This is a genomic window from Serratia sp. AS12 (assembly GCF_000214195.1).
GTDB classification, from domain to species: Bacteria; Pseudomonadota; Gammaproteobacteria; order Enterobacterales; family Enterobacteriaceae; genus Serratia; species Serratia plymuthica.
In genome coordinates this window covers 3,085,602-3,140,574 of the sequence record NC_015566.1, presented here as the reverse complement: position 1 = coordinate 3,140,574, position 54,973 = coordinate 3,085,602, and the positions used below count along the sequence as shown (strand labels likewise).

The window sequence follows — 54,973 nt, the reverse complement described above, 5'->3', positions numbered from 1 at the left end:
GGGCAACTGATATCGCCTTCGGCGATCGATCGCTGGATCCCCTTCAGCCCGGCTGCCGTTTGGCTGTATCTGTCTTTCTTTATCCTCATTCCGCTGGGGTATTTGCTGGCACCGGCTCATCGGGTCAAATGGCTGGCAACGGCCATGCAACTGACCGCTTTGGGGGCCGGCGCCATATACCTGCTGTGGCCGACCACGATGGCATATCCGGTGGATAGCGGCACCGGTTTAAGCTCTGAGGTGCTGGCGGCACTGATTGGGGTAGATTCACCGCAAAATTGTCTGCCCTCGTTGCATATGGCGCTGACGGTGCTGGCGGTTTGGGCGCTCAGCGACCGGCAGCGTAAGGTGAGGACGGTGCTTTTGGTGGTTTGGGCGGCGGCGATCGCCGTTTCAATTTTGCAACTGCGCCGCCATTTGTTTGTCGATCTGGCGAGCGGGGCGCTACTGGCGTGGCTGGCCGGCTGGCTGGCCCTGCACATTAAAGGCGCCCGGCGAGATAGGGTAAAAGGAGAGGCAGGATGAGCGATTTAGCCATGCCGATAGTGTTCATGCTGTTTGTCGTCGTCGGCGAAGCCGGGATATTGCAGTGGGTGCAACGGCAGCGGGTCAACTGGCATGACGTGGTGTTCAATTTGAATTCCGGTCATATCATGCTGTGGCTGTTCCGCGGGCTGGAGATCACCTGCTACGGCTATGTGGCCGCGCATTTCAGCTTGGGCCTGCTGGACACCTGGCCGCCGCTGTTGATGTGGTTGTTTGCGCTGTTGGCATGGGATTTCGGTTTTTACTGGCTGCACCGCTTGCACCATTATCTGCGGGTGTTGTGGGCGGTACACGTGGTGCACCATCAGGGCGAGCATTTCAATCTGTCGCTGGGGGTCCGTAACTCCTGGTATTCGTCGCTGACCTCGATACCGTTCTTCTTACTGCTGGCGCTGGTGGGCGTGCCGCTGACGGTGTTTGTCACGGTCTCGATCCTGCATTACAGCATCCAGCTGTTTAACCATAATGCCCTGACGCCCCGGCTTGGCGTGCTGGAGAAAATTCTGGTCACTCCGGCCCACCACCGGGTACATCATGTCAAAGACCTGGCCTATTCGAACAAGAACTTCGGCGGCAGTTTTATTTTCTGGGACAAGCTGTTCGGCACTTTTTGCCCGAGCCTGCCTGAAACGCCGTTTGTCTACGGTGTCAGTGGGGATAAAGCGTCCGCCAACCCGTTTTGGGCCAGTAACCTGCCGTTCTTGCGTTATTTCCGCCTTGCGTGGCGCCCGACAGCGGCGAACGTTAGCTTCCGCTGTTCGGCATTCAGCCTGTTCAGCGGCGCGATGCTGTTATTTACCCTGGTGATTGGCTATGTCGACCAGTATGGCTACGGCTACGCCGACATTCACTGGCCGCAAATGGCGCTACTGGCGTTGCTGGCGCTGGGATCGGTTGCGTTGGGTGGCATGTCGGAAGGACGCGGCTGGGCGATTGTCGCCTGGCTGCTGGTGACGCTGGGAATTGTGTTGCTGTTTATGGGGTATCTTGGCTGGCCGCAACGCTATTGGCACATCACCATGGCGGCTACCGCGCTGCATGCCCTGTGCGTGGCACTGGGCTGGGGGCGGAAAGTAGCGCTTGCACCGGAGGAAGAGCCCGATGGCTGACACTCTTTCGCCGCTGAGTTTCCCCGCAGCCGGGGAACAGGCGTTTCATCGCGCGCTTAAGCGTGCGGCGCATGCTTATCTGGCGGATGACCATCGCTACGCCGACGCTGGACGGCTGGCGTTGGCGACACTGCTGCTGGCGTTGTGCGGCGGTTTTTATGCCTTGGCGCTGATGCAGCAGCAGGCGTGGGCGTTTTTCGGCTGCTATTTCCTGTTTGTGATGATGGGGATGCTGCTTAATGTGAATGTGAATCACGACGCCTCGCACAATGCCTTTCTGCGCGCCCCCTGGGCGAACCGTCTGGTAGGGCGGCTGGTGACGCTGCCATTGGGGGTGGATCCGGATTACTGGCGGGTACGCCATGTGGAGTATCACCACGTTTACGCCAACGTTGAACATTACGATCTGGACACCGAGGAGAACGGTTTCTTCCGCCAGACGCCTTTCCAGCGCTGGCGCAAGCATATGCGTTATCAGCACCTTTACTGGCCGCTGATCGCCGCGCTCTCCTTGCCCTATATCGCCTGGATTTTTGACTGGTCGGATCGCCTGGGCAAAACCCCGCTGCATGAAAAGAACATTTTACCGGGGCGTGGCGGTTGGGCGGTGTTTATCCTGTGCAAGCTTGGACATCTGTTGTTGGTGCTGGGCGTGCCGCTGGTGCTGTGCCAACACAATGGCATTGGCTGGCCGTGGGTATTGCTGACCTACACGCTCAGCCAGATGTGCGCCTCGCTGCTGGTGGTGTTCTTGTTACTGGGCACCCATTGGGCGCAGGCCGAGTTTTACCCTGTGCCTGAGGGGACGAACATGCCGCACGGTTGGTATCGTCACAACTTCGCCACCGCCTGTGACTGGCTGACGTCCCCGCGCTGGCTGCAGCATTTGACCGGTGGGCTGAATTATCACCTGACCCACCATCTGTTCCCCGGCTGGAATCACCGCCATTATCCGGCGCTGGCCAACATTGTGGCGCAGTTGGCCGCACAGCACGGTATGGAATACCGCTGTATCGGCTATCGCGAACTGCTGGCGCAACAACAGCAGTTTTTACGCCGCATGGGGCAACCATGAAGCCGCTGCGTCCGCTGACTTTCCGGCGCGATGATGCCGGGCTGCATCGTGCATTGATGCAGGCGGCCCATGACTATCTGGCCGGCAATCGCGACCACCGTTTCGCCGATGTCGGCATGTTGGCGAAGGTGGCGGTGCTGCTGGCGCTGTGTGCGTTCTGTTATGTTGTTGGCCTGCAGCAGCAGAACGTCTGGGCCTATTTCGCCTGCTATTTCGGCTTTATCTTTATCGGCATGTTTCTGACGGTAAACGTGGTGCACGATGCTTCGCACAACGCGTTTTTCAAACGGCCCTGGGCCAACCGCTGGCTGAACGGCCTGGTCAGCATCCCGCTCGGGCTGGACTCTGATTGCTGGCGGGTGCGGCACGTTATTTTTCATCATGCGCACAACAATATCGAACACTACGATCCCGATATCGACGCCAACGGCGTGCTGCGTCAGACGCCGTTCCAGCGCTGGAAACCCTTTATGCGCGCACAGCGATATTACTGGCCGTTGGTGGCAGCCATGACATTCCCGTATTACATCTGGTTGTTCGACTGGTTGGATCGGGCAGGAAGAACCCGGGTGGCGGCACGGATGGCGCAGCAAGGGGCGCGCGGCTGGGGCATTTTTCTGGCCGGCAAAGCGGCGCATTTTCTTCTGGCGCTGGCGATCCCGGGTTATCTGCTGCCACCGGAGATCGGCATCAGCGAGATCCTGCTGGTTTATCTGCTGAGCCAGATGCTCTCTTCGCTGCTGTTCGTGATGCTGATCATCGGCACCCACTGGGCCAAGGCGAAATTTTATCAGGCGCCGGAGCAGGGGGCGTTGCCGCACGGCAGATATCGCCACGTGTTCGCCACCACCTTTGACTGGCGCACCCGGCCGCGCTGGCTGGGGTATTGGCTGGGCGGGGCGAACCTGCATCTGACGCATCACCTGTTCCCGCACTGGAGCCACCGGCATTATCCTGCGTTGAGCCGCATCATTGCCGAGGTGGCGCCGCGCTATGGTATCGACTATCGGGTGCTTGAACTGGGGGAGTTGCTGCGGTTACAGCAGCGTTTTCTCAGCGAGATGGGGCGAAAACCGCCGCAGTCATGATTGAGGGGTTATGTTGTCGCAACCCGCTGAATTTGCGAGACGTTACGTAGTTCACTAATTGAACGATTCGTGCCGGTAAAGTAGACTCTATACCACTGACGGACAGCCACAGGAGGTGGAATATGCGTAGTTTGCCGATTCGTTTATCAAATAAGATTGATGATGATCTAAACGATATAGCCCGGCGTCATGGGATGGAGAAAACCGATGTGATCAAGATGGCTTTTGCGCTGATCGCCATTGCCGACAAGCACTGGATGAAACAGGATGGGACGTCCCTTGGCATCGTGCGAGAGAAGGGAGAACAGCTGGAGGCCGTAGGGCAAGTCGTGGGGATCTTCCCATGAGCGCAGCAGACACAAATCTGCGGGATGAGGCCGGCAGAGTTTACCTGGAACAGGTGTTGGTGTTTGACGAAATGGAGCGGCTGCGGTTGGCGCGTCAGGTGCTGTGCGGGATTTTTGTGATAAGCGTGGGCGTTTTTATTGCCCACGCTTATTGGGATCAAAGCGAGCCTATCAGGCAAGTGTTCGAGTTGTTGAAGATCGGTGCCTTGCCTTTGGTCACGCTGGTGATTTCCTTTTACTTTCCTAACAGCGCGACCCGATAAACACTATCGGTCAGTGCGACTTCATGCCCGCCGCAGTCATCAATAGGCGGAACAGCGAGGCGACCAGAAACAACCCCAGCACGCTGGCGCTCCAGATGATCACCAGCCAGCCGACGCGTTTCCACCAGGGAGTGGGTGCGGTTGCGGTTTTATCGTTCATGCTCTCCTCCCTCATCAGTGATAGCCATGTTCATGGCTGACCTTGCCCCGGAACACGTAGTAGCTCCAGAAGGTGTAAACCAAAATAATCGGAATGATAAACAGCGCGCCAACCAGCATAAAGCCGAGGCTTTGCGGCGGGGCAGCGGCGTCCCACAGGGTGATGGACGGCGGGATCAGCAGCGGCCAGATGCTGATGCCCAATCCACTCAGGCCGAGGAACACCAGCAGCAACGTCAGCAAGAACGGCGAGTAGTGCGCCGCACTTTTCACTCCGCGCTGGATGCCCCAGGCGCTGAGTAGCACCAGTACCGGCACCGGCAGCAGCACGAACAGGTTTGGCAATGTAAACCAGCGGCTGGCGATTTCCGGATGAGCAATTGGCGTCCAGATACTGACCACCGCCAGCACCAGCAGCAGCGTTACCAGCAGCGGCGTCGCCAGCCGGTACATGCGCGCTTGCAGGTCACCGGCGGTTTTCATCACCAGCCAGGTGCAGCCGAGCAGGGCATAGGTCACGACCAACCCCAGCCCGCAAAACAGCGCGAAAGGCGTCAGCCAGTCGAGCGCACCACCTGCATAGCTGCGGCCGCTAACCGGGAAACCGTTGATGATGGCGCCCACGACGACCCCCTGGCTGAAGGTAGCGAACAGCGACCCCCAAATAAACGCCTTGTCCCAAATATGGCGTTTCTCTTCTTTGGCTTTAAAGCGGAACTCAAAGGCCACGCCGCGGAAGATCAGCCCGAACAGCATCAGCGTAAGCGGGATCGCCAGCGCGTCGAGGATCACCGCGTAAGCCAGCGGGAAGGCACCGAACAGCGCCGCGCCGCCCAACACCAGCCAGGTTTCGTTGCCGTCCCAGACCGGGGCGACGGTGTTCATCATCACATCGCGGTCATGGCTGTTCTTAACCCACGGGAACAGGATGCCGATACCTAAATCAAAGCCGTCCATTACCACGTACATCATGGTGCTGAACACGATGATCACAAACCAAATCAGCGGAAGATCAATGCCCATGCTCAGCTCCTGTCATCCAGAGTTTCTTTCACCGCAGACAGCGGACGCGCCGGCCGGCCTTCGGTGTCATCTTCTTTGTGTTCATTCTGCTGCGGTCCTTTACGGATCAAGCGCATCATGTAGGAATACCCCACCCCGAACACCGAACAGTAAACGACGATAAACGCCAGCAGGCTGATGCTCATGTGCAGGTCGCCGTGCGCAGAAACGGCGTCCTTGGTGCGCAACAGGCCATACACCACCCACGGTTGTCGGCCGATTTCGGTCGTGAACCAGCCCGCCAGCAGCGCTATCAACCCGGAGGGTCCCATCCACAGAATGAAATAGAGGAAAGGCCGTGACCGGTACAGTCCGCCGCGCCAGCGCAGCCACAGGCTCCATACCCCGGCGAGGATCATCAGCATCCCGAGCGCCACCATGATGCGGAACGACCAGAACACCACGGTGGAGTTCGGGCGGTCCTCCGGCGGGAAGGATTTCAGCGCCGGCACCTGTTCGGTCAGGCTGTGGGTCAGGATCAGGCTACCGAGATAGGGCACTTCCAACTTGAAACGCGTTTCTTCGCGCTGCATATCCGGCCAGCCGAACAGGATCAGCGGCGTGGCCTCGCCCGGAGGGTTTTCCCAGTGGCCTTCGATGGCGGCGATCTTCGCCGGCTGATATTTCAGCGTATTCAGGCCGTGGGCATCCCCGATCATTGCCTGCACCGGCGCGACGATCAGCGCCATCCACATCGCCATCGACAGCATTTTGCGCATTGCCGGCGTGTCGCGCCCGCGCAGCAGGTGCCAGGCGGCGGAAGCGCCGACAAAGAAGGCCGAGGACAGGAAAGCGGCGGTCGACATGTGCAGCAGACGGTACGGGAATGACGGGTTGAAGATCACCTTCAGCCAGTCGACCGGCACCACCTGGCCGTTGATGATTTCGTGTCCCTGCGGGGTTTGCATCCAGCTGTTGGACGCCAGGATCCAGAAGGTGGAAATCAGCGTGCCGAGGGCCACCATGCAGGTAGCGAAGAAGTGCAGGCCAGGGCCGACGCGGTTCCAGCCGAACAGCATTACCCCCAGGAAACCAGCCTCAAGGAAGAAGGCGGTCAGTACTTCGTAGGTCAGCAGCGGGCCGGTTATGCTGCCGGCGAACTCAGAGAAGAAACTCCAGTTGGTGCCGAACTGGTAGGCCATCACCAAACCGGAAACTACGCCCATGCCGAAGTTGACGGCGAAAATTTTGGACCAGAAATGGTACAGGTCGCGATAGGCTTCATTGCGTGTTTTCAGCCACATTCCTTCCAGCACGGCCAGATAACTGGCCAGGCCGATGGTAATCGCAGGAAAAAGGATATGGAAAGACACGGTGAAGGCAAACTGTATTCTGGCAAGTTCCAGTGCATCAAGACCCAGCATGGCGCCTCCTTGGGGTGGACATAAAATAACCTCTTCAGTATAGCTGTAATTTTTTTGTGGAAAGCTTGGCGTCAAGTTAAGCACGGAGTACAGTGACTATAATAGTGACAGTTATTTCACTTTTTCATATAACAGTTAGGGCTTATGACCAGATACGAGCAGCTTGCGCAACAGATTCGCGAACAAATTCAGAACCGGGTGTGGCGGGCGGGAGACAAGCTGCCTTCACTGCGAGAGAGCGGCAAGCGGGCCGGTCTCAGCCTGATGACGGTGGTGCAGTCGTACCAGTTGCTGGAGAGCCAGGGCTGGATCGTCGCCCGGCCGCAGTCCGGCTACTACGTGGCGGCGCGCCCGCAGCCGCTGCCGCAGCCGGTGCGCGGCGAGAAGATGTTGTTGAGCGAGCAGGTGGACATCAACACCTTTGTTTTCGATGTGTTGCAGGCGTGCAAGGATCCGGAAATCGTCCCTTTTGGCTCGGCATTTCCCGACGCCACGTTGTTTGCCCAGCCGAAGCTGGCACGGGCGCTGAGCAGCGTGGCGCGCAAGTTTACGCCGCACAGCTCACTGGCCAATCTGCCGCCCGGCAACGATGCGTTACGGCGTAACATCGCCCAGCGTTATGCGCTGAGCGGCATGCAGGTGGCTCCGGACGAGATAGTGATTACCGCCGGGGCAATGGAGTCACTGAGCCTCAGCCTGCAGGCGGTGACCCAGCCGGGCGATTACGTGGCGATTGAATCGCCGGCCTTTTACGGTGCGTTGCAGGCGCTCGAACGGCTGCGGCTGAAGGCGGTGGCGATCGCCACCCATCCGCAAGACGGTATCGATCTGGACGCGCTGGAGCAGGCGCTGGAGCAGTATCCGATCAAGGCCTGTTGGCTGATGACCCACTTCCAGAACCCGCTGGGTGCCACGATGCCGGACGAGAACAAGCAGCGGCTGGTTTCCTTGCTGCGCGAACGGCAGATCTCGTTGATTGAGGACGATGTTTACGGTGAGCTGTACTTCAGCGCAGAACGGCCGCTGCCGGCCAAGGCGCTGGACAACGGCGGCCAGATCCTGCACTGCTCGTCGTTTTCCAAATGCCTGGCACCGGGGTTTCGCGTAGGCTGGGTGGCGGCGGGGCGCTACGCACAGCAGATCCAGCGGCTGCAACTCATGAGCACCGTATCGACCAGCGTGCCGACCCAGATGGCGATTGCCGACTACCTGCTGCACGGTGGCTACGATACCCACCTGCGGCGTTTGCGGCGCCTGCTGGCCCAGCGCCAGAGCATGATGCGTCAGGCGATTGCCCACCATTTTCCGCCCACCGTGAAGGTCAGCCAGCCCGACGGCGGCTACTTCCTTTGGCTGGAGCTGGATCCTGCGCTGTCGTCGATGGAGCTGTACCAGCGTGCACTGGCGCTGGGGGTGAGCATCGCGCCGGGCAGAATGTTCACCACCGGCAATCATTTCAACCACTGTTTCCGCCTGAACGCCTCTTTTGACTGGAGCGACAAGCATGAGGCGGCGATCAAAACCTTAGCCAAACTTATCCGGCAGCTCGAACCGGCAGGCTGCACAGCGCCGCGCCGGTAAGCATCGCAATAGAAAAATTCATAATGCTTTATCCGGCAATGGAATGCCGGTTTCGTTGTTAGACAGCCCTCCGGTCGCCCATTACTCTGCGATAAATTTTGTCACATTTTATCAACGGGCAGACAAGGGGCAGTGAGTGGGCAGAATAAAAAACAAGATAAACAAACTGTTGCAAAAACGGCTGGCACCATTGGCGATAGCCTGTGCCGTGGGCCTGGTCTTCAGCGCTCAGGCTGAACTCCTGACGGAAGGCATTACCTTTGCAACCGATGCAAGCCAGGTACCGGCGGCCGCCAAGCTGCGTAAAGATACCGTGGTGGCCGGTATTCTCGAACCTCAGGGCAATTTTAACCCTTATCTGTTTACCAACGGTTGGGACGAGAACGTTACCGACGTGATCTTCACACGGCTGATTGGCCTGGACAGCCAGGGCAAACCGGTGGCGCGGTTGGCAGAATCCTGGCAGATCAGCCCGGACAACCGGGTGTATACCCTCAAGCTACGCGCCAACCTGGTCTACAGCGACGGCTCGCCGATGAAGGCTGAAGACATCGCTTTTACCCTGACGCTGCTGCACGATCCGGCCTATGACGGTGACACCGACATTGCTCCGGCGCACATCCAGGGCGGCGCGGAATACAAAAACGGCACCGCACCCAGCATCAGCGGGCTGAAGGTTGTCGACGATCGCACTATTCAAATTACCACCACCCAGCCGGGGGCGACTACCTTGCAACTGATTGGCGGGCCGGTGCTGTCGAAAGCCTATTACGGCAAGGATTACCAGCGCGGCAAACTGGAGAGCGTACGTGCGCTGAACGGCAAGCCATTGGGGAACGGGCCTTATATTTACGATAAATACGTGCCGGGGCAGGAGATCCGTTTCCACGCCAACCCGAACTTCTACCTCGGTCAGCCAGCCGTGGCGCGCTTTATTTACCGCGTGACCAACCCCGCCACCAACTTCCAACTGTTCCAGACCGGCGAAACCGATTACGACGCCTTCACTGCCAAGCCGGACGATATTGAGCAGTTAAAGCTGCTCGGCTTTGCCAACATCAATCTCTACAGCTCCAGCGACTACAGCCGTATTGATTTCAACTTTAAGCGGCCGGCGTTGCAGGATGCACGCGTGCGGCAGGCCTTAATCTACGGGCTGGACCGCCAAAAGCTGATTACGGTGGTGTATCAGGGGTACGGCACTGTGGCTAATGAGCCGATCTCTCCCGTTTCCTGGGCTTACGATCCGCAGGGGATTAATCCGTACGCCTACGACGTCAACAAAGCGAAGCAATTGCTGGATCAGGCTGGCTGGAAACCGGGCGCGGATGGCATTCGCCAAAAAGACGGCAAAAAGCTGGAGCTGACGCTGCTGGTGACCAAAAAGCTGCTGAATGACGCGCTGGTGCCGATCGCCAAAGACAACTATCGGCAGATTGGCGTGCTGCTCAAACCGCAGGTACTGGATTTCAACGCCTTGTTGGCACAGCGCAAGGCAGGGAATTATGACCTGGCATCGCTCAGCACTAGCGGGCTGAATGACCCGCATGACGGGGTGCGTGATTTCATCAGCCAGGTGAGTGAAACCGGCTATAACAACCCGCAGGTGGACAAGCTGATCGGCCAGGCCAACGCTACGCTGGATATCGGGCAACGCAAGCCGTTGTACCACCGGCTGTATCAGGCGTTGGCCGAAGATCCACCGGTGATCCTGTTGGGTAACCGCAAAGTGCTCAGCGCCAGCAGCGCCCGCGTCACCGGCTTTAAACCGGACGTTTACAACGGTCTGACCGGCAGCCTGCCGGACGTCAAACTGGCTCAGTAACGGCAAGCACCGCCGCGCTCCCTTGCGCGGCGGTGATGGAAAACACCATGAGAAATTTTATCCTGCGCCGCCTGCTGCAAACCATTCCGATGCTGCTGCTGGCATCACTCCTGATCTTCTTTATCTTCGCGCTGACCCCCGGCGACTTTATTGACGGCAACATCAACCTGACACCGCAGCGTGCCGCCGAACTGCGGGCGTTGTATGGGTTGGACCAGCCGTTGCTCATCCGCTATTGGCACTGGCTCGGCCAGTTGCTGCAAGGCAATCTCGGCTTTTCGCTGCAATACCAAATCCCGGTCAGCACGCTGTTGAACCAGTACATCTGGAACTCGTTCCTGCTGGCTTCGGTGGCGCTGGTGCTGTACTGGGGCATCGCGCTGGCGGTGGGGGTGGCTTCGGCGATGAAACCCTATTCGCTGTTCGATCATCTGGTCACGGTGGCGGTGTTCGGTGCCATGTCGTTCCCGACGTTTTTCCTCTGCCTGCTGTTGATTAAATGGTTCGCCGTCGATCTGCATTGGCTGCCGGCGGGCGGCATGCTGCGTACCGGCAGCGAGGCGACCGGGCTGGCGTGGGTGCTGGAAGTGGCGGCGCACCTGCTGTTGCCGGTATTGGCGCTGGTGATGTTGCAGGCCGGCACCCTGACGCGCTATTTCCGCGCCAGCATGCTGGACGTTATCCGCATGGACTATATCCGCACCGCGCGCGCCAAAGGGCTTAAAGAAAAAACGGTGATCGTCAAACATGCGCTGCGCAATGCGCTGTTGCCGATCATCACGCTGTTGGGGTTTGAGCTGCCGGCGCTGTTTTCCGGTGCGCTGATCACCGAAAAGATCTTCAACTGGCCGGGCGCGGGGCATATTCACATCGACTCGCTGGCCGCGCGCGACTATCCGGTACTGATGGGCTTTACGCTGTTTCTGGCGGTGCTGACCATTTTGGGCAACCTGCTGGCGGACATTCTGTACGCCTATGCCGACCCACGAATTCGTTTGAGGTAAACATGTTGGCAACGCTGTTTTTTGGTCGCCGTCGCCGCTGGCGGCAGGCGCAACTCCCGGCGCTGGCGCAGTTGTCGCCACCGCCGGCCGCACAGGCCTGGCAACGGTTGCGGCGGCACCGGTTGGCGATGGCCTCGCTGTTGTTGCTGCTGATACTGGCCGTGTTGTGCATTTTGGGGCCGATGCTGTCGCCGTGGCAGGACGATGCCGGCGATGCGCTGAACATTAACCAGGCACCCAATGCCGAACACTGGCTGGGTACGGATTTTCTCGGCCGCGATATTTACACCCGCCTGCTGCTGGCGGGGCGCATTTCGCTGACCATCGGCCTGGTGTCGATGCTGCTGTCGGTGACGCTCGGCTACCTGTTGGGGGCGTTATCCGGCTATTTGGGCGGCATCGTGGACAAGCTGATCATGCGTTTTGCCGATCTGTTGATGACCATCCCCAGCCTGCCGCTGCTGATCATTATGGGAGCGATGTTGTCCGAGCTGGACGTCTCGCCGGATTACCGTATCTACATGGTGATGATCATGCTCAGCCTGTTGGGTTGGCCGTCGCTGGCGCGGCTGGTACGCGGCCAGATCCTGTCGCTGCGCGAGCGTGATTTTATGCTGGCTACGGAAGTGCTGGGGCTGTCCACACGGTGGCGTATTTTCGGTCACCTGCTGCCGAATACCATCCCGATCCTGGTGGTGGTGGCGACCATGGGGGTGGCCAATGCCATTCTCAGCGAATCGGCGCTCAGCTATCTGGGGCTGGGTGTGGTACCGCCGACGCCGTCGTGGGGCAACATGATGGATGCCGCCAACAGCCTGATCGATTTTCAGCGCCGCCCCTGGCTGTGGATGCCGCCGGGCCTGGCGATTTTTATCACCGTAGTGGCGATTAATATTCTGGGTGACGGCCTGCGGGACGCGCTCGATCCGAAAATGAACGGAGTAAGACGATGAGCCAACCGTTGGTAGCCTTTAATCAACTGTCGGTGGCCTTCAACGGCGAACAAGGCCGGGTGCGGGCGGTGCAACAGGTGAGTTTCGAACTGCACGCCGGGCAGACGCTGGGCGTGGTTGGCGAGTCCGGCTGTGGCAAAAGTGTCACCGCCCTGGCGATGATGGGGTTGCTGCCGCAGCCGCTGGCACAGATCGACGGCGGCGAGATTCATTTTGACGGCCAGGATTTGCTGAAACTGCGTCCACAGCAGATGGCCGATTTGCGCGGCAACCGGCTGGCGATGATCTTCCAGGAACCGATGAGCGCTCTGAACCCGGTGCTGACCATTGGCGAGCAACTGGTGGAGCCGCTTATCCGCCACCGGGGGGCGGCGCCGAAGGCCGCCTGGCGGGAAGCGACGGCGTTGATTACGGAGGTGGGATTGGCGCGCGCAGAACAGCTGATGGCCAGCTATCCGCACCAGCTTTCCGGCGGCATGCTGCAACGCATCATGATCGCCATGGCCATCAGTTGCCGCCCGGCGCTGCTGATTGCCGACGAGCCGACCACGGCGCTCGACGTCACTGTGCAGGCGCAAATCCTGGCGCTGCTGCGTGAACAGGCGCAAAGGCACAATATGGCGATGATGCTGATCACCCACGATCTTGGGGTCATCGCTCAGATGGCAGACCGGCTGGTGGTGATGTACGCCGGGCGGATTGTCGAGCAGGGGCCCACCCGAGAGGTGCTGGATAACCCGCAGCATCCGTATACCCAGGGGCTGATGGCTTCGCGGCCGGTAGCCGGACAGCGGCGGCGTCGACTGTATTCGATCCCCGGCCAGGTGCCCGATTTGGCCCGCTTGCCCGACCATTGCGCTTTTGCCGATCGTTGCTCGCAGGTGAGCGCACGCTGCCGTGACGGCATTCCGCCGCTGTACGGCCATGCGCAACGCCAGTCTGCCTGCTTTCTGAATGCGGGAGGGCGTATTTATGTCGGCTGAATTACTGGTTGAAGTGAAGGGGCTGAAGAAATATTTCCCGCTACGCGATGGCCTGTTCGGCCAAACGACCGGGCAACTGCGGGCGGTGGATGACGTCAGTTTCGGCATTCGCAAGGGCACTATTTTCGGTTTGGTGGGCGAATCTGGCAGCGGTAAAACCACCGTTGGGCGCACATTGCTGGGGCTGCATGATAAAACTGCCGGCGAAGTGTTGTTTAACGGGCAGGCGCTGGATGCGCTCAGTCCACGCCAACTGCGTGCCATGCGGCCGAAGATGCAACTGGTGTTTCAGGATCCCTACAGTTCGCTGAATCCGAGAATGCGCGTTGGCGATGCGATTGGCGAGGCCTTGCTGCAGCACGGTCTGGCGACTAAAAGTGAATTGCGCGACCGGGTAATCGATACGATGGAAATCTGCGGGCTGTCGGCGCAGCACTATGGGCGTTTCCCGCATGAGTTCTCCGGCGGCCAGCGGCAACGCATCGGCATTGCGCGTGCGGTGATCCTGCAGCCGGAGTTTATCGTCGCCGATGAGCCGATTTCGGCGCTCGACGTCTCGATTCAGGCGCAAATCATCAACCTGTTTTCCGATCTCCAGGAGCAGCAGGGCGTAACCTTCCTGTTTATTTCGCACGATCTTGGGGTGGTGGAACACCTGTGTCAGGACGTGGCGGTGATGTATCTCGGCCAGATTGTCGAGAGCGCCGATCGCGACAGCCTGTTTCGCCGGCCGCGGCACCCTTACACCCAGGCGTTACTGGCGGCGGTGCCCAGCCTGGATCCACTGCGGCAACCGCAGGCGATGGCCCGGGGGGAGTTGCCCAACCCGGCTCAACCGCCGCACGGCTGCCGTTTTCACCCCCGTTGCCCGCAGGCTACCGCTCAGTGTCGGCAACAGGCCCCCGCGTTACGTACCCTGGCTGCAGGGCACCGGGTGGCCTGCCATTATGCCGATTAGGCCAGATAGTGTTTCAGCGCGCGCCCGGCCTGGTGGATGGCCGAGTGCACCGCCGGGACGTGGGCTATCGGGTTCAGCAAGCCATAATCGTGGATCAACCCGTTGTAGCGTGTGGAGGTGACTTCCACGCCGGCGGCGTTAAGCAGGCGGGCATAGGCTTCGCCTTCGTCGCGCAACACGTCCAGCTCCGCAGTCTGCACCAGCGCCGGCGGTAAGCCTTTCAGCTGTTCCAGCGAGGCATTGAGCGGCGAAGCGTAAATCTCTTTGCGTAGTGCTTTGTCGGTAGTGTAGTTGTCCCAGAACCATTTCATCATGTTGCGAGTCAGGAAGTGGCCTTCGGCGTACTGGTGATAGGAGTCGGTATCAAAGCTGGCGTGGGTCACCGGCCACAGCAGAATCTGGCTGCGCAGCGCCGGCGTGCCTTTTTCCTTGGCCATCAGGCTGACCGCCGCCGCCATATTGCCGCCTACGCTGTTGCCGACTACCGCCAGTCGGGAACCGTCGACGTTGATTTTTTCGCCGTATTCGGCCACCCATTCGGTGGCGGCATAGGCCTGGTTGATGGCGGTGGGATAATGCGCTTCCGGTGAAGGGGTATAATTGACGAACACCGCCGCGGCACCGGAACTGTGCACCAAATCGCGCACCAGCCGTTCATGAGTCGGGAAGTCACCCAGCACCCAGCCGCCGCCGTGGAAGAACATGAATACCGGCAGCGCTTCTTTAACTCTGGCCGGTCGCACCAGATGCAGCAGGACATCCTGCCCCTCAACGTGAATGGTCTTCTCGCTGATTTCGACTTCGTACAGCGGCACCTCAACGCTGCTTTGTGCCCCTTCCAGCACTTTACGCGCCTCTTTCGGTTTCATCTGTTCCATCGGTTTGCCGCCGCCGGCATTTAACGCATCCAGGAATACGCGAATATCCTTTTGTGCTGCCGGTTGGGTGGGATCAACAGTTTTTTTAGACATCATGGCTCCTCAAGCGCGGGGGGGTCGAAATCACAGTGTAGTTGCTGCTTAACAAATAGGTGATCTGGCGTGTGGATGAACCGCCGGCGGGAAGAGGCATGGCCCGGCAGAGCCTTAACTGACGCGGGATTGTTCGCCTCTGGTGCATTCGCTGCACTCAAATGGGGCGAAAGTGTGATCGGGCGCAAATCGGGCCAAATTATTTTTGCGAGCGCGATCAGAAATATTGAAGTTTTTTGCAATTGAATAGGATTTCGCGGCCAATGATGATTTTTAGCCTTATTTTTTCAATTATTCATTACCAATGCATAATTATTGAATAAGTATGCATTGTAAGCCGTTGTTTTAACGAAAAAAAACGCGATATTCGCCAGAAAACCCGTTTTGGCACGATAGCTGCTCTACACTCTTTATCAAACGGCATGTATTTTAACTGCTCGTTAACATTTATTCCCCGTTCAGAGACCGGATACGCGGCAGAAATAGTGGAAAACCGATTTTATGTAACAGATTTGTTTCTGAATAGCCGGTAGATGGCAGAGTTATCACCGGGCGAAAAGCGGAATCAACGGTGCGGTTTTTTTGTTTTGTTGCGGAATATCCGGGCAGGAACGGCCCTTACAGTCAAAATTCAGCCTTTGCTGAGGTTATGAGGTCATTATGGAACAGCCAATCGCAGTTACCCGCCAGTCTTTCGACGACTGGATGGTCCCGGTTTATGCCCCCGCTGATTTTATTCTGGTTCGGGGTGAGGGGTCACAGGTCTGGGACCAGCAGGGTAAGTCTTACATCGATTTTGCCGGTGGTATCGCGGTGAATGCGTTGGGGCATGCGCATCCTGCGGTGAAGGCGGCGCTGGTGGAGCAGGCGGGGAAACTGTGGCATCTGGGCAACGGCTATACCAACGAACCGGTACTGCTGTTGGCGAAACAGCTGATTGACGCCACCTTTGCCGACAAGGTGTTTTTCTGCAACTCCGGGGCGGAAGCCAACGAAGCGGCGCTGAAGCTGGCGCGTAAACGTGCGTTGGACAACGGCAACGCCGGCAAGAACCAGATTGTGGCGTTCAATAACGCTTTCCACGGCCGGACGCTGTTCACCGTGTCTGCCGGCGGCCAGCCGAAGTATTCAAAAGATTTTGCGCCGCTGCCGGGCGGTATCAGCCACACGGCGTTTAACGATCTGGCTGCCGCGGCTGAGCTGATCAACGACCAGACCTGCGCGGTGATTGTGGAGCCGATTCAGGGCGAAGGTGGCGTGCTGCCGGCCGATGCCGCTTTCCTGCAGGGCCTGCGCGAGCTGTGCGATCGCCACGATGCGTTGCTGATTTTCGATGAAGTGCAAACCGGCGTGGGTCGCACGGGATATCTGTACGCGTACATGCAATACGGCGTCGTGCCGGACGTGCTGACCACCGCCAAAGCGCTGGGCGGTGGCTTCCCGATTGGCGCCATGCTGACCACCGACGCATTGGCCAAAACTCTGGGCGTAGGCACCCACGGCACCACCTACGGCGGTAACCCGCTGGCGACGGCGGTGGCGGGCACGGTGTTCTCCATCATCAATACGCCAGAGGTATTGGAAGGGGTGAAGCAGCGTCACCAGTGGTTTATCGACGGCTTGAACAAGATTAACCGGCAATACCCGATTTTCTCTGAAATTCGCGGCGGCGGCCTGCTGATTGGCTGCCAGTTGAATAAGGATTATGCCGGCAAGGCAAAACAGATCACCCAGTTCGCCAACGAAGAGGGCGTGATTGCACTGATCGCCGGCCCGGATGTGGTGCGTTTCACCCCTTCACTGATCATTCCAGAGCAGGATGTGAAAGAGGGGCTGGCGCGATTCGCGCGTGCTGTGGCGCGGATTTGCAGCTAATACACAGGCTGCGCCTTAACCGGCGCAGCCTGATTCTGACGAGGTTCGCATTATGATGATTATTCGCCCTATAGAGCGTCGCGATTTGGCTGATTTACTGACGCTTGCCGGTAAATCCGGCATCGGTCTCACTTCCCTGCCGCAAGATGAAGATACGTTGTCGGCGCGCATTGAGCGGGCGTTAAAAACCTGGCAAGGCGAACTTCCACGCGGCGAGCAGTGCTATCTGTTTGTGCTGGAGGACAGCGAGCGCCAGCAGGCGGTAGGGGTTTGCGCGATTGAAGTGGCCGTTGGGCTGACTGAACCCTGGTACAGCTTTCGCGTCGGTACCCAGGTGCACGCGTCCAAACAGTTGAACGTCTATAAATCGGTGCCGACGCTGTTTCTCAGTAATGATCACACCGGCCATTCCGAGCTGTGTACGCTGTTCCTCGATCCGGACTACCGTCACGGCGAAAACGGCAAGCTGTTGTCGAAAGTGCGTTTCCTGTTTATCGCCGCTTTCCGTGAGCGTTTTTCCGCGCGGTTGATTGCCGAAATGCGCGGTTTCTCCGATGAAGAGGGCCGTTCGCCGTTCTGGGAGAGCGTCGGAAACCATTTCTTTTCCATCGAGTTCGCCAAGGCGGACTACCTGAGCGGTACCGGACAGAAGGCGTTTATCGCCGAGCTGATGCCGAAACACCCGCTGTATGTCGATTTCCTGGCTGAGGATGCGCAGAAGGTGATTGGCCAAGTGCACCCACAGACCGTTCCTGCCCGCCGGGTGCTGGAATCTGAGGGCCTGCGCTATCAGGGCTATGTCGATATCTTCGACGGCGGCCCGACGCTGGAAGCGGAAATCGACCATATCCGTGCGGTCAAAGAGAGCCGCACGGTGAAAGTGGTGCTGGACGAGACGCCAATGCGCGCCGATGCGCCGGCTCTTCTGGTGGCCAACGATCATTATCAGTCCTACCGCGCACTGCTGGTCAATGCCGATCTGTATGACGAGCGTCTGCATCTCAATGCGGAAACCGCTGCGGCGCTGGGCGTTGAGCAAGGCAGCTTGGTGCGGGTCATCCCCCTCATTTCAAAGGAGAAAGCCTAATGTCACATCCTGCACTGTTTATTAACGGCGCCTGGCAACAGGGCCGGGGCGCTGAATTCGGCAAGGCCGATCCGGTCGACAACCAGACGCTGTGGCAGGCCAATGCCGCCGATGGCAGTGATGTCGCCGCCGCTTGCGAGGCTGCTCGCGCCGCGTTCCCGGCCTGGGCCCGTACCCCGTTTGAACAGCGTGAGCAGTTGGTAAAGCGTTTTGCTGCCCTGCTGGAAGAGCATAAACAGGATTTGGCGGCGGTGATCAGCCGTGAAACCAGCAAACCGCGCTGGGAAACGCTGACCGAAGTGCAGGCGATGATCGGCAAAGTGGCGATTTCCCTGCAGGCTTACCAGGCACGCACCGGCATCAGTGAAACTGCGATGGCGGACGGCGCTTCGGTGCTGCGCCACCGGCCGCATGGCGTGCTGGCGGTGTTCGGACCTTATAACTTCCCGGGCCATTTGCCGAATGGCCACATTGTGCCGGCCCTGTTGGCGGGTAATACGGTGGTCTTTAAACCTAGCGAGTTGACGCCGCTGACCGCCGAGGAAGTGCTGAAGCTGTGGCAGCAGGCCGGCTTGCCAAACGGGGTGATCAACCTGGTGCAGGGCGGGCGTGAAACCGGCGAAGCGCTGGCCGCCAGTGCAGATATCGACGGTCTGCTGTTTACCGGCAGCGCAGGGACCGGTTATCACCTGCATCGCCAATTGGCGGGGCAGCCTGAAAAGATGCTGGCGTTGGAAATGGGCGGCAACAACGCGTTGATTGTCGATCAGATTGACGATCGCGATGCGGCGGTTAATCTGGCGATTCAGTCGGCGTTTATCTCCGCCGGCCAACGTTGCACCTGTTCGCGCCGCATTCTGGTGAAACGCGGCAGCGAGGGCGATGCCTTTATTGAACGTTTGGTGCAGGTGGCGAGCGCTCTGCGCGTCGGTCGCTGGGATGCTGAACCGCAGCCGTTCATGGGGGGGGTGATCTCTCCTGCGGCGGCGGAAAAAATGCTGGCGGCGCAGCATCATTTGTTGTCTTTGGGTGGCAAAGCCTTGCTGACCATGCAGCGGCTGGAAAGCGGCAGTGCGCTGCTCAGCCCCGGCATTATTGATGTGACTGGCGTACGAGACGTGCCGGATGAAGAATATTTCGGCCCGCTGACCACCGTCATTCGCTATAACGACTTTGACGAGGCGTTGCGCATCGCCAACCAGACGCGCTATGGCCTGTCTGTCGGCCTGGTGTCACCGCAGCGTGAGCGATTTGATCAACTGCTGTTGGAAGCGCGTGCCGGTATCGTCAACTGGAACAAGCCGTTGACCGGTGCCTCCAGTGCCGCACCGTTCGGCGGCGTGGGTGCCTCGGGCAACCACCGCCCAAGCGCCTATTACGCGGCGGATTACTGTGCCTGGCCAATGGCGTCGCTGGAAAGCGAAAGTTTGACGCTGCCGGCAAGTCTGTCGCCAGGACTTTCGTTTAAGACCGATACACCCTAAATTTGAGGCCGGTGGGGGTCATTACAGGTTAGCGACCCTTGAGCGCAGGGACGCGGCTTGAGCGGCCAACGCGAAATTTATAGGGTATGTTTTTTGAATAGGGCCGAGCCTGCTCGGCCCGGGAGAACAGCATGTCAGGATATGAAGTCAATTTCGATGGTCTGGTGGGCCTGACCCATCATTACGCCGGATTATCGTTTGGTAATGAAGCCTCTACGCAGCACCAAAACAGCGTGTCCAACCCGAAACTGGCGGCCAAGCAGGGGTTGCTGAAGATGAAGGCGCTGGCCGATCTCGGCTTCCAGCAGGGTGTTTTGCCACCGCAGGAGCGGCCGCATGTGCCGATGCTGCGCAAACTGGGCTTCAGCGGCAGCGATGAGGCCGTATTGGCGCAGGCGATGCGTCAGTCGCCACGTTTGTTGTCGGCGCTGAGTTCGGCCTCCTGCATGTGGACCGCCAATGCGGCGACGGTTTCGCCTTCCGCGGACAGTAAAGATGGCAAGGTGCATTTCACCGCCGCCAACCTGAACAATAAATTCCATCGCGCGATTGAGGCCGAGACCACTTCCGGCGTGCTGCGCGCGATTTTCAACGATGAACGCCATTTCGCCCATCACGAAGCCTTGCCGCAGGTGGCGTTGTTTGGCGACGAAGGCGCGGCCAACCACAACCGGCTGGGCGGCGACTATGGCAAACGCAGCGTGCAGATGTTTGTCTATGGGCGCCAGGAGTTCGGTGGCGAAACTGCCCCGACACGCTACCCGGCACGCCAGACGCGTGAGGCCGGCGAGGCGATTGCTCGCCTGCATCAACTGGATGAGCAGCACACCGTGTTTGTGCAGCAAAACCCGGCGGTGATCGACCAGGGCGTGTTTCATAACGACGTGATTGCGGTCAGTAACCAGAACGTGCTGTTCCATCATCAGCAGGCGTTTCATCAGCAGCAGCAAGCACTGGACGAGGTGCGCCGCAAGATGGCGACGCTGGGCTGCGAACTGACGGCGATTGAGGTGCCGACGGCGCAGGTCTCGGTGGCGGATGCAGTATCGACCTATCTGTTCAACAGCCAGATTTTAACCAAACCTGACGGCAAGATGATGATTGTGGTGCCGGAAGAGTCACGCCAGCATGGCGGTGTGTGGCGCTATCTGAGCGAGACGGTGACCGGCGGCGGGCCGATCGATGAAATCAAGGTATTCGATCTGCGTGAGAGCATGCGTAACGGCGGCGGGCCGGCGTGCCTGAGACTGCGTGTGGCGCTGAATGAACAGGAACTGCGGGCGGTGAATCCGCGCGCGATGATGAACGATACGCTATTCGTTACGCTCAATGAGTGGGTCGACTGCTATTACCGCGATCGGCTGACGCAAAACGATTTGGCCGATCCGCAGTTGCTGCGCGAGGGGCGCGATGCGCTGGACGCGTTGACGTCTATCCTCGGGCTGGGCTCGGTTTATCCTTTCCAACAATAGACGGAGCTGCCATGTTTGATTTGCTGGCCCTGACGCTGGCGGGGCAAGCCCCGACCAACCAGCAGGGTGATAACCTGAATGTGCACTGGCGCTGGCAGGGGGAAGGCCTGTTGGAAATCACCCCACACCAGGCTTACCGGCAGGCGGTGGTGCTTTCCGCCGGGATCCACGGTAATGAAACGGCACCGATTGAACTGCTGAACCAATTGGTCAATGCGTTGTTGGCGGGCGAAAGGCCGCTGGCGGTGCGGCTGTTGGTGGTGCTGGGTAACCCGGCGGCGATACGCGCAGGTAAACGTTATCTGCACAGTGACATGAACCGCATGTTCGGCGGCCGCTATCGCGAGTTTAACCACAGCGGTGAAACCGCGCGGGCGCAGCAGCTGGAGCAGGTGATAACGGCGTTTTTCGACGGGGAAGAGGCCGCGCGTTTCCATTATGATCTGCACACGGCGATACGTGAATCGCGGCTGCCGCGTTTTGGCATTCTGCCCTTCCAGACGCGGCCTTACAGTGCGGAGATGCTGGGAGTGCTGGATGCCGCCGATCTTGACGCGCTGGTGATCCACAGTGCGCCTGGCGGCACCTTTAGCCATTTTTCCAGCGAGCACGCCGACGCCGCAAGTTGTACGTTGGAGCTGGGCAAGGCGAAACCCTTCGGCAGCAACGATCTGCAACAGTTTGCCGCCATTAACCGTGCGTTGCAGGGGGTGGTGAGCGCTGAGCCTTTACCTTTGCGGCCGGGTGAGGCGCTGCGCCTGTTCCGCGTAGAACAGTCGTTGATTAAGCGAAGCGAGGATTTCAGGCTGCACCTTAGCGACGACACCGCCAACTTTACCGAGCTTAAGCAGGGCACTTTGTTGTGCGAACAACCGGGTGAGGAGTACCGGGTTCAACATGCCAGCGAGTGGATTTTGTTCCCCAATCCTGGCGTGGCGCTTGGGCTGCGTGCCGGTATGGTGTTGACTGAGGTGCCGCGCAGCACGCTGTATTAATCTGTCAGCCATGTGGTGGTTTTCATTTGCGGTGTGCACCAGGTTGTAGCATTGTCAGCTGCAACCTGGAGTTAGTATGGTGTATTATTCTGTAGTATTTGTTCATTCCCTTCTCTTTATATATCCGCTATTCACTGTTGCCATTTCTTAAATTTAATTTCCCCCGGTATTACTATTTTGACGGTTTGAATCGTATTGACTATGAGAACCCGTAAAAGATCTGATTAAAACTCGGTTAATGGTCTAAATCAACGCAGCGACTTTGTTCAGATAAAAATGTGAAATAAGTAACGTTATTAGTAACCACGCTAAGTTTAATGTTATTTACGTATCGTTTAGAAAGTAGGCAAAAAGAAAGTGATTTGCACTAAATTGGTGCAATGCACCAATTTGGTTATAAGTTATGTGTCAAATATCAATATTAATCAATGATTTGATGCTGGCTTTGTTTGTAATATTAAGTTACAAATAAACATGCTTTACCCACGGTATTTTATGAACTTTTTCTTTTGAAGTTTGGATTCATGATGCTAATGTCACATGGCCCCTGATTAGGGGCGCTCATAAAATACTAAATGATAAAGATCACAGCCCAAATCATAAATTGGGCGTGATGGGCAGGTTTTTAATTATAATATCTAGGAAAATAAATGATGAATCGCAGTGTATTAGCCTTAGCTGTTGCCCTTGCGGCAATGACCTCCTTTGCCAACGCGGCTGAAATTTATAATAAGGATGGCAATAAACTTGACCTGTACGGTCGCGTTTCCGCCAAACATGTTTTCAGCGATGATAAATCTGAAGATGGCGACAAGACTTATGTCCGTCTGGGTTTCAAAGGCGAAACGCAAATCAATGACCAACTGACCGGTTACGGCCAGTGGGAATATAACGTCCAGGCCAACCACGACGAAGCGCAGGGCACTACTGGCACCAAAACCCGTCTGGGCTTTGCCGGTCTGAAGTTCGCCAACTACGGTTCATTCGACTACGGTCGTAACTACGGCGTGGTGTACGACGCGGAAGCCTACACCGACATGCTGCCGGAATTCGGTGGCGACAGCTACAGCTACACCGACAACTACATGACCGCGCGTTCCAACGGCTTGGCGACTTACCGTAACCGTGACTTCTTCGGTCTGGTGGAAGGCCTGAACCTGGCAGTACAGTACCAGGGCAAAAACGACGGCGACAGTCGCAGCGTGACCAAGCAGAACGGTGACGGCTACGGTCTGTCGTTGGATTACCAGGATATCGGCGGCTCAGGTATCGGTGTGGCGGCGGCATTCTCTGACTCGAACCGCACCAGCGATCAAAAGAAACTGCAGTACGGCAAAGGCGACAGCGCGACGGCCTGGACCACTGCGGTTAAATACGACGCCAATCAGGTTTACCTGGCGGCAATGTATGCGGAAACCCGCAACATGACGCCAATCAGCGGCAACGGCGTGTCTGGCTTCGCCAACAAAACTCAGAACTTCGAAATGGTCGCTCAGTACCAGTTCGAAAACGGTCTGCGTCCTTCTCTGGCTTACGTGCAGTCCAAAGGCAAGGATATCGAAGGGTTTGGCGATGTCGATCTGGTGAAATACGTGGAAGTGGGCGCGACTTACTACTTCAACAAAAACATGTACACCTATGTTGATTACAAAATCAACCAACTGAATGACGACAACAAGCTGAAACTGAGCACAGACGATATCGTCGCGGTCAACCTGACTTATCGTTTCTAAGTTTCAACGCTATTACCTTCATCCTGTGTCGGGATAACGGTCAAAAGGCAGGGCGCAAGCTCTGCCTTCTTTTTTGGGACGCTATCCTTTGGCTGCCAGGCCCACGACTTCAATAGCGGAGCGCAGGGTTTCAAAGCGCTGCTGATTTTTCTCATGTTCAATCTCGGTGACCAAATGGGCCAGAATATTATTGCCGGACACTTTCTTGTTGAGATTGATCAGTTGGATCACCGCGCCACCGAGCACCAGGCTGACATCGCGTAACAGGGTTTCATAATGTTCGTCTGAGAGAGCAGATACGGGCATGACGCCGTCTCCATATCGTTCGGGTGAAGCAATTTAGCAAAGCAGCGGGATAAAATATCGCAGATACACCACTTTTCCGATGAATTCAGAAATTCCTCAGAGGTAAGCAGCGGAAAAATGGAAGACCGCTCTACAACGGCGCATATTCACTGGCAGGCAGCCAGAAACCATCGATAAAATCTTCCACCGGAAAACACCCGGCGTGGCGCAGATTTTGTTCCTTCATGACGACCAGACACTGGGGTTCATTGCGCAGCACGTCAACCACGATATCGGCGCAGCCGCCATCCAGATAACATACAAACATCACCAGTGCGTACATAGCGTCTTTCGTCCTCTACCCAAATCTTTCCATACCTTTATTGTAGGTAAAAACGGGGGGCTTTCAGCCCGAGAATCGGTGCAAAGTGATGGATTGGCAACAAAAGGGTGCACTTTCGGATTACTCCAACGGCTGAATGCCGCAGGAGCAATTGAATATCCGTTTTGCAGTGCTAAGCTTAACAAGCCTTAAGCGAACGCAACATTGTAACCATCGAAAGGAGTGAATATGGGCTTGTTTAACTTCGTCAAAGAAGCTGGCGAAAAACTGTGGGACACAGTGACCGGCAATGCGACTGCCGAAGACCAAAGTGCCAAACTGAAGGAGCATCTGGATAAAATCGGCCTGCCGGGTGCCGATAAGGTCGACGTGCAGGTGGTGGATGGCAAAGCCGTGGTGACCGGGGACGCCGTCAGCCAGGAACTGAAAGAAAAAATCCTGGTGGCGATCGGTAACGTGGCGGGTATCAGCGGTGTGGAAGATAAGGTGTCTGTTGCACAATCTGAAGCCGAGAGCCGTTTCTATACCGTGAAGAAGGGCGACACGCTGAGCGCGGTGTCGAAAGAGGTGTACGGTAACGCCAATCTGTACAACAAGATCTTCGAAGCGAACAAACCCATGCTGTCCAGTCCGGACAAGATTTATCCAGGACAGGTTCTGCGCATTCCGCAGTAAAGAAGATAAGATATCCAGGAGCCCGATGTGATATCGGGCTTTTTTTATCGCATTTACTATCAGTTTTACTGATTATTTTTTACTTTTAATAAAAGTTGTGAATGTTTTATACTCACCGCCGCCTCAGCTCCCGGGGGATGTTGACCCTGGCGAGGAAAGTTGATAGCGTCTTGCCACTATTGAGGTCCGAATGGCGTTGACGCAGAATCTAAGAAAACCGCAGTAGCGAGTTTTTATCGACCATCCCATAACAGTAGCGTTTACGCGTGATGAGTTAAGATAGATTTTGTGAAAGAACAACGTAATGCCTCACAAGACAAAAACTACCGTGAAACTCTGGGAGATGCGCAGTTTGCCATCATTGTGCTGGCGATCGCGTCCTGCTCCCTGATCATCTTTACGCTGTCAGTCACCCTGTGGCTGACATGATGTCGTTCTGTACAGGAGATAAAATGGAGCATAATCTCCACGATGAAACCAAACTGCTGGCTGTTATCGGCCTGCTGGTTTCCGTGTTGCTGGTCGTATCGATACTCTTTGGTGTGACGTATTTCTCCGACTTGAAGCATGCACGTGACGAAGTTGATGTAAAAGGCTGCTATATCAAGACGCCCTGACGCACTCCGCCTCCCAGGTTGCATTGAGGCCGCCGGCTGTGTGATAAGCTGGCTTTGCCATTAATTCAACCTGTGTGCCGTTCTGGAGGCGTTACTATGAGCAACTCCCGCCCAACCCATTCTTCTTCTTCCCGTGACTGCCCTACGGCCGAGGGTGTGCGTCAGATACAACGCATTACCGCACGCAATGCCGAAGTCGGCGGTATCCCGATCAATCGTGCCTTACCTACCCGCGAACGCCGTACCGTGGGCGCCTGGTGCTTTCTCGACCATGCCGGACCTTCGGTCTTCAGCGGCTCCTCTAGAGGTATGGACGTGGGTCCGCACCCGCATATTGGCTTGCAAACCTTTACCTGGATGATTGAAGGAGAGGTGCTGCATCGCGACAGCCTGGGTAGCGAGCAGGTGATTCGTCCGGGCCAGGTCAATCTGATGACGGCAGGGCGCGGTATCGCCCATACCGAACAGTCAACGGGAGAAGAGCGGCGTTTACATGCCGCACAGCTGTGGATTGCTCTCCCTGCCGACGATGCCGATATGGCGCCGCGCTTCGATCATTATCCCGATTTGCCGTCCTGGGAACGAAATGGGGTTAGACATACTTTGCTGGTGGGGGAGTTTGAGGAATACCGTTCTCCGGTGTTTACTTTTTCGCCATTAATCGCCATTGATTTGGAGTGGCAGAGCGACGGCTATTTACCTTTACCCTTGCGGGAAGACTATGAAATAGGTTTTTTGCCCCTTGTTGGTGCAATTGAGGTTAATGATGAAAAATTTTCACCTGATGAGTTCGCCTATTTAGGGATGAATATTAACCAAATAGGGTTAAATGCCAAGAAGGGCAGCCGGGCATTATTAATCGGCGGGGTACCATTAAACGAAGAGATTCTCATTTGGTGGAACTTTGTTGGCCACAGTAAGCAAGATATTACCCAGGCGCAGCATGACTGGGAGCAGGGGAATAGCCGTTTTCCGGATGTGAGTGGTTATAGCGGGCCGCGTATGACCGCACCACACCTGCCCTGGAGCGAAGTTTGATGCCCTCTGGCTATAACGGCGGGATGATCTTATTCATTTCTTTCTATTAACGCTGAATTAATGTGATCGAAAGTCCATGTTTTAGATCGAATATAGTTTATCTGGTAAATAGTGATCTGGCGCAAATAATTGGTCGGAGCAGTGGATTAAGATATCTTTCAAGAAGTGTTGTTATCTAACCGCTAGTCAGAAGCCTGTGAGGTCATTATGAGCCAAGTACTCTATCGTGCAAGATTATCCCATGTTGTTATTGCAACGGCGGCTTTTTGGATCTCTATCGCAGCTATGTTGGTTGTTGCGCTAAGCTAACACTGAATGATTAGGTAATAAACCCGCTGCGGCGGGTTTTTTTATGTCTGATTATTCGCAACTTTCTGAATGCGGTTATACTTATTAAACCGAGCCCTTAATTAACCTTGGTAAATATAATGGTAATTTTTTCTAATGTTATCGTGATATTCATAGCCGCGATTCATCTGTATATCCTGATCCTGGAAATGTTCCTTTGGCAGACGCCGACCGGCAGACGTGTGTTCGCCACTACGGCGGAATTTGCGGCTGCAACGCGCGTGCTGGCCGCTAACCAGGGGTTGTATAACGGTTTCCTGGCTGCCGGGCTGGCATGGGGAGTCTGGCGTGCTGACCCGACGGTGCAACTGTTTTTCCTCGGCTGCGTGCTGGTGGCGGGCATCTTCGGCGGCCTGACGGCGAGCCGTAAAATTCTTAAGGTCCAGGCGCTCCCTGCGTTGATTGCCATATTGGTGGTCATTTGGGCCCATTAGCCCGCCGCTGGGTACGGCGGGAGAGCGGTCAGGCAGTTTTTTGATGGATGACGTGCAACGGCGGGGCGATGTGCAAATCTACGCTTAAATCCTGGCGAAAATCATAAGGCGTGATGTTGAACCGTTTTCTGAACATATAAGTAAAATGTGACTGCGAGCCAAAACCAAAATCCAGTGCAATGTCAAAAATGGTAGCGTCACTGCTGCGCAATTGATAAACCGCACCGGCCAGGCGGCGTTCGCGGATATACTTGCCCAGCGAAATCCCGGTCGCTTCTTTGAACAGCTTCTGCATGTGCCACAGGGAGTAGCCGGAGTACTCGGCCAGCTCTTCGAGATGGATCACTCTACCTAGGTGAGTTTCGACCCATTTACTGAGGGCGCAGACCAATGAGAGGTGATGTTCTTGTATCATCAGTGCGTCTGTGTGAGATCTACATAGCGGTGAAGTATACACAACTTGCCGCCCCGGACAAAAAGCCCACCTGCGCCAGGGTGAAATTATTCGGAAAAACCATCATCAGGTGGCTTGTCAGCCGGAAGGAAAAACGGCTAATCTGAGATTGCCCGCTACCGCTGATACTGAAGTGGTTCAGGCCGCAGGAAATAAACCGCCTAGACAGAGTCAGCCGTAACAACTCAGCGTTGATGGGGTGATCGCATGTTAATGACAGTGATTATTACTCTGGTTGTAATCGTGGGCGTTGCCGCTTTTATGGTGACACCGGTGATGAGAATGAATAATGCGGAAGGTGTGGGAGGTGAAGAGCCGTGATATCAGGCCACAATATAACCCGCTGTGGGATGTGACAGACTACCGAAAAAGCCTGGATGTTCATACCCGTCGTGTTTCAAGCCTGCGCGTTTTGGCTGCAGCCTGAAATGCACTGGGCATCGTTCATCTAGGCTTTTTGTTGATAATGCCCGATCAGACGTTTTTGCGTTCTACGGTTTCTTCGCCCCAGTACAGCTGATCGGCACTGGTTTTTGCGAAGGCCATTTCCAGCGCTTTGTCACTGCCTTCCTCCCAGATTTTTTGCGCCAATATCTCGTCGTTCTTCGCCAGCTCAAAAATCGCCTCGGCAATTTCAACCGAAGTTTCGCGCACTGTTGCCCAGGATTTCACATTGTGGTTTGCCATTACGTTCTCCCGTCAGGTTAGCATTTGCAATGCGCCGCCAAGCGCAACGCTCAAGCCCAAGTATAGGTCAATTCGGCAGGGCGTTTTGATGGCCAATGCGCATTAGCGCTGAAAATTCAGCGGCAAACGGCAAGGGGGGCGGAAAAGCGGCAGGCGGCATGGTATTCTGTGCGGCGTCTGAACTAAGAAGGAAAGTCACTATGTCCGACATGCTGAGCAACGACCAGGAATTGGCATCCGATCTGGTCGCCTGCCAACTGGTCATCAAACAAATTCTGGATGTCATTGACGTTATCGCACCTACCGAGGTGCGGGACAAAATGGCAAGTCAGTTGAAAAGCATCGATTTTTCCACCCATCCTGCCGGCGCCGATCCGGTGACGCGGCGGGCTATTGAAAAAGCGATTGCTTTGATTGAGATGAAATTCACGCGTAATTGATGTGAAACCGCCGTTTGACGGCGGTTTCGGACGGTGGTGATCAATCCACCACCGTTTCGATCTTTTTGAACAGCGGGCAGTCGGCAATGCCAATCACGCCGTTGTCACCGTGCAGATACTGCGCTATCACCACATTCCGCGCCGTCAGGTATTTACACTGCAACCCCAGCCCTCCGACGTTTTGATTGCTGCCGATAAGCACCCCGTACCCCGAAAACAGAAATGCGCCATACAGCACCGCCAGCGCTACGATCCACTTAATCAGCTTGCCCATTTTGACTCCTGTTATTGATTGTCGTAGCGATATAGCCACGAGCCAGAGCAGGGCGCAACGGTAACATTCTGAAAAATAAACCCAGGTGAGATTTCTAAACGACCGGTTAAACTTCGTTTAAGTTAGCCGTGATAGGCTGAGAAACCAATTACCAAGATAACAATGAGGCTGCTAAAATTTGTTGCGAAAAAAAATCCTCGTGATAATTGCGGCTCTGGCTGCCTGTTTGTTTTTTTATCTGCTGGCACTGGACAGTTATTGTGACGAGGGGGAGAGGTTTGCGTTGGGAATTTGTTCAATCACTCGCTTTGTTCCCTGGTGAGGTGCGCGGCGGTGCGCAACAATTTTCTGCGGAGATGTTCGTGCCCATACCCGGAGTGCTAAGATGTCCGCCTGATTTTAGCAGTAGATAGGGTTGTCCATGTACGATTTAGGTTTTGGTCCAAATAGCCTGGTTTCGTTGGCCATCGCAGCGTTGGCGCTGTTGGTGGGATTATGGGGCTGGTTCCTGGTGAACCGCGCCAGCGTGCGTGCCAATGAACAGATTCGCCTGTTGCAGGAAATCGCCGAGCAGCAGCGCCAGCAAACGGCGTTACTGAAGAGCCTGGCGCAAAGCGCTCGCGGCGGCAGCGTGGCGGACGATGACGATCTCAGCCCGGCGTTGGATTTCAAGAGTTTTATCCCCGAACGTTAATCAGATGCCTGCCGGGTGGCGCTTCACACACTTTGCGCCACCCACCTTCCTCAGAAAAACTCCATCCCCTGATAAGGTTGAGCACGGCATGCTGCCAGACGACTGGCCAGATCGCCGCCGTGAATTTCTAACTGATGCCCGTCGGGATCGAGAAAATACAGTGATTCCCCCTCGCTGCGATTGTTTTTCCACTCTTTTACTCCCGCCTGGCGTAGCTTTAATGCGGCGGGTGCAAAATTTTCCTCCGTCACGCTGAATGCGTAATGGGTATAGTCGCCCGGCGTGTCCACCGCTCGCGAACTGTCCCATGACAGACACAACCACAGTTCGCCAAGGGACAGGTAGGCGCCATTTTGCCAGCGCGCATGCGGGATGAATCCCAACAGACGGGTGTAGAAATCGAAACTGCGGTTGACGTCACGTACCGCGAGCGTCAAGTGGTTAAGGCCGCTCAACATGGCGATAATTTCCGGGCAAAGAAACAGGTAAAAAGTGTAATCATCCTAATGGGGAATATAAAGATGAAAAAACATTAGTATGGATAATATGAAAAGCCGTCGTTTTGTCATAAATCTGTCGTATTGGCATCGTAATGTAGCGCCAACCTTACGAAAGATGGATGAAGCCGATGATTAAATGGTATGAAGAAAGCGACGCCGAGGTGAACCGCAGCATTGCGTTGATCACCGGAGAAAACCCGGAAAAATGGTATCCTTATGGCGGCGTGAAAGGTAAAGATTATTGCAAGAATCCCTCCGATGCCTGGCCGATTATCTGCGCCAATAAAATCAGTTTGAATGCTGACGGCCAAAGTGATAACCCGTTGTGGCAGGCCCGCATGATCACCCAGAGCGGTGAGTGGCAGGCAGACAGCAACAGCCCATTGCGCGCCGCGATGATCTGTTTCCTGCTGAGCCAGCAAACCACCGAGATGGCCCGTTGAACCACCAGAAATACTGATGATTTTTCCCTTTTTATGACAACAGAACTGTCTCTGGCGGAGCCTGTTTATGAAGCGCATTATTAAAGGTGATAAAAACTTGTCTCATCTGGTGATTGCCCATGCGGCAATCGATCGTCATGCCGAAAGCTTTGGGCAGCGCCGACAGGGCTGGCCCTCAACCTACCTGATAAAATATCAAAACGATCGCGTGGCAGTGGAAGTGGTCACGCGTCGCCAGTCCTACGTCGCTACGCTGATGATTGGCGCACGCAATCTGACCAAGCTATGCGGCCTGCCAGGCTGAATCCCAGCCATTCCGGCGCCATTCTTTGCATGAAATAGCATCCAGGTCCTTGTTACCGGGGTGCTTCTCCTTGATGCTCCCGGGGTTAAGTGTTAAAAAGCCGCCCGCAGATACATTTATTGATTGGCGAAATCTTGTGCAAAAGCGACGAGATTCAACGCCATATGAGGGTAAGATGGGCGGTCAGCAACAGGATACTCCGCTAAAACGCGGTTTAAAAAACAGACATATACAACTCATCGCCCTTGGGGGCGCCATTGGCACCGGTTTGTTTCTCGGCATCGCGCAGACCATTAAAATGGCCGGTCCTTCCGTGCTGCTGGGCTACGCAATCGGTGGCGTTATCGCTTTTCTGATTATGCGCCAACTGGGTGAAATGGTGGTTGAAGAGCCGGTCGCGGGCTCATTCAGCCACTTTGCCTATAAATACTGGGGCGATTTCGCCGGTTTCCTTTCCGGCTGGAACTATTGGGCCATGTTCATTCTGGTCGGCATGGCCGAGTTAACCGCCGTAGGGATTTATATTCAGTATTGGTGGCCGGACATCCCGACCTGGGTCTCCGCTGCGGTATTTTTTGTGCTGATTAATCTGATCAACCTGGTCAACGTGCGCCTGTATGGCGAAACGGAGTTCTGGTTCGCCATCATCAAGGTGGTGGCGATTGTCGGCATGATCGTCTTCGGCGCCTGGCTGTTGGCCAGCGGAAATGGCGGCCCGCAAGCCAGTTTCGGCAACCTGTGGGAGCAGGGGGGCTTTATGCCGCACGGCATAGAAGGGCTGGTCATGGCGATGGCGGTGATCATGTTTTCATTCGGTGGGCTGGAGATGGTCGGCATCACGGCAGCGGAAGCCGCCGATCCGCGCCGCAGCATTCCGAAAGCCACCAACCAGGTGGTGTACCGCATCCTGATTTTTTATATCGGCTCACTGACCGTACTGCTTTCTCTCTACCCATGGGACCAGGTGGTGGAAGGCGGCAGCCCGTTTGTGATGATTTTCCACGCGCTGAACAGCAACCTGGTGGCGACGCTTCTTAACGTGGTGGTGCTGACGGCGGCGCTGTCGGTGTATAACAGCGGAGTCTATGCCAACAGCCGCATGCTGTTTGGCTTGGCGACGCAGGGGAATGCGCCGAAGATGTTGACCCGGGTGAATAAGCGCGGCGTACCGGTGCTGTCCATTGCGCTGTCGGCGCTGGTGACCTCTGTCGGCGTGTTGATCAACTACGTGATGCCCGGCAAGGCGTTTGAGCTGCTGATGGCGCTGGTGGTGTCTACGTTAGTGATTAACTGGGTGATGATTTGCCTGGCGCACTTGAAGTTCCGTGCGGCGAAAAACCGCCAGGGGGTGATCCCGAGCTTCAAGGCGTTGTGGTATCCGTTTGGCAACTACCTGTGCCTGGCGTTTCTCAGCCTGATTCTGGTGATCATGTATTTCAGCGAGGGGATCCGCATCTCCGTACTGCTGATGCCGGTATGGATCCTGCTGTTGTGGGTGGGTTTTATGCTGACGCGCCGTAAAGGCGCCAAAGTGCGGCGTTAATCTATAACGGAGGCGCCTTGCGCGCCTCCGGTTCAGGCTTTAGCTACGTGGCATAAAGGCCGTGCCCTGATTGCCGCGGCCCAGCCCCAACAGCTTCCTGCACAGCAGGAACAGGGTGGTGACGATATCGATAGCGACCACGCTAAGCATCAGCACGCCCAACATGAAAAAACTCACCAGCGCGCCAAACAGCAGCACCAGCGGTGCCGGCACTCTCACCCGGCGGAGCTTCATCGCCGCGTACATTTTCCAATACTGGCTCTGTTGCCGCATCGCGCTACGGATACGGCCCAGACGAACACGTGATTTGCGTGATGTAGAACGGCTCATAACTTCTCCTTTTCTGAATGTCCTATAAGTAAATCATAAAGATCTTAAGAGATGCTTAACAGGCTCTTTATGGCCCTGGCATGCTCATAGGGACTGTGACAACAAAATACGCGAAAAGGTCAGTCGCGTTTGCGCACGGTTCACAAAGCGCGGTAGCAGGCTATCTTGTTAAGCTGGCGACAGTGCCCGTGCAGGGTGTCCGCAGTGGTCGGGAGAACAGCAGGATGAAGAGAACCAATCGTTACTATGATGCCGCTAAAGCGCATCACACTCCGGAAGGGTTTCGCAATCCGGAACCGACTCAGCGTCAGGAAGGGGATCTGAGACGCTGGCAGAATGAGCGCAAGCAGCAAGGGTTGCCCAAACCGCCGCAGTTGGGGTATCAGCAGTTTACCCAGCGCTGGTGGCAGCCTGCCGACCTCAGCGGCAGCGATGACAGCATCTGGTGGCTGGGGCACGCTTCGATGCTGCTGCGTCTGGATAGCCGCTATATCCTGATCGATCCGGTGCTTTCGCAACGCGCATCTCCGCTGAGTTTCTACGGTCCTAAACGCAAAACGCCGCCGCCCTTGACGGTGCAACAATTACCGGCGGTGGATGTGGTGTTGATTTCTCACAACCATTATGACCACCTTGATCGGCGCACTGTGCGCCAACTGGCGCAACGTTTTCCCAACGCGACCTTTATCGTGCCTCTGGGGTTAAAATACTGGTTTCGGCGTTATCGCCTCAAGCGTGTGGAGGAACTGGACTGGTGGGACAGTCTGTCATTGGGCGAGTTAACGTTCCACTGTACGCCGGCGCGCCACTGGAGCATGCGTACCTTGTGGGATCGCAACCGCTCTTTGTGGTGCGGCTGGGTTATTCATCATCCGGCACTGCGTTTCTATTTTTCTGGCGACAGCGGTTATTCGGAGCGGCTGGCGGATATTGGCGCGCGCCTGGGGCCGTTTGACGTGGCGGCGTTGCCGATAGGCGCTTATGCACCGCGTTGGTTCATGCAGGAACAACATATGGATCCGCAGCAGTCGGTGACGTTGTATCAGCAATTAAATTCGCCGCGGGTTATTCCGATTCATTGGGGCGTTTTTGAATTGGCCGATGAGTCGTTGGATGAGCCGCCACAGCAATTAAATCTGGCGTTGAGTTCTGCCGGAATAGAGCGGCATCAGTTCTTGCCCATCAAAATTGGCGAGCGCATTGCACTTGATTCTAACTCTTAAGGGGTAACTTCCGTCCCGTGAGGGACGGCTTTTCGGATTGAACCGCCTGTAAGGCCGCCCGGTTGCGGGCTGCCGTTATCCGGGGGAACGGCGGAGAGCGTTATCCGGTGCCGGGCCTGATGAGTGGGTGTAAATAGCGAGGTGCGCAAAAAGACAAAATAATTAGACCCACGAGTTGGCTTTATCGGCAGAGTAAATACCCCCTGTCTTTTTAAGATTTAATTTGGTTATACATTCTCACGGATGTCAGGGTTATTGCCGTTATTTAATCCCGTCGTCAGCAGGATATTTATCCGGTTATGCACAATGATGGTGCGTAAATTCCCCCGTTGCATGCTTATGCACCTTAAAGCGGCAGCGCCATTTGTTTTTTTCCGGGGATCCGATTGTGCAAAGGGTATTCACGCTCACTAATATTAATAATTAGCATCGGTATTATTTTCTCCGGCGACGGAAAGGTTATCAGACAGGCGGCGGCACCGGCGTTGGGCCATCCAGATGGCAGCTTGGTGGTCTGATGAGTTGGAGATCAAAGGCACCCGTTCATCGATATTCAAATGTTGTATAAGAAATTCCATAAAGATTCAAATTTTTTAACGTTCTAAGCGCCCGATGGCGGTTATATGTTGTATCGCAGAGGAGCGATCGGATGAAAGAATTGTTAAAATTCAGTCAGGCTGCGGAGTGTAGCGCGGTGTGAGCGTTAAGCAGAAAATAGCTAAGGCTTCAACATCTTTTAGCCTATTTAAGCTTATGTTGCTATCGACCGTTTCAAATATGTGCGACAGGTCCATCAGTGATTAAAAATGGCTTGCCATCGAATACAGAGTATGTGATAACGCATCTGGGTAAAACGAGGTACAGTTCTGTATATGTGTGGCATTTTCAGTAAAGAAGTTCTGAGTAAAGACGTTAGCGTTGAATACCGCTTCTCTGCCGATCCTTATCTTAGTGCCTCAAGCAGTAACGACTCTAGTTTGTCTATGTAACGCCTACAGGCGGTTTAAACAATCCAAAGGAAATACTCAAGATGGCAAAGATCAAAGGTCAAGTTAAGTGGTTCAACGAGTCTAAAGGTTTCGGTTTCATCACCCCAGCTGACGGCAGCAAAGACGTGTTCGTACACTTCTCTGCAATCCAGGGTAACGGCTTCAAAACCCTGGCTGAAGGCCAGAACGTTGAGTTCGAAATCCAAGATGGCCAGAAAGGCCCATCTGCAGTGAACGTTACTGCTATCTAATCAGCGTCAGCTGTACAAAAAGCCCGCCTTCGTGCGGGCTTTTTCGTGTCTGCGCTCAGCCGGCGATAATAATACCCGCGTACTGATTGCGGCCGGTAATGCCTGGGTGCCCAGGATCCTGCTCGCGCCGGTGGCTGTTGCGGCGGTAGCTGGTGTATTTAAAGCGCTGCGGGTGCCGCGAGTCGGTATTCGGCGTGCAGATGGTGCAACTCCCGGCGCGATCAACGGCGGCAAATCCCAGTTCGCTGAGTTTGTATTCGGCGATGGCGGCCAGATCCAGGTGGCGATAGCTTGGACTGATCAAGGCGGCAGGCAGCGGCAACTGCTGTTTAAAGCGCGCAACCAGCTCTTCGTTCACCTCATAACAGCACGGGCCGGCAGCCGGGCCGATGGCGGCCACCCAGTTTTCCGTTGAGTCATCGCGGCTGATACGCGCCGCCAATTGCTCAAGAATGCCATCCAGCAAGCCGCGCCAGCCGGCATGCACGGCCGCAATGGCCGAGCCGTCATTGCGGCTGAAAATGACCGGCAGGCAATCTGCCGTCAATACGCTGAGCAAAATGCCGGGTTGGGTGGTGTAGAAACCGTCGGCTTCACCGCAAATTTGGGCCGCATGATGAATGTCGACGATGCGGGTTCCGTGCACCTGTTTTTTTTCCGGCAGCGTGGCGCGATAGGGTTGCAGGTGGCCGGGCAGCAGGGCACTTTTGTGGCCGAAACCGTGCTGAATGGCCGCAACGGTGCTGAGAAGCGGGGAGTAGTCGGTCATATAACGTCTTTGCCTGCGTCAGAAAACATATCGTCAGTGTAGCCAGCTTTTTTACCCGTTGGCTAGGCCTGCCTTGCATCGTGCGGAAGCCTTCTTTAGACTACCTGCGCCGTATCTCTCTGGAATCCAACCATGTCTTATCAGTGCCCTCTGTGTCACCAGCCGCTTCTTCTTTCTCACCTGCAATGGCGTTGCGATGCCAACCATCAGTTTGACTGTGCCAAAGAAGGCTATGTCAATCTGCTGCCTGTGCAGCATAAACGCTCGAAGCAGCCGGGAGACAGCGCGGAAATGATGCAGGCGCGGCGCGCTTTTCTCGACGCCGGATTTTATCGACCGCTGCAGCAACGGGTGGCGGAACTGCTGGAGCAGGCATTGGGGAGCGAGGCGCAGGCGCTGCTGGATATTGGCTGTGGCGAAGGCTATTACACCGCTGAAGTGGCGGCACGTTTGGCGCCGCGCGACATCACCGTTTATGGGCTGGATGTTGCCAAAGTGGCGATCCGCTATGCGGCCAAGCGCTACCCTGCGGTGCCATTCTGCGTGGCGTCCAGCCACCGTTTACCCTTTGCCGACCGTTCTTTGGACGCGATCCTGCGCATTTACGCGCCGTGCAAAGCCGAAGAGCTGGCACGGGTGGTCAAACCCGGCGGCGTGGTAGTGACGGTATCACCTGGCCCGCGCCATCTGTATCAACTGAAAGAACAGGTTTATCAGCAGGTGCAACTGCACGCGGAATCCGATGAGCAACTGACGGGGTTTGACTGTGAGCGGCTCGAGACACTGGCGTACCCGATGACGCTGCCGGGCGAGCAGGCGGCCAACCTGCTGCAGATGACGCCTTTCGCCTGGCGGGCTTCTCCAGAGGTGCAACAGCGCCTGAGTGCCAGCGAAACATTCGCCTGTGAAACGGATTTCGTTATAGGCCTGTACCGTCGTCAAGCCGATTAAACCACCGGATATGCCGCTTCGCCATTGACCGAATCATCCCCCAGATCTGCGCGCTCAACGGCGAGGTGCGTTTTCAACGCCGTCCAGCCCTGTGGGGTTACTCTGAGCGCCCGGGTTGCCGGCAAACGCTGCAGCCAGCCCCAATGGCAAAACGCGTCCAGCAGATAAGCCGCCAGCGGCCCGGCGAGGTGATATTGCCGCTCGGTCCAGTCCAGACATTGGCGGCCTTTGCCAACCCCCTCTGGCTCGACTGTGGCCGCCTCAACGCCCAACGCCTGTAACCAATTAGCGCCGGCCGGCGTCAGCACATATTCGCATGCGCCATTTTCGACGATTAGCCCTTGTTTCAGCAGGCTGCGCGTTACAGCGACGCCGACTTTCCCGGCCAGATGATCATAACAGCAGCGCGCGAAACGCATCTCACGCGCAGAACGGTTGGGCGTATTGCGCCAGGCCGGCGTTACCGGCCCGATCGACGCCAGACTTTCCAGCAGATGCGAGACGTGCGGCCCCGAGAGACGGTAATAGCGATAGCGCCCAATCCGTTCGACGCTAAGCAGGCCGCCGTCCAACAACTTTGCCAGATGCGAGCTGGCGGTTTGCGGGGTGACGCCTGCCGTCTCCGCAAGCGCACTGGCCGATAGCGCGTTGCCGTCGGCCAGCGTGATCAACATCACCGCCCGTACCGGTTCGGCGATCAGATGCGCAACGGATGCAATATTATGTTGACCCACGAGTTTCTCCTTTATCGATAGCAGGCGATGTTTTCATTGCGCAGAACACACTTCGATATGCTTCGAAGTATTCCAGGCTAATAGCGGTTTATAGTCAATGCCTCTTTCATCAGTCTGGGTCCGTAACGAGTGGCAAGCTTGAATCAACAACAAAAACGAGTACTGATGGCGACCAGCCTCAGCTATGTCATTGTCATCCTGGATACGTCGATCGTTAACGTCGCCTTGCCACCGATCGCCGCCGATCTGGGGACCGGGATTACCGGCCTGCAGTGGGTAGTGAACGCCTATACGTTGGCGTTCGCCAGCCTGTTGCTCAGCGGCGGGACGTTGGGCGACAGGTTAGGGGGACGGCAAGTCTACCTTGCCGGGTTGGCGATCTTTGCCTGCGCTTCTGCCCTTTGCGGGTTGGCGGGGGCATTACCCGTACTGGTCGCCGCCAGACTATTGCAAGGTGTTGGGGCCGCTTTGCTGGTACCCAGTTCCTTAACGCTGATTAACGCGGCCTTCCCCGAGGCGAAACAGCGGGCGGGTGCCATTGGCGTATGGGCCGGATGCGGCGGCGTGGCGATGGCGGCGGGGCCGCTGGCCGGTGGCGTGCTGATCCAACTGCTGGGCTGGCGCAGCCTGTTTTGGATCAATATCCCGGTGATCGTGTTGGGAATAGGGCTTACTCTGCGTATTGCGGCCGTTCGCCCGCCACTGTCCTTGCGCCAGATGGACTACGCCGGGCAGGGGACGGTGATTGTGGCGCTAGCCACTTCGGTGGCCTTGTTGATTGAAGGCGCCCGGCTTGGCTGGGACTCTGGCTGGGTGTTGGGCGGTATCGCCGTGGCTGCCTTGAGCTGGCTGATGTTTGTAGTGATAGAGCGACGAGGCCGGCAGCCGATGCTGCCGCCGGCACTTTTCCGCAGCGCGGTTTTTTCCGCCTCGGCATGGGTTTCGCTGGTTTCTGCGTTGGTGTTTTACGGGGCGTTCTTTCTGCTGAATCTTTATTTTCAAGAGGTTCGGGGTTGGTCGCCGCTGCAGTCCGGCATGGCATTTCTTCCCCTGACCATCATGGTCACGCTGGGCAGCTTTGTTTCCGGTCGTCTGGTTCAGGCGTTTGGCGCGGGGCGGGTAGTTTGTTGGAGTTTGCTGCTGTATGCGCTGGGTTTTGGTAGTTTGCTGGCGCTGGCTGAAAGCCCGCCTTACTGGCGTATTGCACTGTGTTTCCCTTTGCTTGGCCTGGCGGCTGGGATCATTACGCCTGCGGCCACGGCGGCGTTGTTGAATGAGGTGGCGGGTGAACGGGCGGGCATTGCAGCCGGTGTGCTCAATGCCGGCAGGCAAAGCGGCTCCGCGTTTGGCGTGGCGATTTTCGGCGCGCTAATGACGGTATTTCATCCGCTGGAAAGTGGGATCAAGTTGGCTGTGTACGGCGCGATAGGCTTATCGTTGCTCACGGCTGTTCTATGGGGATTGGCGACCAGGTTTGCCGCGCGCACAGGAGCCAGGCAACCGGCAGGGCGATAGTCGGGGCGATGCGTTGCCAGAAACAAAAAGACCTGCCATGGGCAGGTCTCAGACGGCTGACAAAGCCCGTTATTAGGGAGAGCGTGCCGAAGGGGTCGTAGCGGCTTGCCCGCCGGAGTGCCCCTCGGTGCGCTAGGCCCGGGTATCTCGGCTTCAATGACTACTTTGTCATCAAACTCAGACCTGCCATTGGCAGGTTTTTTGCGTTCAGGGACAATCAGGCGAGATAGCCTAAATGCTCCAGCAGAATATTGATGCCGATACCGATCAACACCACGCCGCCGATGATCTCTGCGCGTTTGCCCAACAGCGGCCCGATAAAGCGGCCAATCATCATACCCAGCGTTGCCATAATCATGGTGGCCATGCCGATGGCCATGGCGGTATGCACAATATTGACCTGCAGGAAGGCCAGGCCAACGCCGATCGCCATGGCATCAAGGCTGGTGGCGATAGCGGTGGCCACCAACAGCCAGAAGCCGTGGCGCTTCACTTTTTCCACTTCGTCCGGTCGGTTTCTGATGCCTTCGACAATCATGCGCGTACCGAGAATAAACAGCAGCGAGAAGGCTACCCAGTGATCCCACTCCATGATGTATTGGCTGGCGAACAGGCCGATTGCCCAGCCGATGATCGGCGTAATGGCTTCGACCACGCCGAAGATAAGTCCGGTACGCAGGGCTTCACGAAAACGGGGTTGATGCAGGCTGGCACCTTTGCCGATCGACGCGGCGAACGCATCCATAGACATGCCAAAAGCGAGAATGAGTGTAGCGGAAATATTCATGTTAAATAGCCTCGGCCGGGCGGCTCCATATACACGTAACCCACCCCCAACCATACGACGGAGTTACGTGTCTATGGTCTCGCCAACCTTACCTGGCTGCCCGCACCACGTTTCAGAGTCCGAAACGAGTATGTTGATACGGGCGTTTCTGGCGTTTTATTGCCCAGAAACCGGCTACTCCCCAATGACGGCGCAACCATACCATAATATTTCTGACGACGACAACCTTAATTACTTGAGAATATTCCTGTTGGAATTGAGAATTGTTTTCATTAAAGAATTGCAAGAGGGAATATAATGTAGGCTGATGCAACAATGTTGCGTAAATAATAAACGGATAAGTGCTGGGGTTGTTGATTAATTATCCATATACAGTGCGTGTTAGCGGTGGGCGTAAAAGCTAATGTGTTATTTGTTTATTGATTTTCAACGAAAAAGTGATAAATCCTCTCCAGATCGTCTAATTGCGTAACCTGAATGAGCAACCGGCGCTGCTCCAGATCGATGACCAGGATTCCATCTTCGGATAAATTCATGGCTTTAATGCGGTTATATTCAATGAATGTGTTGGCATAAAAGAAACCCTGCGTTTTAAACAACATCTTTGGCCAGCGAATATAGGAAATGTAGACGGCGATCAGTGCTAAAGAAATAAGCAGATAGGTGGTCAATATTGCGCCGTTAGTGGTGACGTTTCGGTAAATCAAAATGGCAATCAGGCCGACAAAAATCAGGCAGTCGATCCGGTTGCGGCGTTTAAGCTGCACTTTAAGCCGCGTTTTGCCCTTCAGCAGGTTCATGCCGAATTCGTCGTAAATCGCATACAGCAGCATCAGCGCGGTAAAAATCAGCAATACGCCATCGGTCAGTGACATCTTTCAACTCCACAAATAAAAAAACCGGGGGTTTCCCCCCGGCTGTGACGAACTTTACAGGCCCAGAAGGCCAATCCAGTAACCGAAGATACCGATGGCGAAGAAGCCGATGATAATCCACAGCGCATTCACTTTTCTGCGCAACAGCCACATACAACCGAAGGTCAGCAGCAGTGGTACCAGACCCGGCATCAACTGATCGAGAATGGTTTGCACCGTGGTCACCGTGGTATGCCCGGTCTGATCGGTGATCTTCGACACCACCAGCGGGATATTCACGTGCGTCCACTTGTTAACCAATGCTCCCATCACAAACAGGCCAAGAATGGACGCTCCTTCCGTCAGTTTTTGCAGGAAGCCGCCGCCCATGTCATTAACGATATCCACCCCTTTACGGTAACCGTAGGCCACGCCGTAATAGCGGGTCAGCAGGCGCACCAGGTTGAACAAGACAAAGAACAAAATAGGGCCAAGCAGGCTGCCGCTCATGGCAATACCGGCGCCGAGCGCGGCGAATACCGGCCGTACGGTGCCCCAGAAGATCGGGTCGCCCACGCCGGCCAGCGGCCCCATCAAACCGACCTTGATGCCGTTGATGGCCGCATCGTCGATCGGTGCGCCGTTGGCGCGCTGTTCTTCCATCGCCATGGTAACGCCAAGCACCGGCGCCGCCACGTAAGGGTGGGTGTTGAAGAATTCCAGGTGGCGCTTGATTGCCTGTTTGCGGTCGTCGTTATTTTCCGGGTACAGGCGACGGATTACCGGCACCATAGAGAAGCAAAAACCCAGCGCCTGCATGCGTTCGAAGTTCCATGAGCCCTGGAACAGGTTCGAGCGCAGGAACACACCGCGAATATCGGCCGGCGTGAGTTTCTTTTGAGCTGTTGTATCAACCATGTCTCTCACCTATTCCTAATCGAGTTCGTTATCGAGATCGTTGGCATTAGCCGGACCCGCCTGTACAACCTGAGACTTGTTGTATTTCGGGCTGAGCTGGATATAAAGCACGGCCATCACCACGCCGATGACGCCGAGCGCCACCAGGTTAAAGTTGGTGAAGGCGGCGGTAACGAAGCCGAGGTAGAAGAAAGGCATCAGATAACCGGCGCGCATCATGTTGATCACCATGGCGTAACCGACCACCACAATCATCCCGCCGGCGATGTTCAGGCCGCTGGTGACGACTTCAGGGATCGAGTTAAGCAGTGCATGAACGCCTGCGGTGCCCACCGAGATGGCCACGATAACCGCCGGGATGGCGATACGCATCGCCTGCAGCAGCAGGGCGGAGATGTGGATCCAGGTGATGGCGCGTAAACTGCCGCGTTCCGCTGCGCTGTCTGCCGCGTGCTGGAAGGCCACGGTCAGTGTACGCACTATGATGGTCAGCACTTGCCCGGCCGCCGCCAGCGGTATGGCCAGCGCGATACCGGCACCGACGCTCTGGCCGCCGGCAATAACCAGAATGGTGGAAATGATGGAAGCCAACGCCGCATCTGGCGCGACCGCAGCACCGATATTCATCCAACCCAGTGCGATCATCTCCAGCGTACCGCCGATGATGATGCCGGTTTTCATATCACCGAGAATAAAGCCGATCAGGGTACAGGCGACCAGCGGACGGTGGAACTGGAATTCGTCGAGGACGGATCCCATCCCGGCGATACAGGCAACGATAAATATCAGCACAATCTGAAGAGTGGTGATCTCCATTGCACTTCTCCTATGACCAAAGAGCTCTGAGTAAAATAATTATTGGCTTGCGCCATTAATTGAGTTTGTTAATCAGGTCCATCATTTTTAACCGGCTGTCGGACGAGACCTTACGAACTTCCAGTTCAATACCGCGATCGTTTAATTTCTTAAACGCTTCGATATCTTTTTCGTCGACCGACACGGCGTTGTTGACCTGAGTTTTCCCCTGGCGGAACGCCATGCCGCCGATATTCACCGATTTGATCTCCACGCCGGCCTCGACCAGGCGCCAAACGTCGGTCGGATTGGTGAACAGCAGCATGACGCGGTCACCGGCGTATTTCGGGTTGTTCCATACGCGGATGGCTTTCGCCACGTCGACCACGTGCGCGGTAACGCCCGGCGGGGCCACTTGGGTCAGTAAGGTTTTGCGGACGTGATCGGCGGCGACTTCGTCGCTGATGACAATGATGCGGCTGACGTTGGTTTCCTTGGTCCAACGGGTGGCTACCTGGCCGTGAATCAAGCGGTCATCGATGCGTGCCAGGCCGATCTTCATACGGTCATTGGGGCCAAGCGGTGCCTGCGGTACGGCGGGTTTGGCGGCGGGGGAACTCTGTGGTGCCGCGGGCTTAACACTCTCTTCTTGCGGTTTTTTCAGCGCTTTTACGCCTTCACGGCCGGTTTCCAACGCCAGTGCGACCAATTCGTCGAAGCCTGGGTTATCGTCCCGCGCCATGAACGTTTCCACCAGCATGGGAATGTTAACCCCGGTGACGACCTCATAGTTTTCTTTATCGACGGCAATGCGGCTGGCCGCGTTGAATGGGCTGCCGCCCCAGGTGTCCACCAGAAACAAGACACCACCGCTGGTGTCTAGCTCGCTGATTTTCACGTTATATTTCTCAATTAACGTTTCGGCGTTTTCACCGGGGACGAAGTCTATAAAAGCGACGTTATCTTGCTCGCCCAATAGCATTTCCGCCGTCTTCAGCAATTGTTCCGCTGCGGTCCCGTGTGTGCCGATGATAATAGCTATTGCCACTCGCTACCTCCTCATTAAACTTCATACCCGTCATCTTTCAAGCCGCAGCGTTGTTGGCTGCAACGTGAAAGCTATAGGGTATATGCACGGATTGTGTCGTTCTTGATTTCCTTTCTTGGCAGTCACTTCCGCGGTTCAGATACAGGTTCAGATACATTATGGTAGAAAATCAGAAACGCGGGCTTAACATTTCTCGCGCAGTTTCAAAAGCCTGTGCGCGTTAATTCACATTGGCGTCATTTATTTTAGTGAGTGAAAAAATAAATTTTGTGACATTGCTCTGTTATTGAGCGCTCAGATAACTCTTAATCCGGCGTTTGCAGAATTAAACAACAGACCTGTTACAAGACGATGCTGAAGGTAAAAAAGCTTCTTTGCCGTAAAAAAAATTCCTGCTAGAGTATTTGCTCTTTCATATTTAGGAGTGAAGGGCCTCAGCCCACCCTATGGACTGTCACCGAAGTTACTGTTTTTCAAGGTTCCACCCGCCACCTGCTGGCGTAACACAAGTCACACGGCCGTTCGGCCATCCCCCGGTACTGCAATCCCGTTATCTTGCTGTTGTTCTCTGCGCGCCCTCTGCGTCAGCATCGTCACGCCTGAGCCCCGCTCGGCAATCCTGTCTTTTTTCCGGAGTCTGATATGGAATTTTTAATGGACCCCTCGATCTGGGCTGGGTTACTTACACTGGTGGTATTGGAAATTGTACTGGGCATCGACAACCTGGTGTTTATCGCCATTCTGGCCGATAAGCTGCCGCCGAAGCAGCGCGATAAAGCGCGCATACTCGGTCTGTCGCTGGCGCTGTTTATGCGTCTGGGCCTGTTGTCGGTCATTTCCTGGATGGTTACGCTGACTACGCCGCTGTTTAGCGTGGCGGATTTCAGCTTCTCCGGTCGTGATCTGATCCTCCTGTTCGGCGGTGTCTTCTTGTTGTTCAAAGCCACGATGGAACTGCATGAACGGCTGGAAGGGCAGACGCACCAGGATGGCGCCAACCGTGGCTACGCCAAGTTCTGGGCGGTGGTGGTGCAGATTGTGATCCTTGACGCCGTGTTCTCGCTTGATGCGGTGATTACCGCCGTGGGGATGGTGAACGACCTGCCGGTCATGATGACTGCGGTGGTGATCGCCATGGTGGTGATGCTGGTGGCGTCAAAACCGCTGACCAACTTCGTGAATGCCCATCCGACCATAGTGGTGCTGTGCCTGAGCTTCTTGCTGATGATCGGCCTGAGCCTGATCGCCGAAGGTTTTGGCATGCATATTCCTAAAGGTTATCTGTACGCAGCGATTGGCTTCTCGATCCTGATCGAGCTGTTTAACCAGATTGCCCGCCGTAACTTTATCAAACACCAGGCGCACCGCCCGATGCGCGAGCGTACCGCAGAGGCGATTATGCGTCTGATGGGGCAACAGCGCGCACAGCAAACGGACGAAGCCGTACCGCAGCCGGTGAACGAGACTTTTGCCGCTGAAGAGCGCTATATGATCAGCGGCGTGCTAACGCTGGCTTCGCGTTCATTGCGCAGCGTCATGACACCGCGCACCGAAATTTCGTGGGTGGATTGCGATCGCTCACGTGAAGAGGTACGCGAGCAATTGCTGGATACGCCGCATAGCCTGTTCCCGGTTTGCCGTGACTCGCTGGATGAGATTATCGGCGTGGTGCGCGCCAAGGATCTGCTGGTGGCCGTGGAACAGGGTGATGATATCGCCGAGTTTGCCGCACGCACGCCGCCGATAGTGGTGCCGGAAACCATGGACGTGATTAATCTGCTGGCGGTATTGCGTCGCGCCAAGGGGCGTCTGGTGGTGGTGACCAATGAATTTGGCGTGGTGCAGGGGCTGGTAACGCCGCTGGACGTGCTGGAGGCCATCGCCGGCGAATTCCCGGACGAAGATGAGACGCCGGATATTGTGGTGGAAGACGAAAGCTGGCTGGCGAAGGGTGGCACCGACTTGCACTCGCTGGAGCAGGCGCTGAACTGCGAAGATTTGGTCAGCCCGACGGCGGATTACGCCACACTGGCGGGTTTCCTGCTCTCTCATTACGGCCAGATGCCGGCTGCGGGGGATGTGGTGGAGCTAAACCAGCTGCGTTTCGAAGTTATTGACGTGTCGGAGTACCGCATCGAGCTGGTACGTATCAGTAAAGTGACGCCTCACGACGAGGAACAGCAGTAACATGACGAGCCGGGGGCATCACGCCTCCGGCTTGTTTTCCCTTTCTTTCTGCCGCTCCTCACGCGCACTCATCGCTCGCAACTTCGATTCATACTGCTGTAACCACAGCGGAAATACGTTGATTGGCATCGGCTTGGCGAAATAGAAGCCTTGCAGCGCGTTCACGTCGTGTGAACGCAGGTAATCTGCCTGTTCAGCGGTTTCCACGCCTTCCGCCACCAGCTTTAGCTTCAACTTGTGCGCCAGAGTAATGATGGTATCGGTGACGGTGGCGTTGATCGCATCGGTACCGATGGCGGCGGTAAAACCGCGATCGATTTTCAACACGTCAGGGCTGAGTTTTTTCAGGTAACTGAGCGAACTGTGCCCGGTGCCGAAATCATCGATGGCCAGCATGATCCCCATTTCTTTCAATGTCTTGATTTGCTCATATTGAATTTCAGACAGTGCGGTGCGTTCGGTGAGCTCCAGCATCAACGAGGGCATCGGCTGGGCCGGCAGCCAGATACGCCGAATGTCGTCGATAAGAGTGACCGCGTTGAAATGCTCTGCGGCGACGTTAATGCTGATATAAAACGACGGACGTGGCGGGAACAACGGCAGGTTTTCCACCACGGTGCCCATCAGGTAGCGGGTCAGGGCGATGATCAGCCCATGTTGCTCCGCGAGGGGAATAAATACGTCCGGCGAGATCCACCCCTGGCGTTTGTTTTTCCAGCGCAGCAGGGTTTCCACTCCGATGCAGCGGCCTGTTTCGGCGTTGATGATCGGCTGACAGTAAACGCGGAATTCGCGGTGGGTAATGGCATGGCCAATATGGTAGGACAGGCTCATGCGGTTGGCGGTGAGCAGGTACACGACATAGGCTGCCAGCAGGCTGATAAGCAATGCCAGCGGAATATGGCGCGGCAGCGCAGCCAGGGCGAGCCGGCTTGCCTGCGGGCCAAACAGCGAGATGGAGAAAGGGTATTGCGCTGATTTTGCGGTATAGAGAAGGCCGGTAGTCAGGGAATCGCTGCGCAAGATCTCTCGTCGCCCGTATTCCAGGCTGTTGTCACCGACGTTCAGCACTACCCGTTGTGCGTAGGGTTCTTGCGGTTCCAGCAGGAAATTGGCCAACAGCTCAATATTGAATACATGCAGCACGCCGTTGAGATTGTTATCGGCCGTTCCCGGCGTCCACATGATCAGCGTTGGCACCCCTTTGGCGACCGAAAGAGAAGGGCGCAGGGCTAACTTCGCGCTACCGTCTGCCAGGGTAGGCAAAATGGCGCTGAAAACATAGTTACGCACGCCGAACAGGCTGGAACAGTAAATAACCCCGTCTTTGACCAACAGCATGGCCCGTAGCGCCTGATTTTGCGCAGCGCGAAAGCGCAGCGTCGGCATTGCGGTCTGGCAGGGTTGGTCCAGCAACGACATGGAGCGTCCGGCCTGGAGCTCCGCAGGCGCCAGCAGGTTATTGATCTTGGTGACGGTACGGGTGGCAAGCACCCGCTGGCTTTGCTCAATGGTGCCGAGTTCCTGATAGTAGCGGGTGTACAGCGAGAGCAGCAGAATAGCCAACCCAACCGCCCCGGCCAGAAGCCAACGGTAATAGCGGTATTTAGTCACGGCAAGTTGGGTCATCAACATCGGTAAATCCTTGTTCGGTAAGCTAGCCCAGAATCCTCGTCAGGCCAAACTGCCATGGGATGATACTCGGCTAATTCTAGCCTGTCGTTATACAAGAGTGATGGTAACCCAGTAAATTATTTAAATTTGGCGAAACAAAGGGCTAAATTGCAGGTTAACCGGTGGATCGGCGCGATATTGTAAAGGTTTTTTTGAGTGACGGCGTCACGTATGGTGAGTAGGGGGTTGATTATCAAGATTTTATACAAAGAAAAACCCCGCCGTGAAGGCGGGGTGTGGGGTCAATCGCACTGCACTTTTATTGCCAGGCCGCCGCGCGAGGTTTCGCGGTATTTGGCGTTCATGTCTTTACCGGTTTCGTACATGGTCTCGATCACCTTATCCAGAGAAACGCGTGGCTCACTGGTGCGGCGCAACGCCATGCGCGCCGAGTTGATCGCCTTCACGGACGCAATCGCATTACGCTCGATACAAGGTACCTGAACCTGCCCGGCAACCGGATCACAGGTCAGACCCAGATTGTGTTCCATGCCGATTTCCGCCGCGATGCAAACCTGTTCCGGGCTGCCACCCAGCAATTCAGCCAGACCTGCCGCCGCCATAGAGCAGGCGACGCCTACTTCCCCCTGGCAGCCTACTTCGGCGCCAGAGATGGAAGCGTTCATTTTGTAGAGTGCGCCGACGGCACCCGCAGCCATAAAGTAGCGGATGTAAATGTCCGGGCTGACGGATTCGATAAAGTGGTCATAGTAGGCCAGTACGGCAGGAACGATGCCGCAAGCGCCGTTGGTTGGCGCGGTGACTACACGGCCGCCGGCGGCGTTTTCTTCGTTAACCGCCAACGCGAACATATTGACCCAGTCAATAACGTTCATCGGGTCGCTGGACAGCTTATCGGAGGAAACCAGCAAGCGGCGCAGCGCGGAAGCGCGACGCGGCACCCGCAGCGGCCCAGGCAGCACGCCCTCGGTGTTCAAACCGCGATCGATACAGGCGCGCATGGTCTGCCAGATATTGCCGAAGTAGGTTTCGATTTCCTGCTTGCTGTGCAGCGCCAGTTCGTTCTGCATCACCATGCCAGATAAAGACAGCCCGGTTTCGCGGCAGTGATCGAGCATTTCACGAGCAAAATTGAACGGATAAGGAACGGTCAGCTCATGTTCGTCGGCTTTGCCGAAGTTCTCTTCATCGACGATAAAACCGCCGCCGATGGAGTAGTAGGTCTTGCTGTAAACTTCTTTATCACCGGCGAAGGCATGAACCTGCATGCCGTTTTCGTGCAGCGGCAGGTTGTCGCTGCGGAAAACCATGCCGCCGTCGCGCGGGAAATCGACTTCATGCAGGCCGCTGGCCAGCATCAGACGTTGACGTTGTTCTACATCGCGAATAAAACTCGGAATGCTATCGATATCAACGGTATCCGGCATATTGCCCGCCAGGCCGAGGATGATAGCGATATCGGTATGGTGACCTTTACCGGTCAATGAGAGTGAGCCGTAAACATCTACAGCTACACGCGTGATAGAAGGCATCAGGCCTTTACTTACCAGATCGTCGACAAACTGTTTGCCGGCTTTCATCGGTCCAACCGTATGAGAGCTGGACGGGCCGATGCCGATCTTAAACATGTCGAAAACGCTAATCACGCTAAAACTCCTTAGAGGCATGTTGTTATGGCTGCATCGGTTAAAAACCGCGCAGGGAACAGCGATATTGTAAAAGGCCCGTACGGGTTCGGTTGCCTTTTTCGCATGAAATAAAATAATCCGTGGTGTTAGCTCACTTATTGATTGTCTCTGGCAGTCGGTCAGCCGTGGAACCTTCCGTTGCCCAAACTCAGTTAATGACAATCGCGCCAGCTTCCGTTGCGGGACGCTGCCGGCTTAATCCCTATATTGATAGTGGTTTATTCCGGACGGCAGTATTTTACAGGTATTTCGTAAGGTTGAAGAGAGGGTTTACAGTTTTTTTAAAACTCTCATGGCCAGAAATGTAGTTGAAAAAGCAGATGAATGAAGTGATGCCGATCGCTTTACCCGCGCCTGTTGTGCAGGTAACCGTTTGGCTTGTGATCCGTGTCACGTATCTGGCGTTAAATACTGACCTGCTGCGCCAGCCGGCGAATGATGGCGGCGGTCAATCCCCAAACAAACTGACTCTGATACCAGGAAAGATAAATGCGGTGCGAGTGGCCTGCGCGGTGGATATCCAGCGGATAATAGCGCGACAGCGTCAGCGCTTCATGCAGCGGCATCTCAAAGACGTCGGCCACTTCGTCTTCGTTGGCGCTGAATTGCACATCGGGCGAGATCAAGCCGACCACCGGCGTGACCTGGAACCCGGTGCTACTGTCAAGCGGCGCCAGTTGGCCAAGCACAGTCACCGACTGGGGCGGGATCGCCACTTCTTCCTGCGCTTCACGCAGTGCGGTGATAATCGCCGAGCCATCTTCGGCATCGGTTTTACCGCCTGGAAACGCCACCTGGCCGGCATGTTTACGCAGCGAGTCGGCGCGGCGGGTGAGCAGCAGCGTGGGCTCGGGGCGGCAGATAATAGGGATCAGCACCGCCGCCGGGCGGGTATTGTGCGAAATCTGCGACGCCTGCGGCAACTGCAGTTGGAAGCGGCTGATAAAAGCGGTAAGCGAGGTCGGGTAAATCGGTTGGCTCACGACGGGGTAACCTCTCCCAATTGCGGCAAGATACGGCCGACCTTATCAAAGGTTTCCTGATATTCCGCCTGCTCTTGGCTGTCGGCCACGATGCCGCCGCCCGCTGAACAGTAAATGCGACCGTTTTCGGTGATTAACGTGCGGATGGTGATATTGGTGTCCATGGTGCCGCAGGCGCTGATATAACCGATGCTGCCGCAGTAGGTATTGCGCCGCTGCGGCTCCAGTTCCTCAATGATTTCCATCGCCCGCACTTTTGGCGCGCCGGTAATGGAGCCACCCGGGAAGCAAGCGCGCAGCAGTTCGGTTGCTGCGGTGCGTTCCGGCAGGATGGCGGTGATGGTGCTGACCAAATGATGGACTGCGGGGAAGGGTTCGACCACGAACAATTCGGGGACGCGCACGCTGCCCGGTTCGGCGACACGGCCGATATCATTACGCAGCAGGTCGACAATCATCAGGTTCTCCGCACGGTCTTTCGCTGAATTCGCCAATCGCTGCGCCTGTTGAGCATCCTGATCGGCATCGGCCAGCCTCGGCAAGGTGCCTTTGATCGGACGGGTTTGAATATGCCGGTTCTCCAGCCACAGAAAACGCTCGGGCGAAACGCTCAGTACAGCGTTGTCCGGCAGGCGCAAAAAGGCGGAAAAGGGCGCGCGGTTGCTGGCGTTCAATTGTTGAAAAGCTTGCCATTCGTCGCCCTGATAATCTGCGGAAAAGCGCTGCGCCAGATTAATTTGATAGCAATCACCGCTACGCAGATAATGCTGGATGCGCTGGAACTTTTCGCCGTACTGTTGGCGCGTCATATTGGTCTGCCAGCGGCTGGTCAAGGTAAATGCCTGCTGCGGTTCCGAGCGTTGTCCGTTAAGCCACCGCCAGCGCTGTTCCGTGTCGCCGTAACTGAGTAACGTCAATGTCTGCCGGTGGTGATCGGCAATCAGCGCCCAGTCATAAATGCCGATCGCCATATCCGGCAGCGCGATATCCGCCTGCGCCCATTGCGGCAGCTTTTCCACTCGGCGTCCCAAATCGTAACCGAACAGCCCGAGCGCGCCGCCCTGAAAGGGCAGGTTGGGATCTGCCGCAGGGTGCCATTGTTGACGGTCCAACTGTTGCTGTAGCAGGTTGAAGGGATCTTCACGCGACTGTCGGCAATCTTCGCCGTGGCGGATCTCCGTGATTTGCCCTCGTGTGGTCAGCGTTGTGCAGGGATCTGCAACCAGGATATCGAAACGGTTATGCGAGTGTTCGGCAAACCCGGAGTGCAGCAACATCGCCCACGGCTGCTGTGCCAGCGGAGTAAAATGCTCCAGCAGGGCGGTACGGGTGTAAGGCAAAGACTTAAGATTCGGTGCGGTTGCGCTCATGGGCCTCAATAAACCTGACTGACGGGAACGGCTGTTTCTGCCCGCTATTCTGCCATATTCGACCGGCGGGTGCATGTTCTGGCGTTGGGTTCCAGAGCACACTTCACATAAACGGTGAGTAAACGATTTTGTAATGAAGCATTTTTTGCGCCATTAACGATAATTTAATGTGTTAGAAAATAATAAATTCAGGTCGAGGTTAAATCAATTTTAATCTGCAGGCATTGATTGAAGGAAAAGCAATTTATTGTTTTAACCTTGTTATTATTTCTGAGCGTCATCAAAAATGGTGGGGACGATATGCTTTATTGCCAACAACGTTACAAACGAGATTTTGATGTTTCGCACCGTCGCAGCGTTCCCCTTTACCTGTTATCTGCTGGGGATACAGATTAAAGAAATGTCGTTAAAAACGCACTCGAGGGTCTGTTTTGATTATTTAATCCCGAGTCGACCCATTTAACTGTGCACCGTTTTTTAGAAAATAGAAATATTTATTCGTTACTTTTTGCGAAGAGCTGCCTATGCCCTTAATGTTGAGTGTCATTGTCCCGTTGCATAACGCGGGAGCACTGTTTGAGCCTTTTATGGCGTCACTATTGGCTCAGGATGAGCGGCGGCTGGAGGTGATCATCGTTAATGACGGCTCCACCGATGGCTCTGGCGCTATCGCCCACCGCTATGCGCGGCAATACCCGCATATTACCGTGATCGATCAGCCTAATTCCGGCGTTTCCTGCGCGCGCAATGCGGGCCTGGCCATTGCGCAGGGAAAATATGTGGCGTTTCCGGATGCGGATGATTTATTGGCGCCTGAGATGTATTCAACGTTAGTGGCTTTGGCCGAGCAAGAACAATTAGATGTCATGCAGTGTAACGGTCAGCGTTATTTTTCCCGAGAAAATGAACTGCAAGCGATTATTCCGCAAAAGCGACTGGGCGACACCGGCGTTATTAGCGGAGCACAATGGCTAGAGCGGGCGTTGAAAACAAGAAAGTTTATTCATGTGGTTTGGTTGGCGGTGTATCGTCTTGATTTTATTAAGCAGCATCAGTTGTATTTCGAACCGGGTTTACATCACCAGGATATTCCGTGGACGACCGAGGTGATGTTTAATGCGCAGCGGGTCAAGTACCTCAGCAAAGCGTTGTACCGGCAACGGGTGCACGATCAATCCATCAGCAATCGCCGCCGCACCGGCAAGGCGAACGTGGAGTACCAGCGACACTATATGAAAATAGTGGAAATGCTGGTGGTGCTTAACCAACGCTATGCCGGAAAAATGGTTATTCGACCGGCTTTCCACTGGCAGATCGCCCGCGAGGCGTTGGGTATTTGCCACAGTATTCGGCGGGAGCCCGAGCTGGTGGCGCAGTGTCAAATCACCGGTGAGTTTTATCAGCGTGGCATTGATCGAACGATGGCGGCTAACGCGCGCGGCCTCAAGCAGCTCTGGCACGTTACGTTGTGGTTGCATCGCCTGAAGCAGTGGCGGGGCTGCGATCATTGCTCGCAGCCCGCCGCAGAATAACAGGCGTTGGGATCCGCCGGTTTAAGGCGTATAATCCCTCTCCATTTTGCCGGAGAGAAACACATGCTTGCAGGTATGCCGTCATTGAGTCACCAAGAGCAGCAGGACGCTGCGGACCGTATCCATCTGTTGATGGAACAAGGCATGAGCAGTGGTGAAGCCATCGCGCGCGTCGCGCAGGAAATCCGCGAAAAACACCAGGGCGACCAGGTTACCGTTCTGTTTGATGATGAAGACGAAGACGACGAAGACTATCAGGAAAGGCCGGACGAACAGGCTGACGACGATTCGGAAGAAGACGAAAACTATTGATGTTGCAGGGGCCGGCAAGCCGGCCCCAACGTGTTATCCCTCAATCACTACCGCAGCGGCAGCCTGCTTGGCTAACGCCACCGCCTCTTCCACATTTTCCGCCGTTGCCAGCGCCACGCCCATCCGGCGTTGCCCGTTAATTTCCGGTTTGCCGAACAGGCGCAACTGATTGTGGCCGCTCAATGCGCGATCCAAACCGCTGAAGCGCAGATCGCTGCTGGTCATTTGTGGCAGGATCACCGCCGAGGCCGAAGGCCCGAACTGGCGAATAGCGCCAATGGGCAGACCAAGGAAGGCGCGAACGTGCAGGGCGAATTCGGACAGATCCTGCGAGATCAGCGTCACCATGCCGGTATCGTGCGGGCGCGGTGACACCTCGCTGAAGATCACCTCATCGCCGCAGACGAACAATTCAACGCCGAACAGGCCAAACCCACCCAATGCCTGCACCACGTTTTGCGCGATCTCCTGCGCGCGGTTCAGCGCCAGTTCGCTCATCCGTTGCGGTTGCCACGACTCACGGTAATCACCGTCCTCTTGACGGTGGCCTATTGGCGCACAGAAATGGACACCGTCGATCGCGCTGATGGTCAGCAGGGTAATTTCAAAATCAAATTTCACCAGACCTTCGACAATCACTCGGCCGCCGCCGGCGCGGCCGCCCTGTTGGGCGTAATCCCAGGCGGTTTTCAGCTGTTCCGGGCTGCGGATCAGGCTCTGGCCTTTGCCGGAGGAACTCATGACCGGTTTGATGATGCACGGATAGCCAATTTCGGCGACGGCCTGCCGGAAGGCTTCTTCACCGTCGGCGAAGCGGTAACTGGAGGTTGGCAGGCCCAGGGTTTCTGCGGCCAGGCGGCGAATGCCTTCGCGGTTCATGGTCAGGCGCGTTGCTTCGGCACAGGGCACTACACGGTGCCCTTGTTGCTCCAACTCAACCAGCATGCTGGTGGCGATGGCTTCGATCTCCGGTACGATGTAATCGGGACGTTCCTGTTCAATCAGGGCTTTCAGCGCGTTGCCGTCCAGCATGTTGATGACGTGGCTGCGGTGCGACACGTGCATGGCAGGTGCGTCCGCATAGCGGTC

The 54,973-nt window shown here is 56.0% G+C and carries 60 protein-coding genes and 1 riboswitch (2 of these 61 only partly in view); of the genes, 37 read left to right on the top strand and 23 right to left on the bottom strand.

Annotation, left to right across the window (positions count from 1 at the left end; all coding sequences use genetic code 11):
- From SERAS12_RS14755 to SERAS12_RS14730, 6 genes are all read left to right on the top strand, one after another.
- On the top strand, positions 1-525 hold the 3' portion of the coding sequence (locus tag SERAS12_RS14755) for a phosphatase PAP2 family protein (RefSeq protein ID WP_013813403.1). It extends 93 nt beyond the left edge of the window; 525 of the gene's 618 nt are visible here — the last part of the coding sequence; its start codon lies beyond the left edge, outside the window; its stop codon occupies positions 523-525.
- Positions 522-1,655 carry a sterol desaturase family protein gene (locus tag SERAS12_RS14750; protein WP_013813402.1) on the top strand — a complete coding sequence of 378 codons (1,134 nt, stop codon included), beginning with the start codon at positions 522-524 and terminating at the stop codon, positions 1,653-1,655. The genes SERAS12_RS14755 and SERAS12_RS14750 overlap by 4 nt, the downstream gene beginning before the upstream one ends.
- On the top strand, positions 1,648-2,730 hold the full coding sequence (locus SERAS12_RS14745) for an acyl-CoA desaturase (protein WP_013813401.1): 1,083 nt from the start codon (positions 1,648-1,650) through the stop codon (positions 2,728-2,730). The genes SERAS12_RS14750 and SERAS12_RS14745 overlap by 8 nt, the downstream gene beginning before the upstream one ends.
- Positions 2,727-3,818: an acyl-CoA desaturase gene (locus SERAS12_RS14740; protein ID WP_013813400.1), complete on the top strand. Its 1,092-nt coding sequence runs from the start codon at positions 2,727-2,729 to the stop codon at positions 3,816-3,818. The genes SERAS12_RS14745 and SERAS12_RS14740 overlap by 4 nt, the downstream gene beginning before the upstream one ends.
- Before the next feature lie 122 nt (positions 3,819-3,940).
- Positions 3,941-4,165: a hypothetical protein gene (locus SERAS12_RS14735; RefSeq protein ID WP_013813399.1), complete on the top strand. Its 225-nt coding sequence runs from the start codon at positions 3,941-3,943 to the stop codon at positions 4,163-4,165.
- Positions 4,162-4,428 (top strand): hypothetical protein, encoded by a 267-nt coding sequence (locus SERAS12_RS14730; RefSeq protein ID WP_013813398.1) that lies wholly within the window; start codon positions 4,162-4,164, stop codon positions 4,426-4,428. Before SERAS12_RS14735 ends, SERAS12_RS14730 begins: the two co-directional genes overlap by 4 nt.
- Before the next feature lie 10 nt (positions 4,429-4,438).
- Here the strand turns inward: SERAS12_RS14730 and SERAS12_RS25700 are convergent, their stop codons facing one another.
- The 3 genes from SERAS12_RS25700 to SERAS12_RS14720 are packed head-to-tail and all read right to left on the bottom strand — an operon-like array spanning position 4,439 to position 7,013.
- Entirely contained in the window at positions 4,439-4,588 is a 150-nt protein-coding gene (locus SERAS12_RS25700) for a DUF2474 domain-containing protein (RefSeq protein WP_006325988.1), read from the bottom strand.
- Between the two features lie 14 nt (positions 4,589-4,602).
- The gene (gene cydB, locus SERAS12_RS14725) at positions 4,603-5,610 is read right to left on the bottom strand and encodes a cytochrome d ubiquinol oxidase subunit II (RefSeq protein ID WP_013813397.1); all 1,008 of its coding nucleotides are present in this window, start codon (positions 5,608-5,610) and stop codon (positions 4,603-4,605) included.
- A gap of 2 nt (positions 5,611-5,612) precedes the next feature.
- Positions 5,613-7,013, bottom strand: a complete 1,401-nt coding sequence (locus SERAS12_RS14720) for a cytochrome ubiquinol oxidase subunit I (protein ID WP_013813396.1) — start codon at positions 7,011-7,013, stop codon at positions 5,613-5,615.
- A gap of 144 nt (positions 7,014-7,157) precedes the next feature.
- Here SERAS12_RS14720 and SERAS12_RS14715 point away from each other — a divergent pair, with 144 nt between their 5' ends.
- From SERAS12_RS14715 to SERAS12_RS14690, 6 genes are all read left to right on the top strand, one after another.
- A complete protein-coding gene (locus SERAS12_RS14715; protein ID WP_013813395.1) occupies positions 7,158-8,594 on the top strand; it encodes a PLP-dependent aminotransferase family protein in 1,437 nt (478 codons plus the stop codon).
- 136 nt (positions 8,595-8,730) lie between these two features.
- Positions 8,731-10,419: an ABC transporter substrate-binding protein gene (locus tag SERAS12_RS14710; RefSeq protein WP_013813394.1), complete on the top strand. Its 1,689-nt coding sequence runs from the start codon at positions 8,731-8,733 to the stop codon at positions 10,417-10,419.
- Positions 10,420-10,466: 47 nt separating this feature from the next.
- Positions 10,467-11,423 carry an ABC transporter permease gene (locus tag SERAS12_RS14705; RefSeq protein ID WP_013813393.1) on the top strand — a complete coding sequence of 319 codons (957 nt, stop codon included), beginning with the start codon at positions 10,467-10,469 and terminating at the stop codon, positions 11,421-11,423.
- Between the two features lie 2 nt (positions 11,424-11,425).
- Complete coding sequence (gene opp4C / locus SERAS12_RS14700; RefSeq protein WP_013813392.1) at positions 11,426-12,376, top strand: oligopeptide ABC transporter permease; 951 nt, start codon at positions 11,426-11,428, stop codon at positions 12,374-12,376.
- A complete protein-coding gene (locus SERAS12_RS14695; protein ID WP_013813391.1) occupies positions 12,373-13,359 on the top strand; it encodes an ABC transporter ATP-binding protein in 987 nt (328 codons plus the stop codon). The genes opp4C and SERAS12_RS14695 overlap by 4 nt, the downstream gene beginning before the upstream one ends.
- Positions 13,349-14,317: an ABC transporter ATP-binding protein gene (locus SERAS12_RS14690; protein ID WP_013813390.1), complete on the top strand. Its 969-nt coding sequence runs from the start codon at positions 13,349-13,351 to the stop codon at positions 14,315-14,317. Before SERAS12_RS14695 ends, SERAS12_RS14690 begins: the two co-directional genes overlap by 11 nt.
- Here SERAS12_RS14690 and SERAS12_RS14685 read toward each other — a convergent pair.
- The gene (locus tag SERAS12_RS14685) at positions 14,314-15,288 is read right to left on the bottom strand and encodes an alpha/beta hydrolase (protein WP_013813389.1); all 975 of its coding nucleotides are present in this window, start codon (positions 15,286-15,288) and stop codon (positions 14,314-14,316) included. The two genes, SERAS12_RS14690 and SERAS12_RS14685, sit on opposite strands and share 4 nt — an antisense overlap.
- A 660-nt stretch (positions 15,289-15,948) precedes the next feature.
- On the opposite strand from SERAS12_RS14685, the gene SERAS12_RS14680 reads away from it, so the two are divergent.
- The 6 genes from SERAS12_RS14680 to SERAS12_RS14655 all read left to right on the top strand — a co-directional run bounded on the left by SERAS12_RS14680 (position 15,949) and on the right by SERAS12_RS14655 (position 23,934).
- A complete protein-coding gene (locus SERAS12_RS14680; RefSeq protein ID WP_013813388.1) occupies positions 15,949-17,163 on the top strand; it encodes an aspartate aminotransferase family protein in 1,215 nt (404 codons plus the stop codon).
- A gap of 52 nt (positions 17,164-17,215) precedes the next feature.
- Positions 17,216-18,250 (top strand): arginine N-succinyltransferase, encoded by a 1,035-nt coding sequence (gene astA, locus SERAS12_RS14675; protein ID WP_013813387.1) that lies wholly within the window; start codon positions 17,216-17,218, stop codon positions 18,248-18,250.
- Complete coding sequence (gene astD / locus SERAS12_RS14670; RefSeq protein ID WP_013813386.1) at positions 18,250-19,734, top strand: succinylglutamate-semialdehyde dehydrogenase; 1,485 nt, start codon at positions 18,250-18,252, stop codon at positions 19,732-19,734. The genes astA and astD overlap by 1 nt, the downstream gene beginning before the upstream one ends.
- A gap of 131 nt (positions 19,735-19,865) precedes the next feature.
- Positions 19,866-21,206 (top strand): N-succinylarginine dihydrolase, encoded by a 1,341-nt coding sequence (gene astB / locus SERAS12_RS14665; RefSeq protein WP_013813385.1) that lies wholly within the window; start codon positions 19,866-19,868, stop codon positions 21,204-21,206.
- Positions 21,207-21,217: 11 nt separating this feature from the next.
- Positions 21,218-22,201, top strand: a complete 984-nt coding sequence (gene astE / locus SERAS12_RS14660) for a succinylglutamate desuccinylase (protein WP_013813384.1) — start codon at positions 21,218-21,220, stop codon at positions 22,199-22,201.
- A 650-nt stretch (positions 22,202-22,851) separates the two neighbouring features.
- Positions 22,852-23,934 (top strand): porin, encoded by a 1,083-nt coding sequence (locus SERAS12_RS14655; protein ID WP_013813383.1) that lies wholly within the window; start codon positions 22,852-22,854, stop codon positions 23,932-23,934.
- Positions 23,935-24,015: 81 nt separating this feature from the next.
- Here the strand turns inward: SERAS12_RS14655 and SERAS12_RS14650 are convergent, their stop codons facing one another.
- Together SERAS12_RS14650 and SERAS12_RS14645 are read right to left on the bottom strand one after the other, a co-directional pair.
- On the bottom strand, positions 24,016-24,240 hold the full coding sequence (locus SERAS12_RS14650; RefSeq protein WP_013813382.1) for a biofilm development regulator YmgB/AriR family protein: 225 nt from the start codon (positions 24,238-24,240) through the stop codon (positions 24,016-24,018).
- 130 nt (positions 24,241-24,370) lie between these two features.
- On the bottom strand, positions 24,371-24,562 hold the full coding sequence (locus tag SERAS12_RS14645) for a YebW family protein (protein ID WP_006325949.1): 192 nt from the start codon (positions 24,560-24,562) through the stop codon (positions 24,371-24,373).
- Positions 24,563-24,790: 228 nt separating this feature from the next.
- Here SERAS12_RS14645 and lysM point away from each other — a divergent pair, with 228 nt between their 5' ends.
- From lysM to SERAS12_RS14630, 5 genes are all read left to right on the top strand, one after another.
- On the top strand, positions 24,791-25,237 hold the full coding sequence (gene lysM / locus SERAS12_RS14640; RefSeq protein ID WP_004945703.1) for a peptidoglycan-binding protein LysM: 447 nt from the start codon (positions 24,791-24,793) through the stop codon (positions 25,235-25,237).
- A gap of 288 nt (positions 25,238-25,525) precedes the next feature.
- Positions 25,526-25,666 (top strand): hypothetical protein, encoded by a 141-nt coding sequence (locus SERAS12_RS26480; protein WP_004945701.1) that lies wholly within the window; start codon positions 25,526-25,528, stop codon positions 25,664-25,666.
- A gap of 23 nt (positions 25,667-25,689) precedes the next feature.
- Complete coding sequence (locus SERAS12_RS26475; RefSeq protein ID WP_013813381.1) at positions 25,690-25,854, top strand: hypothetical protein; 165 nt, start codon at positions 25,690-25,692, stop codon at positions 25,852-25,854.
- A gap of 96 nt (positions 25,855-25,950) precedes the next feature.
- The gene (locus SERAS12_RS14635; RefSeq protein WP_013813380.1) at positions 25,951-26,892 is read left to right on the top strand and encodes a pirin family protein; all 942 of its coding nucleotides are present in this window, start codon (positions 25,951-25,953) and stop codon (positions 26,890-26,892) included.
- Between the two features lie 428 nt (positions 26,893-27,320).
- Positions 27,321-27,674 carry a DUF1304 domain-containing protein gene (locus SERAS12_RS14630; protein ID WP_013813379.1) on the top strand — a complete coding sequence of 118 codons (354 nt, stop codon included), beginning with the start codon at positions 27,321-27,323 and terminating at the stop codon, positions 27,672-27,674.
- A 28-nt stretch (positions 27,675-27,702) separates the two neighbouring features.
- On the opposite strand, the gene SERAS12_RS14625 is transcribed toward SERAS12_RS14630, so the two are convergent.
- The gene (locus SERAS12_RS14625) at positions 27,703-28,089 is read right to left on the bottom strand and encodes a helix-turn-helix domain-containing protein (protein ID WP_013813378.1); all 387 of its coding nucleotides are present in this window, start codon (positions 28,087-28,089) and stop codon (positions 27,703-27,705) included.
- Between the two features lie 513 nt (positions 28,090-28,602).
- Positions 28,603-28,815, bottom strand: coding sequence for a YccJ family protein (locus SERAS12_RS14615; protein WP_013813377.1), 213 nt, complete (start codon positions 28,813-28,815; stop codon positions 28,603-28,605).
- Between the two features lie 200 nt (positions 28,816-29,015).
- Between SERAS12_RS14615 and SERAS12_RS14610 the strand changes: the two genes are divergently transcribed.
- Complete coding sequence (locus tag SERAS12_RS14610) at positions 29,016-29,255, top strand: DUF2766 family protein (RefSeq protein WP_004945684.1); 240 nt, start codon at positions 29,016-29,018, stop codon at positions 29,253-29,255.
- Between the two features lie 40 nt (positions 29,256-29,295).
- On the opposite strand, the gene SERAS12_RS14605 is transcribed toward SERAS12_RS14610, so the two are convergent.
- A complete protein-coding gene (locus tag SERAS12_RS14605) occupies positions 29,296-29,529 on the bottom strand; it encodes a YobH family protein (RefSeq protein ID WP_013813376.1) in 234 nt (77 codons plus the stop codon).
- A gap of 178 nt (positions 29,530-29,707) precedes the next feature.
- Between SERAS12_RS14605 and SERAS12_RS25695 the strand changes: the two genes are divergently transcribed.
- Together SERAS12_RS25695 and SERAS12_RS14600 are read left to right on the top strand one after the other, a co-directional pair.
- On the top strand, positions 29,708-29,851 hold the full coding sequence (locus SERAS12_RS25695) for a PhoP/PhoQ regulator MgrB (RefSeq protein ID WP_006325944.1): 144 nt from the start codon (positions 29,708-29,710) through the stop codon (positions 29,849-29,851).
- A 99-nt stretch (positions 29,852-29,950) separates the two neighbouring features.
- A complete protein-coding gene (locus tag SERAS12_RS14600; protein WP_013813375.1) occupies positions 29,951-30,223 on the top strand; it encodes a YebO family protein in 273 nt (90 codons plus the stop codon).
- Positions 30,224-30,273: 50 nt separating this feature from the next.
- Here SERAS12_RS14600 and fos read toward each other — a convergent pair whose 3' ends face one another.
- A complete protein-coding gene (gene fos, locus SERAS12_RS14595; protein ID WP_013813374.1) occupies positions 30,274-30,681 on the bottom strand; it encodes a fosfomycin resistance glutathione transferase in 408 nt (135 codons plus the stop codon).
- A gap of 170 nt (positions 30,682-30,851) precedes the next feature.
- On the opposite strand from fos, the gene SERAS12_RS14590 reads away from it, so the two are divergent.
- From SERAS12_RS14590 to SERAS12_RS14580, 3 genes are all read left to right on the top strand, one after another.
- Positions 30,852-31,166, top strand: coding sequence for a phage protein NinX family protein (locus SERAS12_RS14590; protein WP_013813373.1), 315 nt, complete (start codon positions 30,852-30,854; stop codon positions 31,164-31,166).
- A 67-nt stretch (positions 31,167-31,233) separates the two neighbouring features.
- A complete protein-coding gene (locus SERAS12_RS14585; RefSeq protein WP_004945669.1) occupies positions 31,234-31,470 on the top strand; it encodes a DUF4060 family protein in 237 nt (78 codons plus the stop codon).
- A 175-nt stretch (positions 31,471-31,645) separates the two neighbouring features.
- Positions 31,646-33,013 (top strand): amino acid permease, encoded by a 1,368-nt coding sequence (locus SERAS12_RS14580; RefSeq protein WP_013813372.1) that lies wholly within the window; start codon positions 31,646-31,648, stop codon positions 33,011-33,013.
- Between the two features lie 39 nt (positions 33,014-33,052).
- On the opposite strand, the gene SERAS12_RS14575 is transcribed toward SERAS12_RS14580, so the two are convergent.
- Positions 33,053-33,343 carry a hypothetical protein gene (locus SERAS12_RS14575; RefSeq protein WP_006325941.1) on the bottom strand — a complete coding sequence of 97 codons (291 nt, stop codon included), beginning with the start codon at positions 33,341-33,343 and terminating at the stop codon, positions 33,053-33,055.
- Positions 33,344-33,567: 224 nt separating this feature from the next.
- Here SERAS12_RS14575 and SERAS12_RS14570 point away from each other — a divergent pair, with 224 nt between their 5' ends.
- From SERAS12_RS14570 to cspE, 3 genes are all read left to right on the top strand, one after another.
- A complete protein-coding gene (locus SERAS12_RS14570) occupies positions 33,568-34,566 on the top strand; it encodes an MBL fold metallo-hydrolase (RefSeq protein ID WP_013813371.1) in 999 nt (332 codons plus the stop codon).
- Between the two features lie 872 nt (positions 34,567-35,438).
- On the top strand, positions 35,439-35,555 hold the full coding sequence (locus tag SERAS12_RS25690; RefSeq protein WP_002211058.1) for a DUF2627 domain-containing protein: 117 nt from the start codon (positions 35,439-35,441) through the stop codon (positions 35,553-35,555).
- A gap of 41 nt (positions 35,556-35,596) precedes the next feature.
- Positions 35,597-35,806, top strand: a complete 210-nt coding sequence (gene cspE / locus SERAS12_RS14565) for a transcription antiterminator/RNA stability regulator CspE (protein ID WP_002221949.1) — start codon at positions 35,597-35,599, stop codon at positions 35,804-35,806.
- A gap of 55 nt (positions 35,807-35,861) precedes the next feature.
- On the opposite strand, the gene pgeF is transcribed toward cspE, so the two are convergent.
- On the bottom strand, positions 35,862-36,575 hold the full coding sequence (gene pgeF / locus SERAS12_RS14560) for a peptidoglycan editing factor PgeF (RefSeq protein ID WP_013813370.1): 714 nt from the start codon (positions 36,573-36,575) through the stop codon (positions 35,862-35,864).
- 132 nt (positions 36,576-36,707) lie between these two features.
- On the opposite strand from pgeF, the gene rlmA reads away from it, so the two are divergent.
- A complete protein-coding gene (gene rlmA / locus SERAS12_RS14555; protein WP_013813369.1) occupies positions 36,708-37,526 on the top strand; it encodes a 23S rRNA (guanine(745)-N(1))-methyltransferase in 819 nt (272 codons plus the stop codon).
- On the opposite strand, the gene SERAS12_RS14550 is transcribed toward rlmA, so the two are convergent.
- Positions 37,523-38,260, bottom strand: coding sequence for a helix-turn-helix transcriptional regulator (locus tag SERAS12_RS14550; protein ID WP_013813368.1), 738 nt, complete (start codon positions 38,258-38,260; stop codon positions 37,523-37,525). The two genes, rlmA and SERAS12_RS14550, sit on opposite strands and share 4 nt — an antisense overlap.
- 129 nt (positions 38,261-38,389) lie before the next feature.
- On the opposite strand from SERAS12_RS14550, the gene SERAS12_RS14545 reads away from it, so the two are divergent.
- On the top strand, positions 38,390-39,775 hold the full coding sequence (locus tag SERAS12_RS14545) for an MFS transporter (RefSeq protein ID WP_013813367.1): 1,386 nt from the start codon (positions 38,390-38,392) through the stop codon (positions 39,773-39,775).
- 217 nt (positions 39,776-39,992) lie between these two features.
- Here SERAS12_RS14545 and mntP read toward each other — a convergent pair whose 3' ends face one another.
- The 5 genes from mntP to manX all read right to left on the bottom strand — a co-directional run bounded on the left by mntP (position 39,993) and on the right by manX (position 44,177).
- Entirely contained in the window at positions 39,993-40,562 is a 570-nt protein-coding gene (mntP, locus tag SERAS12_RS14540) for a manganese efflux pump MntP (RefSeq protein ID WP_013813366.1), read from the bottom strand.
- Between the two features lie 7 nt (positions 40,563-40,569).
- Positions 40,570-40,757, bottom strand: a riboswitch (yybP-ykoY riboswitch).
- 221 nt (positions 40,758-40,978) lie between these two features.
- The gene (locus SERAS12_RS14535) at positions 40,979-41,437 is read right to left on the bottom strand and encodes a DUF986 family protein (protein WP_013813365.1); all 459 of its coding nucleotides are present in this window, start codon (positions 41,435-41,437) and stop codon (positions 40,979-40,981) included.
- A gap of 54 nt (positions 41,438-41,491) precedes the next feature.
- Positions 41,492-42,334, bottom strand: coding sequence for a PTS mannose transporter subunit IID (locus SERAS12_RS14530; protein ID WP_004945644.1), 843 nt, complete (start codon positions 42,332-42,334; stop codon positions 41,492-41,494).
- 15 nt (positions 42,335-42,349) lie between these two features.
- A complete protein-coding gene (locus SERAS12_RS14525; RefSeq protein WP_004945641.1) occupies positions 42,350-43,150 on the bottom strand; it encodes a PTS mannose/fructose/sorbose transporter subunit IIC in 801 nt (266 codons plus the stop codon).
- A 55-nt stretch (positions 43,151-43,205) separates the two neighbouring features.
- Positions 43,206-44,177: a PTS mannose transporter subunit IIAB gene (gene manX, locus SERAS12_RS14520; protein ID WP_013813364.1), complete on the bottom strand. Its 972-nt coding sequence runs from the start codon at positions 44,175-44,177 to the stop codon at positions 43,206-43,208.
- Positions 44,178-44,819: 642 nt separating this feature from the next.
- Here manX and SERAS12_RS14515 point away from each other — a divergent pair.
- Entirely contained in the window at positions 44,820-46,364 is a 1,545-nt protein-coding gene (locus SERAS12_RS14515) for a TerC family protein (protein ID WP_013813363.1), read from the top strand.
- Positions 46,365-46,382: 18 nt separating this feature from the next.
- Here the strand turns inward: SERAS12_RS14515 and SERAS12_RS14510 are convergent, their stop codons facing one another.
- The 4 genes from SERAS12_RS14510 to pabB form a co-directional block, all read right to left on the bottom strand.
- Complete coding sequence (locus tag SERAS12_RS14510; RefSeq protein WP_013813362.1) at positions 46,383-47,999, bottom strand: EAL domain-containing protein; 1,617 nt, start codon at positions 47,997-47,999, stop codon at positions 46,383-46,385.
- Between the two features lie 281 nt (positions 48,000-48,280).
- Positions 48,281-49,645 (bottom strand): L-serine ammonia-lyase, encoded by a 1,365-nt coding sequence (gene sdaA, locus SERAS12_RS14505; RefSeq protein ID WP_013813361.1) that lies wholly within the window; start codon positions 49,643-49,645, stop codon positions 48,281-48,283.
- A 446-nt stretch (positions 49,646-50,091) separates the two neighbouring features.
- The gene (locus SERAS12_RS14500) at positions 50,092-50,670 is read right to left on the bottom strand and encodes a CoA pyrophosphatase (protein ID WP_013813360.1); all 579 of its coding nucleotides are present in this window, start codon (positions 50,668-50,670) and stop codon (positions 50,092-50,094) included.
- Entirely contained in the window at positions 50,667-52,040 is a 1,374-nt protein-coding gene (gene pabB / locus SERAS12_RS14495; protein WP_013813359.1) for an aminodeoxychorismate synthase component 1, read from the bottom strand. The genes SERAS12_RS14500 and pabB overlap by 4 nt, the downstream gene beginning before the upstream one ends.
- Positions 52,041-52,564: 524 nt before the next feature.
- On the opposite strand from pabB, the gene SERAS12_RS14490 reads away from it, so the two are divergent.
- Positions 52,565-53,572, top strand: a complete 1,008-nt coding sequence (locus SERAS12_RS14490) for a glycosyltransferase (RefSeq protein ID WP_013813357.1) — start codon at positions 52,565-52,567, stop codon at positions 53,570-53,572.
- A gap of 63 nt (positions 53,573-53,635) precedes the next feature.
- Positions 53,636-53,884 (top strand): YoaH family protein, encoded by a 249-nt coding sequence (locus SERAS12_RS14485; protein ID WP_013813356.1) that lies wholly within the window; start codon positions 53,636-53,638, stop codon positions 53,882-53,884.
- A 33-nt stretch (positions 53,885-53,917) separates the two neighbouring features.
- Here SERAS12_RS14485 and purT read toward each other — a convergent pair whose 3' ends face one another.
- Positions 53,918-54,973, bottom strand: partial view of a formate-dependent phosphoribosylglycinamide formyltransferase gene (purT, locus tag SERAS12_RS14480; protein ID WP_013813355.1) — the 3' portion only. It continues 123 nt past the right edge of the window; the window shows 1,056 of its 1,179 coding nt (coding positions 124-1,179); the start codon falls outside the window, past its right edge; it ends in the stop codon at positions 53,918-53,920.

What these genes read in the sequence shown, in the direction of transcription:
- SERAS12_RS14750 (WP_013813402.1), top strand. Translation starts at nt 522, where the DNA reads ATGAGCGATTTAGCCATGCCGATAGTGTTCATGCTGTTTGTCGTCGTC.
- SERAS12_RS14745 (WP_013813401.1), top strand. Translation starts at nt 1,648, where the DNA reads ATGGCTGACACTCTTTCGCCGCTGAGTTTCCCCGCAGCCGGGGAACAG.
- SERAS12_RS14740 (WP_013813400.1), top strand. Translation starts at nt 2,727, where the DNA reads ATGAAGCCGCTGCGTCCGCTGACTTTCCGGCGCGATGATGCCGGGCTG.
- SERAS12_RS14735 (WP_013813399.1), top strand. Translation starts at nt 3,941, where the DNA reads ATGCGTAGTTTGCCGATTCGTTTATCAAATAAGATTGATGATGATCTA.
- SERAS12_RS14730 (WP_013813398.1), top strand. Translation starts at nt 4,162, where the DNA reads ATGAGCGCAGCAGACACAAATCTGCGGGATGAGGCCGGCAGAGTTTAC.
- SERAS12_RS25700 (WP_006325988.1), bottom strand. Translation starts at nt 4,588, where the DNA reads ATGAACGATAAAACCGCAACCGCACCCACTCCCTGGTGGAAACGCGTC.
- cydB (WP_013813397.1), bottom strand. Translation starts at nt 5,610, where the DNA reads ATGGGCATTGATCTTCCGCTGATTTGGTTTGTGATCATCGTGTTCAGC.
- SERAS12_RS14720 (WP_013813396.1), bottom strand. Translation starts at nt 7,013, where the DNA reads ATGCTGGGTCTTGATGCACTGGAACTTGCCAGAATACAGTTTGCCTTC.
- SERAS12_RS14715 (WP_013813395.1), top strand. Translation starts at nt 7,158, where the DNA reads ATGACCAGATACGAGCAGCTTGCGCAACAGATTCGCGAACAAATTCAG.
- SERAS12_RS14705 (WP_013813393.1), top strand. Translation starts at nt 10,467, where the DNA reads ATGAGAAATTTTATCCTGCGCCGCCTGCTGCAAACCATTCCGATGCTG.
- opp4C (WP_013813392.1), top strand. Translation starts at nt 11,426, where the DNA reads ATGTTGGCAACGCTGTTTTTTGGTCGCCGTCGCCGCTGGCGGCAGGCG.
- SERAS12_RS14695 (WP_013813391.1), top strand. Translation starts at nt 12,373, where the DNA reads ATGAGCCAACCGTTGGTAGCCTTTAATCAACTGTCGGTGGCCTTCAAC.
- SERAS12_RS14690 (WP_013813390.1), top strand. Translation starts at nt 13,349, where the DNA reads ATGTCGGCTGAATTACTGGTTGAAGTGAAGGGGCTGAAGAAATATTTC.
- SERAS12_RS14685 (WP_013813389.1), bottom strand. Translation starts at nt 15,288, where the DNA reads ATGTCTAAAAAAACTGTTGATCCCACCCAACCGGCAGCACAAAAGGAT.
- SERAS12_RS14680 (WP_013813388.1), top strand. Translation starts at nt 15,949, where the DNA reads ATGGAACAGCCAATCGCAGTTACCCGCCAGTCTTTCGACGACTGGATG.
- astA (WP_013813387.1), top strand. Translation starts at nt 17,216, where the DNA reads ATGATGATTATTCGCCCTATAGAGCGTCGCGATTTGGCTGATTTACTG.
- astD (WP_013813386.1), top strand. Translation starts at nt 18,250, where the DNA reads ATGTCACATCCTGCACTGTTTATTAACGGCGCCTGGCAACAGGGCCGG.
- astB (WP_013813385.1), top strand. Translation starts at nt 19,866, where the DNA reads ATGTCAGGATATGAAGTCAATTTCGATGGTCTGGTGGGCCTGACCCAT.
- astE (WP_013813384.1), top strand. Translation starts at nt 21,218, where the DNA reads ATGTTTGATTTGCTGGCCCTGACGCTGGCGGGGCAAGCCCCGACCAAC.
- SERAS12_RS14655 (WP_013813383.1), top strand. Translation starts at nt 22,852, where the DNA reads ATGATGAATCGCAGTGTATTAGCCTTAGCTGTTGCCCTTGCGGCAATG.
- SERAS12_RS14650 (WP_013813382.1), bottom strand. Translation starts at nt 24,240, where the DNA reads ATGCCCGTATCTGCTCTCTCAGACGAACATTATGAAACCCTGTTACGC.
- SERAS12_RS14645 (WP_006325949.1), bottom strand. Translation starts at nt 24,562, where the DNA reads ATGTACGCACTGGTGATGTTTGTATGTTATCTGGATGGCGGCTGCGCC.
- lysM (WP_004945703.1), top strand. Translation starts at nt 24,791, where the DNA reads ATGGGCTTGTTTAACTTCGTCAAAGAAGCTGGCGAAAAACTGTGGGAC.
- SERAS12_RS26475 (WP_013813381.1), top strand. Translation starts at nt 25,690, where the DNA reads ATGGAGCATAATCTCCACGATGAAACCAAACTGCTGGCTGTTATCGGC.
- SERAS12_RS14635 (WP_013813380.1), top strand. Translation starts at nt 25,951, where the DNA reads ATGAGCAACTCCCGCCCAACCCATTCTTCTTCTTCCCGTGACTGCCCT.
- SERAS12_RS14630 (WP_013813379.1), top strand. Translation starts at nt 27,321, where the DNA reads ATGGTAATTTTTTCTAATGTTATCGTGATATTCATAGCCGCGATTCAT.
- SERAS12_RS14625 (WP_013813378.1), bottom strand. Translation starts at nt 28,089, where the DNA reads ATGATACAAGAACATCACCTCTCATTGGTCTGCGCCCTCAGTAAATGG.
- SERAS12_RS14615 (WP_013813377.1), bottom strand. Translation starts at nt 28,815, where the DNA reads ATGGCAAACCACAATGTGAAATCCTGGGCAACAGTGCGCGAAACTTCG.
- SERAS12_RS14610 (WP_004945684.1), top strand. Translation starts at nt 29,016, where the DNA reads ATGTCCGACATGCTGAGCAACGACCAGGAATTGGCATCCGATCTGGTC.
- SERAS12_RS14605 (WP_013813376.1), bottom strand. Translation starts at nt 29,529, where the DNA reads ATGGGCAAGCTGATTAAGTGGATCGTAGCGCTGGCGGTGCTGTATGGC.
- SERAS12_RS14600 (WP_013813375.1), top strand. Translation starts at nt 29,951, where the DNA reads ATGTACGATTTAGGTTTTGGTCCAAATAGCCTGGTTTCGTTGGCCATC.
- fos (WP_013813374.1), bottom strand. Translation starts at nt 30,681, where the DNA reads ATGTTGAGCGGCCTTAACCACTTGACGCTCGCGGTACGTGACGTCAAC.
- SERAS12_RS14590 (WP_013813373.1), top strand. Translation starts at nt 30,852, where the DNA reads ATGATTAAATGGTATGAAGAAAGCGACGCCGAGGTGAACCGCAGCATT.
- SERAS12_RS14585 (WP_004945669.1), top strand. Translation starts at nt 31,234, where the DNA reads ATGAAGCGCATTATTAAAGGTGATAAAAACTTGTCTCATCTGGTGATT.
- SERAS12_RS14580 (WP_013813372.1), top strand. Translation starts at nt 31,646, where the DNA reads ATGGGCGGTCAGCAACAGGATACTCCGCTAAAACGCGGTTTAAAAAAC.
- SERAS12_RS14575 (WP_006325941.1), bottom strand. Translation starts at nt 33,343, where the DNA reads ATGAGCCGTTCTACATCACGCAAATCACGTGTTCGTCTGGGCCGTATC.
- SERAS12_RS14570 (WP_013813371.1), top strand. Translation starts at nt 33,568, where the DNA reads ATGAAGAGAACCAATCGTTACTATGATGCCGCTAAAGCGCATCACACT.
- SERAS12_RS25690 (WP_002211058.1), top strand. Translation starts at nt 35,439, where the DNA reads ATGTGTGGCATTTTCAGTAAAGAAGTTCTGAGTAAAGACGTTAGCGTT.
- cspE (WP_002221949.1), top strand. Translation starts at nt 35,597, where the DNA reads ATGGCAAAGATCAAAGGTCAAGTTAAGTGGTTCAACGAGTCTAAAGGT.
- pgeF (WP_013813370.1), bottom strand. Translation starts at nt 36,575, where the DNA reads ATGACCGACTACTCCCCGCTTCTCAGCACCGTTGCGGCCATTCAGCAC.
- rlmA (WP_013813369.1), top strand. Translation starts at nt 36,708, where the DNA reads ATGTCTTATCAGTGCCCTCTGTGTCACCAGCCGCTTCTTCTTTCTCAC.
- mntP (WP_013813366.1), bottom strand. Translation starts at nt 40,562, where the DNA reads ATGAATATTTCCGCTACACTCATTCTCGCTTTTGGCATGTCTATGGAT.
- SERAS12_RS14535 (WP_013813365.1), bottom strand. Translation starts at nt 41,437, where the DNA reads ATGTCACTGACCGATGGCGTATTGCTGATTTTTACCGCGCTGATGCTG.
- SERAS12_RS14530 (WP_004945644.1), bottom strand. Translation starts at nt 42,334, where the DNA reads ATGGTTGATACAACAGCTCAAAAGAAACTCACGCCGGCCGATATTCGC.
- SERAS12_RS14525 (WP_004945641.1), bottom strand. Translation starts at nt 43,150, where the DNA reads ATGGAGATCACCACTCTTCAGATTGTGCTGATATTTATCGTTGCCTGT.
- SERAS12_RS14515 (WP_013813363.1), top strand. Translation starts at nt 44,820, where the DNA reads ATGGAATTTTTAATGGACCCCTCGATCTGGGCTGGGTTACTTACACTG.
- SERAS12_RS14510 (WP_013813362.1), bottom strand. Translation starts at nt 47,999, where the DNA reads ATGTTGATGACCCAACTTGCCGTGACTAAATACCGCTATTACCGTTGG.
- pabB (WP_013813359.1), bottom strand. Translation starts at nt 52,040, where the DNA reads ATGAGCGCAACCGCACCGAATCTTAAGTCTTTGCCTTACACCCGTACC.
- SERAS12_RS14490 (WP_013813357.1), top strand. Translation starts at nt 52,565, where the DNA reads ATGCCCTTAATGTTGAGTGTCATTGTCCCGTTGCATAACGCGGGAGCA.
- SERAS12_RS14485 (WP_013813356.1), top strand. Translation starts at nt 53,636, where the DNA reads ATGCTTGCAGGTATGCCGTCATTGAGTCACCAAGAGCAGCAGGACGCT.